General features: G+C 52.8%; 52 protein-coding genes, 3 tRNA genes and 1 pseudogene (2 of these 56 cut by a window edge). 21 read left to right on the top strand and 35 right to left on the bottom strand.

The annotated features are described in order from the left end of the window. A protein-coding gene (gene nlpE, locus HP572_RS02555; protein ID WP_080718567.1) for an envelope stress response activation lipoprotein NlpE crosses the window boundary here: on the bottom strand, positions 1–511 show its 5' portion. The gene continues 185 nt to the left of window position 1, outside the view; the window shows 511 of its 696 coding nt (coding positions 1–511); its start codon is at positions 509–511; the stop codon falls past the left edge of the window. Positions 512–584: 73 nt separating this feature from the next. After that, complete coding sequence (locus HP572_RS02550; protein ID WP_039284068.1) at positions 585–1,139, bottom strand: YaeQ family protein; 555 nt, start codon at positions 1,137–1,139, stop codon at positions 585–587. A gap of 240 nt (positions 1,140–1,379) precedes the next feature. Here HP572_RS02550 and HP572_RS02545 point away from each other — a divergent pair, with 240 nt between their 5' ends. Both HP572_RS02545 and rof read left to right on the top strand, forming a co-directional pair. Next, positions 1,380–1,580 carry a YaeP family protein gene (locus HP572_RS02545; RefSeq protein ID WP_010285748.1) on the top strand — a complete coding sequence of 67 codons (201 nt, stop codon included), beginning with the start codon at positions 1,380–1,382 and terminating at the stop codon, positions 1,578–1,580. Beyond that, positions 1,567–1,827: a Rho-binding antiterminator gene (gene rof, locus HP572_RS02540; RefSeq protein ID WP_029367608.1), complete on the top strand. Its 261-nt coding sequence runs from the start codon at positions 1,567–1,569 to the stop codon at positions 1,825–1,827. Before HP572_RS02545 ends, rof begins: the two co-directional genes overlap by 14 nt. 130 nt (positions 1,828–1,957) lie before the next feature. On the opposite strand, the gene tilS is transcribed toward rof, so the two are convergent. The 19 genes and pseudogenes from tilS to rpsB form a co-directional block, all read right to left on the bottom strand. After that, complete coding sequence (gene tilS / locus HP572_RS02535; RefSeq protein WP_240584705.1) at positions 1,958–3,292, bottom strand: tRNA lysidine(34) synthetase TilS; 1,335 nt, start codon at positions 3,290–3,292, stop codon at positions 1,958–1,960. Continuing rightward, complete coding sequence (locus HP572_RS02530) at positions 3,282–3,671, bottom strand: VOC family protein (protein ID WP_240584704.1); 390 nt, start codon at positions 3,669–3,671, stop codon at positions 3,282–3,284. Before HP572_RS02530 ends, tilS begins: the two co-directional genes overlap by 11 nt. A 126-nt stretch (positions 3,672–3,797) precedes the next feature. Then, complete coding sequence (accA, locus tag HP572_RS02525; RefSeq protein WP_010296434.1) at positions 3,798–4,757, bottom strand: acetyl-CoA carboxylase carboxyl transferase subunit alpha; 960 nt, start codon at positions 4,755–4,757, stop codon at positions 3,798–3,800. 12 nt (positions 4,758–4,769) lie between these two features. Then, positions 4,770–8,252, bottom strand: coding sequence for a DNA polymerase III subunit alpha (gene dnaE / locus HP572_RS02520; RefSeq protein WP_039312418.1), 3,483 nt, complete (start codon positions 8,250–8,252; stop codon positions 4,770–4,772). Between the two features lie 85 nt (positions 8,253–8,337). Then, positions 8,338–8,934: a ribonuclease HII gene (gene rnhB, locus HP572_RS02515; RefSeq protein WP_240584703.1), complete on the bottom strand. Its 597-nt coding sequence runs from the start codon at positions 8,932–8,934 to the stop codon at positions 8,338–8,340. 7 nt (positions 8,935–8,941) lie between these two features. Next, positions 8,942–10,095 (bottom strand): annotated as a pseudogene (gene lpxB, locus HP572_RS02510) (lipid-A-disaccharide synthase). A 3-nt stretch (positions 10,096–10,098) separates the two neighbouring features. After that, positions 10,099–10,887: an acyl-ACP--UDP-N-acetylglucosamine O-acyltransferase gene (lpxA, locus tag HP572_RS02505; protein ID WP_240584702.1), complete on the bottom strand. Its 789-nt coding sequence runs from the start codon at positions 10,885–10,887 to the stop codon at positions 10,099–10,101. Positions 10,888–10,891: 4 nt separating this feature from the next. Beyond that, positions 10,892–11,365 (bottom strand): 3-hydroxyacyl-ACP dehydratase FabZ, encoded by a 474-nt coding sequence (gene fabZ, locus HP572_RS02500; protein WP_172644777.1) that lies wholly within the window; start codon positions 11,363–11,365, stop codon positions 10,892–10,894. Between the two features lie 83 nt (positions 11,366–11,448). Next, positions 11,449–12,471, bottom strand: a complete 1,023-nt coding sequence (lpxD, locus tag HP572_RS02495) for a UDP-3-O-(3-hydroxymyristoyl)glucosamine N-acyltransferase (RefSeq protein ID WP_240584701.1) — start codon at positions 12,469–12,471, stop codon at positions 11,449–11,451. Between the two features lie 3 nt (positions 12,472–12,474). Next, positions 12,475–12,972: a molecular chaperone Skp gene (gene skp / locus HP572_RS02490; protein WP_039276059.1), complete on the bottom strand. Its 498-nt coding sequence runs from the start codon at positions 12,970–12,972 to the stop codon at positions 12,475–12,477. Between the two features lie 177 nt (positions 12,973–13,149). Beyond that, complete coding sequence (gene bamA / locus HP572_RS02485; protein WP_240584700.1) at positions 13,150–15,582, bottom strand: outer membrane protein assembly factor BamA; 2,433 nt, start codon at positions 15,580–15,582, stop codon at positions 13,150–13,152. Between the two features lie 35 nt (positions 15,583–15,617). Further along, the gene (rseP, locus tag HP572_RS02480) at positions 15,618–16,973 is read right to left on the bottom strand and encodes a sigma E protease regulator RseP (protein WP_010284833.1); all 1,356 of its coding nucleotides are present in this window, start codon (positions 16,971–16,973) and stop codon (positions 15,618–15,620) included. Positions 16,974–16,994: 21 nt separating this feature from the next. Then, positions 16,995–17,852, bottom strand: a complete 858-nt coding sequence (cdsA, locus tag HP572_RS02475) for a phosphatidate cytidylyltransferase (RefSeq protein ID WP_010296412.1) — start codon at positions 17,850–17,852, stop codon at positions 16,995–16,997. Positions 17,853–17,861: 9 nt separating this feature from the next. Next, on the bottom strand, positions 17,862–18,623 hold the full coding sequence (gene ispU / locus HP572_RS02470) for a (2E,6E)-farnesyl-diphosphate-specific ditrans,polycis-undecaprenyl-diphosphate synthase (RefSeq protein ID WP_014914449.1): 762 nt from the start codon (positions 18,621–18,623) through the stop codon (positions 17,862–17,864). A gap of 198 nt (positions 18,624–18,821) precedes the next feature. Further along, positions 18,822–20,018, bottom strand: a complete 1,197-nt coding sequence (gene ispC / locus HP572_RS02465; protein WP_240584699.1) for a 1-deoxy-D-xylulose-5-phosphate reductoisomerase — start codon at positions 20,016–20,018, stop codon at positions 18,822–18,824. 243 nt (positions 20,019–20,261) lie between these two features. Beyond that, positions 20,262–20,819: a ribosome recycling factor gene (gene frr, locus HP572_RS02460; RefSeq protein ID WP_014914447.1), complete on the bottom strand. Its 558-nt coding sequence runs from the start codon at positions 20,817–20,819 to the stop codon at positions 20,262–20,264. 136 nt (positions 20,820–20,955) lie between these two features. Further along, positions 20,956–21,681: a UMP kinase gene (pyrH, locus tag HP572_RS02455; RefSeq protein WP_010284821.1), complete on the bottom strand. Its 726-nt coding sequence runs from the start codon at positions 21,679–21,681 to the stop codon at positions 20,956–20,958. A gap of 155 nt (positions 21,682–21,836) precedes the next feature. After that, positions 21,837–22,688, bottom strand: a complete 852-nt coding sequence (gene tsf, locus HP572_RS02450; RefSeq protein ID WP_010296401.1) for a translation elongation factor Ts — start codon at positions 22,686–22,688, stop codon at positions 21,837–21,839. Positions 22,689–22,822: 134 nt separating this feature from the next. After that, positions 22,823–23,548: a 30S ribosomal protein S2 gene (rpsB, locus tag HP572_RS02445; protein WP_010284816.1), complete on the bottom strand. Its 726-nt coding sequence runs from the start codon at positions 23,546–23,548 to the stop codon at positions 22,823–22,825. A 344-nt stretch (positions 23,549–23,892) separates the two neighbouring features. On the opposite strand from rpsB, the gene map reads away from it, so the two are divergent. From map to HP572_RS02425, 4 genes are all read left to right on the top strand, one after another. Beyond that, entirely contained in the window at positions 23,893–24,687 is a 795-nt protein-coding gene (gene map / locus HP572_RS02440) for a type I methionyl aminopeptidase (protein WP_014914446.1), read from the top strand. A 42-nt stretch (positions 24,688–24,729) separates the two neighbouring features. Further along, on the top strand, positions 24,730–27,444 hold the full coding sequence (gene glnD / locus HP572_RS02435) for a bifunctional uridylyltransferase/uridylyl-removing protein GlnD (protein ID WP_039510962.1): 2,715 nt from the start codon (positions 24,730–24,732) through the stop codon (positions 27,442–27,444). A gap of 28 nt (positions 27,445–27,472) precedes the next feature. Continuing rightward, positions 27,473–28,300, top strand: coding sequence for a 2,3,4,5-tetrahydropyridine-2,6-dicarboxylate N-succinyltransferase (gene dapD, locus HP572_RS02430; protein WP_010284812.1), 828 nt, complete (start codon positions 27,473–27,475; stop codon positions 28,298–28,300). A 155-nt stretch (positions 28,301–28,455) separates the two neighbouring features. Next, on the top strand, positions 28,456–28,845 hold the full coding sequence (locus HP572_RS02425; RefSeq protein WP_010284811.1) for a DUF3461 family protein: 390 nt from the start codon (positions 28,456–28,458) through the stop codon (positions 28,843–28,845). Between the two features lie 73 nt (positions 28,846–28,918). On the opposite strand, the gene HP572_RS02420 is transcribed toward HP572_RS02425, so the two are convergent. From HP572_RS02420 to syd, 6 genes are all read right to left on the bottom strand, one after another. Then, complete coding sequence (locus tag HP572_RS02420; protein WP_205552931.1) at positions 28,919–29,374, bottom strand: flavodoxin; 456 nt, start codon at positions 29,372–29,374, stop codon at positions 28,919–28,921. 55 nt (positions 29,375–29,429) lie between these two features. Next, a complete protein-coding gene (truC, locus tag HP572_RS02415; protein WP_095702031.1) occupies positions 29,430–30,215 on the bottom strand; it encodes a tRNA pseudouridine(65) synthase TruC in 786 nt (261 codons plus the stop codon). Then, the gene (locus tag HP572_RS02410; protein WP_240584698.1) at positions 30,208–30,558 is read right to left on the bottom strand and encodes a YqcC family protein; all 351 of its coding nucleotides are present in this window, start codon (positions 30,556–30,558) and stop codon (positions 30,208–30,210) included. The genes truC and HP572_RS02410 overlap by 8 nt, the downstream gene beginning before the upstream one ends. A gap of 91 nt (positions 30,559–30,649) precedes the next feature. Then, entirely contained in the window at positions 30,650–31,096 is a 447-nt protein-coding gene (locus tag HP572_RS02405) for a MarR family winged helix-turn-helix transcriptional regulator (protein ID WP_240584697.1), read from the bottom strand. 310 nt (positions 31,097–31,406) lie between these two features. After that, complete coding sequence (locus HP572_RS02400; protein WP_240585676.1) at positions 31,407–33,083, bottom strand: amidohydrolase; 1,677 nt, start codon at positions 33,081–33,083, stop codon at positions 31,407–31,409. Between the two features lie 905 nt (positions 33,084–33,988). Then, a complete protein-coding gene (syd, locus tag HP572_RS02395; protein WP_205552937.1) occupies positions 33,989–34,537 on the bottom strand; it encodes a SecY-interacting protein in 549 nt (182 codons plus the stop codon). 70 nt (positions 34,538–34,607) lie between these two features. Here syd and queF point away from each other — a divergent pair, with 70 nt between their 5' ends. The 3 genes from queF (at position 34,608) to xni (ending at position 37,994) form a co-directional block, all read left to right on the top strand. Then, complete coding sequence (gene queF, locus HP572_RS02390; protein ID WP_240584696.1) at positions 34,608–35,456, top strand: NADPH-dependent 7-cyano-7-deazaguanine reductase QueF; 849 nt, start codon at positions 34,608–34,610, stop codon at positions 35,454–35,456. 318 nt (positions 35,457–35,774) lie between these two features. Then, complete coding sequence (gene ppnN, locus HP572_RS02385) at positions 35,775–37,139, top strand: nucleotide 5'-monophosphate nucleosidase PpnN (RefSeq protein ID WP_010284789.1); 1,365 nt, start codon at positions 35,775–35,777, stop codon at positions 37,137–37,139. Between the two features lie 72 nt (positions 37,140–37,211). Further along, complete coding sequence (xni, locus tag HP572_RS02380) at positions 37,212–37,994, top strand: flap endonuclease Xni (RefSeq protein WP_240584695.1); 783 nt, start codon at positions 37,212–37,214, stop codon at positions 37,992–37,994. A gap of 53 nt (positions 37,995–38,047) precedes the next feature. Here the strand turns inward: xni and rlmM are convergent, their stop codons facing one another. From rlmM to HP572_RS02360, 4 genes are all read right to left on the bottom strand, one after another. Next, on the bottom strand, positions 38,048–39,148 hold the full coding sequence (gene rlmM / locus HP572_RS02375; protein ID WP_039284025.1) for a 23S rRNA (cytidine(2498)-2'-O)-methyltransferase RlmM: 1,101 nt from the start codon (positions 39,146–39,148) through the stop codon (positions 38,048–38,050). Next, complete coding sequence (locus HP572_RS02370; protein WP_010296354.1) at positions 39,141–39,536, bottom strand: DUF423 domain-containing protein; 396 nt, start codon at positions 39,534–39,536, stop codon at positions 39,141–39,143. Before HP572_RS02370 ends, rlmM begins: the two co-directional genes overlap by 8 nt. A gap of 247 nt (positions 39,537–39,783) precedes the next feature. After that, positions 39,784–40,707 (bottom strand): transcriptional regulator GcvA, encoded by a 924-nt coding sequence (locus HP572_RS02365; protein WP_010296350.1) that lies wholly within the window; start codon positions 40,705–40,707, stop codon positions 39,784–39,786. Between the two features lie 508 nt (positions 40,708–41,215). Further along, on the bottom strand, positions 41,216–41,437 hold the full coding sequence (locus HP572_RS02360) for a YgdI/YgdR family lipoprotein (RefSeq protein ID WP_005975888.1): 222 nt from the start codon (positions 41,435–41,437) through the stop codon (positions 41,216–41,218). A 183-nt stretch (positions 41,438–41,620) separates the two neighbouring features. Between HP572_RS02360 and csdA the strand changes: the two genes are divergently transcribed. Both csdA and csdE read left to right on the top strand, forming a co-directional pair. Then, a complete protein-coding gene (gene csdA / locus HP572_RS02355) occupies positions 41,621–42,826 on the top strand; it encodes a cysteine desulfurase CsdA (protein WP_240584694.1) in 1,206 nt (401 codons plus the stop codon). 3 nt (positions 42,827–42,829) lie between these two features. After that, a complete protein-coding gene (csdE, locus tag HP572_RS02350; protein WP_240584693.1) occupies positions 42,830–43,285 on the top strand; it encodes a cysteine desulfurase sulfur acceptor subunit CsdE in 456 nt (151 codons plus the stop codon). A gap of 11 nt (positions 43,286–43,296) precedes the next feature. On the opposite strand, the gene tcdA is transcribed toward csdE, so the two are convergent. Both tcdA and HP572_RS02340 read right to left on the bottom strand, forming a co-directional pair. Beyond that, entirely contained in the window at positions 43,297–44,115 is an 819-nt protein-coding gene (gene tcdA / locus HP572_RS02345) for a tRNA cyclic N6-threonylcarbamoyladenosine(37) synthase TcdA (protein ID WP_240584692.1), read from the bottom strand. 68 nt (positions 44,116–44,183) lie between these two features. After that, on the bottom strand, positions 44,184–46,442 hold the full coding sequence (locus HP572_RS02340; RefSeq protein WP_240584691.1) for a molybdopterin-dependent oxidoreductase: 2,259 nt from the start codon (positions 46,440–46,442) through the stop codon (positions 44,184–44,186). A gap of 414 nt (positions 46,443–46,856) precedes the next feature. On the opposite strand from HP572_RS02340, the gene HP572_RS02335 reads away from it, so the two are divergent. From HP572_RS02335 to HP572_RS02305, 7 genes are all read left to right on the top strand, one after another. Beyond that, on the top strand, positions 46,857–48,443 hold the full coding sequence (locus HP572_RS02335) for an ABC transporter substrate-binding protein (protein WP_240584690.1): 1,587 nt from the start codon (positions 46,857–46,859) through the stop codon (positions 48,441–48,443). 52 nt (positions 48,444–48,495) lie between these two features. Continuing rightward, entirely contained in the window at positions 48,496–49,482 is a 987-nt protein-coding gene (locus HP572_RS02330; protein ID WP_240584689.1) for an ABC transporter permease, read from the top strand. Between the two features lies 1 nt (position 49,483). Further along, positions 49,484–50,419: an ABC transporter permease gene (locus tag HP572_RS02325; protein WP_109411768.1), complete on the top strand. Its 936-nt coding sequence runs from the start codon at positions 49,484–49,486 to the stop codon at positions 50,417–50,419. Further along, positions 50,416–52,137, top strand: coding sequence for an ABC transporter ATP-binding protein (locus HP572_RS02320; RefSeq protein ID WP_240584688.1), 1,722 nt, complete (start codon positions 50,416–50,418; stop codon positions 52,135–52,137). The genes HP572_RS02325 and HP572_RS02320 overlap by 4 nt, the downstream gene beginning before the upstream one ends. Continuing rightward, complete coding sequence (locus tag HP572_RS02315; RefSeq protein WP_240584687.1) at positions 52,130–53,416, top strand: M20 aminoacylase family protein; 1,287 nt, start codon at positions 52,130–52,132, stop codon at positions 53,414–53,416. Before HP572_RS02320 ends, HP572_RS02315 begins: the two co-directional genes overlap by 8 nt. Positions 53,417–53,507: 91 nt before the next feature. After that, on the top strand, positions 53,508–54,209 hold the full coding sequence (locus HP572_RS02310) for a TetR/AcrR family transcriptional regulator (RefSeq protein ID WP_240584686.1): 702 nt from the start codon (positions 53,508–53,510) through the stop codon (positions 54,207–54,209). 43 nt (positions 54,210–54,252) lie between these two features. After that, a complete protein-coding gene (locus HP572_RS02305) occupies positions 54,253–55,170 on the top strand; it encodes a 4-hydroxy-tetrahydrodipicolinate synthase (protein ID WP_095993869.1) in 918 nt (305 codons plus the stop codon). Between the two features lie 87 nt (positions 55,171–55,257). Here the strand turns inward: HP572_RS02305 and mltA are convergent, their stop codons facing one another. Then, the gene (mltA, locus tag HP572_RS02300) at positions 55,258–56,388 is read right to left on the bottom strand and encodes a murein transglycosylase A (protein WP_240584685.1); all 1,131 of its coding nucleotides are present in this window, start codon (positions 56,386–56,388) and stop codon (positions 55,258–55,260) included. A gap of 271 nt (positions 56,389–56,659) precedes the next feature. On the opposite strand from mltA, the gene HP572_RS02295 reads away from it, so the two are divergent. From HP572_RS02295 to HP572_RS02285, 3 genes are all read left to right on the top strand, one after another. Next, positions 56,660–56,736, top strand: a tRNA-Met gene (locus HP572_RS02295). A 71-nt stretch (positions 56,737–56,807) separates the two neighbouring features. After that, positions 56,808–56,884 (top strand) — tRNA-Met (locus HP572_RS02290). Positions 56,885–56,956: 72 nt separating this feature from the next. Beyond that, positions 56,957–57,033, top strand: a tRNA-Met gene (locus HP572_RS02285). Between the two features lie 210 nt (positions 57,034–57,243). Here HP572_RS02285 and amiC read toward each other — a convergent pair. Then, positions 57,244–57,671, bottom strand: partial view of an N-acetylmuramoyl-L-alanine amidase AmiC gene (amiC, locus tag HP572_RS02280; RefSeq protein ID WP_240584684.1) — the 3' end only. It continues 817 nt past the right edge of the window; 428 of the gene's 1,245 nt are visible here — the last part of the coding sequence; its start codon lies beyond the right edge, outside the window; its stop codon occupies positions 57,244–57,246.

The raw sequence follows: 57,671 nt of genomic DNA, 5'->3' as shown, positions 1-57,671 counted from the left end.
CGGCATTACTCGCCACTACAAACGTTTTCCCGGTTGCGCAGTCAGAGAACGTCGCGGCATCCGCCAGATAGCGGTACATCCCCTTCATCGACATCGGTGTATCCGGCAATGCCTGCTCGGTTGCCGTCAGTTGGCGAGGAAGCGAAGAATTGATGGGCAACCCTTCCCGATCCAGCATTTCAAGAGAGTTATCAACCGGGCGGAAGTAACGTTTTTCGCCCGCGCTATCCGTCAACACCAGCTTGTCCGCGGTACGTCGCCATTGCCCATAGGACGCGAACGTGTTGTTGCCCTCTCGTGTCGTTTGATACTGTTCACGAAGAACAAAAGTCCCGTCTTTTTCCAAAAACAGTGACGTGTCAATCCCTCCGCAGTCCGCGCAGGGTAAAACGCCACGATAACTTTGTGCCATTGGTTTAAGGGGTTCTTCCTGAACTTGCGAGCGGGTATGACACCCGATCAACCCAGAAATCCCTGCAATCAACAGCACACCGATAGCCAGTTTTTTCATCATTATTTTCCTGCCGTCTCTGCCCTGTTTTTATCGTTCTTACTCAACGATCTGGAATATATCCAATCTGTTATCATCCCTGAGTCTGAGGAATTTTCCACTCAGAAAATGCTATTTCCAGACTATTCTTATCGTCAGACAACCAGATCGTGCCGTCCTGTATCGTTGCCTGCAATGACATCGTGCGTTGAACCAGTCCGGCAAGCTGAGCCAGCTGATTATCATCCAGAAAACGGATAGCCAGATTCTTGTACCCAGAGACCTTGCCCGATATCGCACTCCACCAAACCTGTGCCGCGCGCTCGCTATAGGCATACAACACCACGGCACGGGACTGGTTGCAGGCTTTCTTGAGCCGTTTTTCATCCGGCAGGCCTAGCTCAATCCACAGTTCCAGCTCCATCGTATCGTTACGTCGCCAGATTTCCGGTTCATCATCTGCGCTGAGTCCTTTGGTAAAACGCAGGTTTTCATCAGCATGGCAAATCCACGCTAAAAGCCGCAGCATCATACGCTGCTCGGTTTCAGACGGATGCTGCGCTATCGTCAGGTTCGCGTCGTGAAAAAAATTCCGATCCATATCGGCAATATTGATTGCTGCTTTGTAAACCGTTGCTTTTAATGCCATCAGTAACCTCGTCTTTATTCCCTCCTAGTTTACTTGAGTTAGCGCCATCCTCACAGTAAAGGTGATATCTGCCACGTAACCGATAGATTAGGCCTCTAAGGACTACTGATATCCTGTTAGTGCCTATGCTATAGTCGGTTTGATAAATAGAGTTTATCTTCGTAGGCTTACAACATCGCGCACCGCAGCTAGTGATGATGCATGAATATCTACCGAGCTAAGCTTTTAAGGGAGGATATAGTGCAAGAATACTGTGAATTAGTACGTCGCTTATACGCAGAGATCGCCAGTGGCGATCTGGGCTATATACCCGATTCGCTGGGTTGTGTTTTAAAAACCCTGGATGGCATTGCCGCGAATGATGCGTTGCCATCCTCCGTCAGGGAACAGGCCGCTTTTGCCGCCGCTAACTTATTGGTGAGTGACTATGTCAATGAGTAATGAATATCAACCCATCAACTGTGATGATTACGACAGCCTGGAAGCCACCTGTCAGCAGAATTTGACGCTGACGCTGGAACTACGCAATGGTGAAGTTGTGACCGGTAAAGCCAGTGATATGATCTCACGTAAGCAGGTCGAATACCTGGTGATTGAAGCCTCAGGCACAACGCGCGAGCTACGTCTCGACCACATCGTCAGTTTCAGTCATCCTGAAATCGGGAAGGTCGTCGTCAGCGAATCCTGACAGACTTCTCCTTTCATTCAGCGGCAAACGCTGAACCAATGCTTCCCAAACGGACAACGCAGGTTGTCCGTTTTTATTTCAGCGCTTGCCTCAGCTTAAGGCTTTTTCCCCTGGATTATTTTTTCCAAACCTATTTTTCCCAAACAATGCGCCATACAGGCTGGTTTTCTCTCACCTGCCCTTCTCGCGTGACGAATCGTCCCACTGCCGCAATCAGTTGCTCGTTGTAGAATACCAGCGGCGTACGGTCGCGCCACCAGGGCGGAACGCCCAGCTCCTGCCAGAGTTTCTTGATTTGTCGCCCGTGGGCTCTGCCGACAATATGCACGGTTCCACTGGTCGAAAAGCGGATACTCACCGACTCACCGTTTTCCGGCGCGCGAACCGCCACACCGCTATCGGCCAGCGACAGCGTGCCCAGATTATCGGGTAGCGACAACGGGCATGACGGCGACTGCCACGGGATAATGTGATCTTTCAGCGACGGCATCAGCGGCAGCAGATAGAGATGCTGACGAAAACGGCGAACCTGCATCTGATTCAGTTGCAATACCGGTTCTGCATCCTGCCGGCTCATTGCGACTTCATCCCAGAGTCGCTGTAGCTGTTCACGTGCGGGCATCATCGCCCCTTGCTGCGCCAGCCAGCGACGCAATAGTGCAAAACGACGTACCGGACTTAGCGGCACCAGACCGTCAATACACAGCGCGCCATCCGGCTGGCATAACGCCTGCAATGACTCCTCCAGCAACTCATCTAGCAGCTGTTCCTGTTCGGCACAAAGCTCGGCGCTACGCGCTACGGCGGAGGAGAAATGCGGCCAGCGCTGCGTCAATCGCGGTAAGATCTGATGACGTAGAAAATTGCGGTCAAAACGTTCGTCCTGATTGCTGTCGTCTTCAATCCAGTCAAGCTGATGCCGCTGCGCATAAGCTTCCAGCTGCAAGCGAGAAATGCCTAACAGCGGACGCACAAGACGATGATGACCGAGCGTACTTTGCGCCGCCATCGCAGATAATCCGGCAGGCCCGCTGCCGCGTTTAAGCGCCAGTAAAAAAGTTTCGCTCTGATCATCCAGATGCTGTGCCGTCAGCAAGGTTTCCCCGTCTTGCAGATGCGCTTGCAAAGCCTGATAACGTGCCGTTCTGGCCGCGGCTTCGATACCGCCGTTCTGCGCTTCAACCGTCACCGACAGCGAGGCAAAGGGCACCTGCCAGCGTTCACACTGCTGACGACAATGTTCAGCCCAGCTATCGGCCAGCGGATTTAAACCATGATGAATATAAGCCGCACGAATGGGTAGCCCAGAACGCTGACGCAGAGCCACCAGCAGATGCAAGAGCACGCTAGAATCCAGACCACCACTGTAGGCCAGCAGGATCGACCCGCATCCGGCTGTTTGCGCCGCGATCGTCTGAAGCAATCGATCATCAAGTTCGGTGCGGTCCACGCTATCAGACCTCATACAGTTCTAAAGGCAAGCCGTCAGGATCGGAGAAAAAGGTGAAGCGCTGCTGCGTTTCAGGATCGCTCCGGACAGGTTCACAGATAACGCCAGCCTGTTCCAGCGAGGTAACAGTCTGTTCAATGTCAGCCACCGCAAAGGCCAGGTGGCGCAGGCCGCAGGCTTCCGGGCGGCTCACGCGCGCAGGTGGATGAGGGAAAGAAAATAGCTCAATGGTATAGCGCCCATTCAGCGAGAGATCCCCTTTCCACGACTGCCGCGCTTCGCGGTAGACCTCGTTATTCAACGTAAACCCTAGCACATCACAGTAAAACGCCTTGCTGCGTTCATAGTCAGAGGCAATAACCGCAATGTGATGGACATCGAGCAGCTTCAGCATGCTTCAAACCCTCATAGCAAAAAATCCGCTGTCATTTCTGACAACGGATTTTCAAAGTAACGCCAGAATCACCTGATTAATAACACATCAAGCAGACAATCACCTTATCAGCAATATCCACTGTACTTAACAGTAACCATAGTTCATCAAACGCTGATAACGGCGGTTCAACAGCTCTTCTTCTGTCAGGCCGTCGAGATCGAGCAGGTCGGCCAGCAGCTGTGCTTTCAGAGATTCTGCCATCGCTGGGACGTTACGGTGCGCGGAACCTAACGGCTCAGGAATCACGGTATCGATCAGTTTCAACTCTTTCAGACGCGGCGCAATGATGCCCATGGCTTCTGCTGCCAACGGCGCTTTATCTGCGCTCTTCCACAGGATAGACGCACAGCCTTCCGGTGAAATTACCGAGTAGGTGCTGTACTGCAGCATGTTGACCTTGTCGCCCACGCCGATAGCCAATGCACCACCGGAACCACCTTCGCCGATAACGGTACAGATGATTGGCACACGCAGCGTCGACATTTCACGCAGGTTGCGCGCGATAGCCTCAGACTGACCGCGTTCTTCTGCGCCCACGCCCGGATAAGCTCCCGGCGTGTCGATGAAGGTGATGATCGGCATCTTGAAGCGATCGGCCATTTCCATCAGGCGCAGCGCTTTGCGATAGCCTTCCGGTGCAGGCATGCCGAAATTACGGCGAATCTTTTCTTTGGTCTCACGCCCTTTCTGATGACCAATGATCATCACCGGACGCCCATCCAAACGAGCAATCCCGCCAACAATGGCTTTATCATCGGCGTAGGCGCGATCGCCAGCCAACTCATCAAAGTCGGTAAAGATATGCTTAATATAATCAAGCGTATAAGGACGTTGTGGATGGCGCGCTAATTGCGCAACCTGCCAGGCACCCAAATCGGCGAAGATTTTGCGCGTCAGTTCAACGCTCTTCTCACGCAGGCGCTGGACTTCTTCGTCCAGATTAATATCTAATTTTTCGTCTTGACGGCTGACTGCGGTCAGCGAGTCAATTTTCGCTTCCAACTCTGCAATCGGCTGCTCAAAATCAAGAAAATTCAGACTCATAGTATTCCTATATTAGTCAAATTCCAGTTCCACCTGCTCATTACCCACTAATGTGCGCAGCTCGTTCAGTAGCGCATCGGCAGGCGTTACACGCCATGCTGCGCCGAAACGTAGTCGGGCGCGCGCATCTTCACGCTGGTAATAGAGATGCACTGGGATCGTCCCCGATCGATGGGGTTCCAACGATTGGCGGAGACGGTTTAATAGCTGGTCATCAATTTGCCTGTCAGTCAGCGAGATAGCAAGCCCGCGCGCGTATTTTTCCCGCGCTTCACTGATATCCATTAACTCTCGGACGGTCATTTTAAGCCCGCCGCTGAAGTCATCAAAGCTGACCTGTCCACTGGCGATAAGGATACGGTCTTTCTCAAGTAAATGCTGATATTTTTCCAATGCATCGGTAAACAGCATTATCTCAAGACGACCGGAACGATCGTCCAATGTACAGACACCAATACGGTTACCCCGCTTGGTGACCATGACGCGGGCCGCCAACACCAGCCCAACGGCAGTGGTCATTTTACCCCGATCCGTCGGGTGCATATCTTTCAAACGCACGCCACCGGCATAGCGTTCAATTTCCTTAATATATTGCGTGATCGGGTGGCCGGTCAGGTACAGCCCCAGCGTTTCCCGTTCACCATCCAGCACCACCTGCTCCGGCCACGGCGGCACCGTGCTGTAGGATTGCTCAACCTGTTCAGGCGCATCGGCCAGCACGCCGAACATATCCACCTGACCAATCGCTTCCGCTTTCGCATGCTGATCGGCAGCCTTCAGCGCATCAGGCAATGAATTCATCAACGCGGCACGATGCGGCCCCAGACGGTCAAACGCCCCAGACATAATCAGCTTTTCCAGCACGCGGCGGTTCAGCTTTTTAATATCGGTACGCGCGCAGAGATCAAACAGCTCTCTAAAATAGCCGCCCTGATTACGCGCTTCGATAATCGCCTCAATCGGGCCTTCACCCACGCCTTTAATCGCACCGATGCCGTAAACAATCTCGCCATCGTCGTTAACGTGGAAGTGATACAGCCCGCTGTTGATGTCGGGAGGCAGGATTTTTAACCCCATCCGCCAACATTCGTCAACCAGACCGACCACTTTATCCGTGTTGTCCATATCGGCCGTCATTACGGCCGCCATGAATTCTGCCGGATAGTGTGCCTTCAGCCATAGCGTTTGGTAAGACACCAGCGCATAGGCCGCGGAGTGAGATTTATTAAAGCCATAACCGGCGAATTTTTCCACCAGGTCGAAAATCTTAACCGCCAGTTCGCCGTTCACGCCGCGAGATTTGGCACCATCTTCGAAGCCACCACGCTGCTTCGCCATTTCGACCGGGTTCTTTTTCCCCATCGCACGACGCAGCATATCCGCGCCGCCCAGCGTATAGCCCGCCAGAACCTGCGCAATCTGCATGACCTGTTCCTGATACAGGATAATGCCGTAGGTCGGCTCCAGCACAGGCTTGAGTGACTCGTGCTGCCATTCGATATCAGGATACGAGATCGCTTCACGGCCATGCTTACGGTCGATGAAGTTATCTACCATGCCGGATTGCAACGGGCCGGGGCGGAACAACGCCACCAGTGCGATCATATCTTCAAAGCAGTCGGGCTTAAGGCGTTTGATCAGGTCTTTCATGCCGCGCGATTCAAGCTGGAATACCGCTGTGGTTTCCGAGCGTTGCAGCATGTCGAAGCTTTTCTTATCTTCGAGCGGAATCGCCGCAATATCAATCGGCTCCAGCCCTTGCTTCGCGCGACGGGCGTTAATCATTCCCAGCGCCCAGTCGATGATCGTCAGCGTACGCAGGCCAAGGAAGTCGAACTTCACCAGCCCGGCATATTCCACGTCGTTCTTATCGAACTGGGTAACCGGATGGTTGCCTTCCGCATCGCAATACAGCGGCGCGAAATCGGTAATCTTGGTGGGGGATATCACCACCCCACCCGCATGTTTACCCGCGTTACGCGTTACCCCTTCGAGCTTACGCGCCATATCGATGAGGGCCTTAACTTCCTCATCGGCTTCATAAATTTCCGGCAGTTGCGGTTCAGCAGCAAACGCTTTTTCGAGCGTCATCCCCGGATCGGGCGGCACCAGCTTTGAAATACGATCGACAAACCCATAAGGGTGCCCAAGCACGCGCCCTACGTCACGAATAACCGCTTTCGCCGCCATCGTACCGAAGGTGATAATCTGCGATACCGCATCACGCCCGTACATTTCCGCGACGTGATCGATGACCTTGTCGCGTTTTTCCATACAGAAATCGACGTCAAAGTCGGGCATGGAAACACGTTCAGGATTGAGAAAACGTTCGAACAGCAGGTCGAATTCCAGCGGATCCAGATCGGTGATTTTCAGCGCATAGGCCACTAACGAACCCGCACCGGAACCACGTCCCGGTCCAACAGGCACATCGTTATCCTTCGACCACTGAATAAATTCCATTACGATCAGGAAGTAGCCGGGGAACCCCATCTGGTTGATGACGCCCAGTTCAATATCCAGACGCTCATCATATTCAGGCCGGCGCTCAGCGCGCACTTCCGGATCGGGGAACAGGAATTCGAGACGCTCCTCCAGCCCCTTTTTCGAGCACTGAACCAGAAAATCTTCCGTACTCATGTCGCCCGTTGGGAACTGCGGCAGGAAATATTCACCCAAACGAATCGTTACGTTACAACGCTTGGCAATTTCAACGCTGTTCGCCAGCGCTTCGGGGATATCCGCAAACAGCTCGCACATTTCCTCTTCGGAACGCATGTACTGCTGTGGGCTGTAATTACGTGGACGCTTGGGATCGTCAAGCGTGTAGCCATCATGAATGGCCACACGGATTTCGTGAGCGTCAAAATCATCGGTGCTGATAAAACACACTTCATTGGTTGCCACCACGGGCACCCCGTGCTTCGTCGCCAATTCGACGGCAGCATGCAAATAGCTTTCTTCATCGGGGCGGGACGTGCGGATCAGTTCCAGATAGTAACGCTGGGGGAAGTGTTCCTGATAGAAGGCCAGACACTGTTCGGCCTGCGTCTGGTTACCACGCAGCAAAAACCGACCAACATCACCCCGGCGGCCACCAGACAGTAAAATCAGCCCTTCCTGATGTTCAACAAGCCAATCTCGGTCAATCGTCGGCCCGGCAGCGCCATAGCCTCGTTGATAAGCGTGGGAAATCAGCAGCGTAAGATTCTGGTAGCCAGCATTATTCATGGCCAGGACGGTAAGATGCGCGAGCTCATCCCCCAATTCGTCGCTTTCGACACAGAAATCTGCACCGATAATGGGCTTGATTCCCGCACCATGCGCGCCGCCATAGAATTTAACCAGCCCACACAGGTTGGTAAAATCAGTAATCGCCAGCGCTGGCATCCCGAGTGCCGCCGCTTTTTTTACCAGCGGACCGACTTTGGCTAGCCCATCGATCATGGAATAGTCACTGTGCACACGCAGGTGAACAAAACGTGGTTCGGCCATCTCCAGATCCCAGAATTTATCGATTAGTCAGCATGGCAACGGCACGCTTACGTGCCCACGCCATACCGAGAGTTAATGATGATGTTTATGCCAGACCTAATGCACGTCTGACTGGCGCGAAGCTCCGACGGTGAAACTCAGTGGCGCCCAGTACGGCCAGTTTCTCCAGATGAAAAGCCGTTGGATAGCCTTTGTGTTGGGCAAAACCATAAGCGGGGAAGCGTTGATCCAACTCGACCATCTCACGATCGCGAGTCACTTTCGCCATAATCGAGGCCGCGCTGATTTCTGCCACGCGGCTATCCCCTTTAACGACCGCCTGAGCGGGCATCGGCAAAGCCGGGCAACGGTTGCCGTCAATGAGAACAAAATCAGGCACGACAGCCAACCCGGCAACCGCACGCTGCATTGCCAGCATGGTAGCATGCAGGATATTCAGTTGGTCAATTTCTTCCGGCTCCGCACGGCCAAGGCTCCACGCCAATGCCTTCTCTTTGATTTCATCATAGAGCGACAATCGACGTTTTTCACTCAGCTTTTTGGAGTCCGCCAGCCCGACAATTGGCCTAGTTGGGTCAAGAATCACCGCAGCCGTCACGACCGCACCAACCAGAGGGCCGCGGCCCACTTCATCAACGCCAGCGATACAGCTCGCCTGCGGATAGACAAATATTTCACTCATGGTCTTATTAACACGGCTTTACTAATTCCAATACCGCCTGAGCCGCTTGCTCATCGGCGTTACAGCGGATCTGCTGATGCAAATCCACAAACGTCGCGCGTAGCTCAGCCATTTTTTCCGTATTGGCAAACAGCGGCAGCAGCGCAGCAGCCAGCTTATCCGGCGTACAGTCAGTCTGTAACTGTTCGGCCACCAGCTCACGTCCCGCCAGTAAATTCGGCAGAGACACCCACGGCGTTTTTACCAGGCGCTGCGCCAGCCAGAAGGTAAAGGGCTTCATGCGATACCCTACAACCATCGGACATTTAGCCAGCATGCACTCCAGCGCTGCCGTACCCGATGCCAACAGAGCGGCATCACTGGCAATCATGGCTTCTCGCGCTTGCCCATCCAGCAGATGTACGCGTAGATCGGGCGCCACACTACTTTTTATCCGCTCGAACTGTTCACGGCGCTTGCTGTTGACCAGCGGAACCACGATTTCCAGATCGGGAAAATGCTGGCGTAGTAACACAGCCGTATTGAGAAAATCTTCGCTAAGCATTTCAACTTCTGCACCGCGACTGCCCGGTAGCAACGCCAGACAAGGCACATCCGGTGCAATTCCCAACGTCGCGCGCGCTGCTAGTTTATCGGGATACAGCGGCATCGCATCAGCCATCGTATGGCCGATAAAGCGACAAGGTACATTGAAACGATCGTAAAACGCTTTTTCAAAAGGCAAAAAAGCCAGCACCAGATTGGTCGCTTTACCTATTTTGAAAACGCGTTTTTGACGCCATGCCCATACGGAAGGGCTGACGTAGTGAATGGTATTGATACCGCGCTTTTTGAGGTTGCCCTCTAGCGTGATATTGAAATCAGGTGCATCAATGCCTACAAAAACTTATCGGGTTGAAGCTCGCTAAAGCGCTGGGTTAAATCCCGCCGAATTTTCAGCAGGCGGGGAAGTCGTCCAAGCACCTCAACAATGCCCATGACAGCCAGCTCTTCCATCTCGTACCAGGCTTCACAGCCTTCGGCCTGCATACGTGGCCCAGCAACGCCGACAAACCGCGCATCAGGCACCTTTTCTTTAAGCGCCCGGATCAGGCCTGCGCCAAGGATGTCGCCGGAAGTTTCTCCGGCGACCAGCCCAATAGTCAAAGGACGTGATGACATGGATTAACGAATGATTCCGCGAGTAGAGCGAGCAAAGAAATCGGTAAATGCCTGCACAGCCGGGTATTCAGCCGCCAGTGCTTCAATTTCCGGTTTCACTTCGTCCAGTGTTCTACCGCTGCGGTAGAGGAGCTTGTACGCGTTACGAATCGCGTGCAGGGTGTCCTTTTCGAATCCACGACGCTTCAGGCCTTCAATATTCAGGCCAAACGGCGTGGCATGGTTACCCTGCGCGATCACATACGGCGGCACGTCTTGCGCCACACCGGAACATCCGCCAACCATGACGTGGGCACCGATGATGCAGAACTGGTGCACGGCTGTCATCCCACCGATAATCGCAAAATCATCGACGGAAACGTGGCCACCCAGCGTCGCGTTATTCGCCAGAATACAACGATTGCCCACTACGCAGTCATGTGCGATATGCGTGTTGATCATCAACAGGTTATCGCTACCGACTTTAGTCAACCCGCCGCCCTGTGTCGTGCCACGATGAATCGTGACGCTTTCACGGATGCGGTTACGATCGCCAATCTCAACGCGGGTCGGTTCCCCGGCATATTTGAGATCCTGGTTCACTTCACCAATTGACGTGAACTGATAGATTTCGTTGTCGCGACCAATTTTAGTGACGCCATTGACGACGACATGTGATTTCAGCACCGTCCCCGCACCGATCTCAACCTGAGAACCGATATAGCAGAACGGGCCAATATGAACGCCAGCACCAATAATGGCACCGTCTTCAACAATCGAACTAGGGTGAATAAAGGCGGTTTGATCAATCACGTTATCAGGACTCCCGACGGCGAGCACACATCATTGACGCTTCACAGGCCACTTCGCCATCAACTTTGGCAACACCTTTAAAGCGCGCAACGCCGCGACGCTCTTTGATGAATTCAACTTCAAGGATCATTTGATCGCCAGGCTGCACGGGGCGCTTAAAGCGCGCTTCGTCTACAGCGGCGAAATAGTACAGCTCACCCGGCTCCAGTTTACCTACGCTTTTAAACGCAAGAATACCAGTGGCCTGAGCCATGGCTTCCAGAATCAGCACGCCGGGAAAAATCGGTTTGCCCGGGAAATGGCCCTGGAAGAAGGGTTCGTTGAAAGAGACGTTTTTCACCGCCCGCAGAAACTTCCCTTCTTCAAAATCCAGTACCCGATCAACCAGCAAAAACGGGAAACGGTGCGGTAATAATTCTAAAATCTCTTCAATATGCAGAGTATGAGTGTCAGTAGTCAAAATACTCTTCCTGTCCATAAAAACTGATGCCATCAACAACACGGCCTGCGCAGACCCTAAATTAGGTGTCTTCAGGCAGGCCGCAAATAAAACGCGAGTGATTAAACGTTATCGACTTTTCGTTCAACGGCTTTCAACCGTTTGCTTATCTCATCAATATTCATCACCAGCGCTGCAGTTTTGCGCCACACTTTGTTGGGTTGCAAAGGAATGCCCGAAGAGTATACCCCAGGTTCTGTGATTGGTCGCATGACCATCCCCATTCCCGTTACCGTCACTTTATCGCAGATCTCCATGTGCCCGTTAATCACGCTGGCACCACCGATCATGCAATAACGACCAATTTTCAAGCTCCCCGCCATAATGACGCCACCCGCTACCGCGGTATTGTCGCCAATCACAACGTTGTGCGCAATCTGACATTGGTTATCAATGATAACACCATTACCAATGACCGTATCATCCAACGCACCACGATCGATGGTTGTGCTCGCACCGATCTCAACCCGATCGCCAATTCTGACCGTGCCCAACTGGGGGATCTTCACCCAGTTGCCGCGATCGTTGGCATAGCCAAAGCCGTCAGAACCGATCACGGTTCCCGACTGGATCAGGCAATGCTCACCCAGCTCAACGCGGTGATAAATCGTTACATTTGCCCATAAACGCGTACCGGCACCAATGCGGGCATCTTTACCGATAAAACAGCCAGGGCCAATGACAACACCATCACCCAGCAGTGCGCCAGATTCGATGACGGCATTTGCACCAATGGAGACGTTCTGGCCCAGCGTCGCGTCTGGAGCAATAACCGCACTCGGCGCAATATCGGTTGCTGGTTGCGGTGTCGTATCCAGCAGTTGCGCCATACGCGCATAGGTAAGATAGGGATTCTTCACTACCAGCGCCGCAACCTGACAGTAAGGTAAATCCGCTTCCGTCAGCACGACCGCTGACGCTTGCGTCCCGGCCAGTTGCTCACGGTAACGACTGTCGGAAAGAAACGTAATTTGCCCAGTTTTTGCTGAATGCATAGAAGCAACACCGGTGATGACGATATCGCCATCACCGTGTAATTGTGCATCCAACTGTTGAGCTAACGCATCCAGTCGAATTGAATACATGTATTATTTAACCTGTTTCAGCACATCGGCAGTAATGTCTTTAGCATTGGCGACATACGCAACAGCGTTAGCGTCAATCACAACATCATAACCTTCTTTGGTTGCAACGGCTTTCACCGCATCCTGAATACGGCTCAGGATTTTGTTACGTTCTTCAGTCTGACGGCGACGGTTGTCCTGCTCAAAAGCCTGCGCTTTCGTAGAGAACTGCTCGCGCTGCGCCATGACGTCCTTCTCCATTTTGCTGCGCTCGCTCGCTTTCATGGTAGAACCATCACGTTGCAGTTTCTGCATCTTGCCCTGTAAATCGTTTTCCATCGATTGCAGTTCAGAAGCACGACCTTTGAATTCATTTTCCAGCTGTTTGCCAACGGTTTCACGCTGCGGCAGCTGTTGGAAAATGCTGGAAACGTTAACAACGGCAATTTTGTCAGCAGCCTGAACGCTGGCTGAAGCAGCCAATGCTAAACCGAGGCCTGCGGCACATAACCACTTTTTCACTATAAACTCCTCAACCTAACCTAATTTGTGTCTTAACACTTTAATTATGAGCATCGCGTCATGGTATGAAGGTCTTATGTTCGACCATTCATACCCATGAACTATTCATATCAACGAAAGGCTCGTCTCAACGAATCATGATGCGACATTCCCTGCATACGACCTATTGACGTCACACTACCAGGTTTTGCCAATGTTAAACTGGAATTGTTCCGACTTGTCTCCATCGTACTTTTTAACCGGCTGGGCATAGGAGAAGACCAATGGCCCAAGCGGAGACATCCATTGCAACGCGATACCGCTGGAAACACGGAAGTTACTCGCCTTGCTGTAATCCGGCACGCCAGCTTTCAGAGTTTCATCAGTGTTTTTCCAGTTGGTATCCCATACCGTACCACCATCTACAAAGAAGGACGTACGTACAGAACTCGCGTATTTATCACTGATAAACGGTGTTGGCACGATCAGTTCCGCACTCAATACCGCCATCGCGTTACCGCCAACGGCATCATCCAGATTGGTCGAATCAATCGCACAGCCAGAATAAGGTGTTCCCGCATTGGCACAGTTATAATATGCCGCTTTAGGACCAATCGTATTCGACTGGAAGCCACGTACCGTACTAGAACCACCCGCATAGAAGTTGTCGTAGAACGGCACTTCTTTACTTCCGATACCATCCGCAAAGCCTGCACGCGTACGGCCCATCACCACCCAGTTACCGCTGTCGCTCAACGGATAGTAGCTCGCCGAATCAAACGTCAGTTTGTAATATTCGTTGTCCGAACCCGGCACCGAGATCTTGGCATTCGCGGACGCACGTGTACCTTTGGTCGGGAAGTAGCCGCGATCCAGATTGTTATACGACCATCCGGTATTCAGGAAGAAATCGTTCGCTTTGAAGTCCGCACTAGATTTATTGTTATTGCCAACAACAACTTCGGGATTTACCCCAACGGAGTTCAGATAACGCCACATCGCCACCTGCGGTCTCATATCCGACAGATCGTTATGTACATAATCCAGACCGACACGCAGTGAGTTATTCTCGTTAATCGGGAAGCCCAAGGTGCTGCCAACGCCATAACTCACGTTGGTGTAGTCGGACAGATCGGCGTCTGACGCCTCAAATTTGTTATAGAATATGCGCCCACCGAGGCTAACGCCATCGACGGTAAAGTACGGGTCGGTCAGTGACAGCTCAACATACGTCTGGTAGTCGTTTTTAGTCCCGCTGATACCAACGGAGTTACCCGTTCCCAGCCAGTTGTCCTGCTGGACCCCAGCCTGGAAGCTCACGCCACTTTCTGTACCGAAACCAACACCAAAGTTGAATGTCCCCGTATTACGCTCTTTGACTTTATACGTGACATCAACCTGATCGGCCACGCCGGGAACGCGCTGCGTTTCTACATCAACGCTTTCAAAGTATCCCAGTCGATTTAAACGCTCTTTGCCCTGCTCAACCAGATCGTTGCCTAACCAGGCACCTTCCATCTGACGCATTTCACGGCGCAGAACGGAGTCTTTAGACGTATCGTTACCGTCAAAGCGGATATGACGCACATAGAAACGGTTACCGGCATCAACGTTGATGTTTAATTTCACCGTCTTGTCTGCGTCATTAATTTCCGGCTGTGTGACCACACGTGGATAGGCATAGCCATAACGACCCAGCAGCTTCTTGATGTCCTCTTCCATCCGGGTCACTTTCGTCCCGTTGTAGAGTTCACCCGGTTCAATCTTCGTCAATCCTTCGATTTCCGCAGAGTGACCAGCCAGATTGCCTTTCACCGCTACGCCGGACAGCTTGTACTGCTCGCCTTCCGTCATATTGATGGTGATGTAGATGCCTTTTTTATCTGGCGTCAGGCTCACCTGTGTGGAATCGATGTTGAAACGCGCGTAGCCGCGATCCAAATAGAAACTCCGTAAAGTTTCCAGATCGCCAGACAGTTTTTGTTTCTGGTATTTACGATCGCCGACCACGTTCCACCACGGCACTTCATCACGCAGTTGGAAACGAGAGATCAATTCGTCAGAGCTGAACGCTTTGTTACCGACAATATTAATCTGCTGGATCTTGGCGGAAACACCTTCCGTGAAGACCAGCTTCAGGTCTACGCGGTTACGCGGGAGTGGCGTGACAACGGCTTTAACCGACGCACTGTACTTGCCCACGCTGTAGTAGAAATCTTCCAGTCCTTTTTCGATGCTGGTGAGCGCTGTGCGGTCTAACGCTTCACCGACGCGCACGCCAGAGGCTTCCAGGTTTTCTTTCAGCATGTCGTCTTTGACTGACTTATTGCCGGAAAACGTGACGCTGGCGATGGTTGGGCGTTCTTTCACCTGCACAATCAGCGTTTCGCCATCGCGCAGGACACGAACATCTTCAAAATTTCCGGTCGCAAACAAGGCACGGATGGTATTACCGATATCATCGTCACCGATGGTATCACCAACGCGGACTGGCATACTGAGTAATGCCGCCCCGACGGCAACCCTTTGCAGGCCCTCGAAATGAATGTCCTTCACTACGAACCCGTCTGCACCGTATACGGTTGCGCTGCTAAACAGCAGCGACGCTATGAGCAACTTTTTGATCGCCATCGTTGTTATGCGTTTTTCCTAACCTAATCCCGCGCCTAGAGACGAGAGAAATCATTGAAAAGTGCGAGTCCCATTAACAACATCAGCAACACTGTACCAATGCGATAGCTAACGTCCTGCACACGCTCAGAAACCGGCCTGCCCTTCAACTTTTCAACCGCAAGAAAGAGCAGGTGTCCACCATCCAATACCGGCAGAGGGAACAGATTGATGATCCCCAAATTGACGCTGATTAAGGCCAAAAACATCAGGTAATAAATCAATCCATAATCTGCTGACATTCCTGCGCCCTGAGCAATCGAAATGGGACCACTCAGGTTGTTCAGCTTAACATCCCCCATAACCAGTTTCCCTAACATACTGACGGTCAATTTCATCAGCTGCCAGGTTTTATCTGTTGCCTGGTAGATCGCACTGAACGGCCCATACTGGCGCACAGTCCTGTATTCTTCAGGCAGCGGCGTCACACTTGGCATAACGCCTGCCAGCCCTTCAACTCTGCCACTTCCCACAGATTTGCTGTCTGGCGTTAACGTCAACGGGACTGTTGAGCCGTTGCGCTCCACCTCCAGAGCAATAGATTGTCCGGGGTTGTCACGCACAGCGATAACAAAATCACGCCATTGCGCTAGCGCCTGCCCGTCGACTTTAACGATCCTATCTCCGACTTGCAAACCTGCTTTCTCCGCCGCCGACCCAGCCTGCACCTGATGCAGTACCGGCTCAATTTGCGGACCACGTGGAATAATCCCGAGCGAGGCGGCAGGATCTTGCTTATCAGGCTCAAACTGCCACTCGCGTAAATCCAGCGTTTTCTGAACGACACGATCAGAGCCTAAAGGTGCGGTTCCGATCACAACATCGCTATCGCCGATTTTACCGATCAGGGCCAGACGCGCAGTATCCCAATCAGGCGTTTCGATACCGTCAACGGACTTTAGTTCCGTTCCCGCCGACATTTCCGCCTGCGCCGCAATGGAGTTGGGTAGTATTTCACCCACTACCGGACGCACGCCCGGTACGCCGAGAATAAACACCAGCCAGTACGCCACAATGGCAAACAGGAAATTGGCAATCGGACCCGCGCTAACGATAGCCGCACGCTGCCAGACCGTTTTGCTATTAAATGATTGGTGACGGAATTCTGGCGCAACGGTGTCGACGCGCTCATCCAGCATCTTCACGTAGCCGCCAAGTGGGATCAGCGCAATCACGAATTCTGTACCGGTACGATCGCGACGACGCCATAGCGCGCGTCCGAAACCGACGGAGAAGCGTTCGACCTTCACACCACAGCGGCGCGCTACCCAGAAATGTCCAAATTCATGGACAGTGACCAGCACACCCAGTGCGATGATAAACGCGGCAAGATTCCAGAGAAAACTCAGCATAAATAGCTCTACCGCTTTATTCTAAGCCACTTTAAACAGCAGCAGCATCAGGCAAGAGAACACAGGAACCGCAGCAGTCAGGCTGTCGATACGATCGAGCACGCCACCGTGCCCCGGAATCAAATGGCTACTGTCTTTGATGCCCGCCTCGCGTTTGAACATACTTTCCGTCAAATCACCCAGCACCGAGGCCAGCGCAGCGGCGATAGAACAAATCAACAACGTCGATGGCGCTACCGTTAATGGCGCATACAGGCTAAACAGCACAGAGATGAGCGCCGAGGTTGCCAGACCACCGAGAAAGCCTTCCCAGGTTTTGCCCGGCGAAACTTTTGGCGCGAGTTTACGCTTACCAAACAGTTTACCGAACATGTAGGCACCGCTGTCCGCACCCCACACCAGCAGCATGACGTACAGCAGCCACCAGGCACCAGCAAATGGATTAATCGCATAATTGTAATGGCGAAGTGCGACCATGCCCCAGAAAAACGGCACGATCGTCATGATACCGAACACCAGTCGCAATGTACGTGAATGACGCCAGAATGAGGCGGAAGCCGGATAGAACAGCACCAACAGCAGCGCGACACCCCACCACACCAGTGATGACCAGAGCGCGATACTGATTTGCGGAATATGGACGGAATAATGGTAGGCCGGGAGTGATAACAGCATCAGCGCCAGCAAGAAACCACACAGGATCGCGAGCCACAGGCGTTGACCATAAGAGGCAAACCCTGCCAACTGACCCCATTCCCATGCCGCCAGCATACAGACAGCCAGCGTAACAAGCGTGAATCCCAGAGGAGGCAGCAAGAAAAGTGCTGCAATAACAATCGGGATCAAAATAAAAGCAGTAATCAGGCGATACTTCAGCAAAAGTTCCCCCTAGGATGCATCAGCATCGATAGGTGTTGTTCCCCCGAAGCGGCGCTCGCGTTGTGCAAAAGCATTCAGCGCACCTTCAAAGACTTGTTCATCGAAATCAGGCCAGAGGACATCAGTAAAGTAAAGTTCAGCATAAGCAATTTGCCACAGAAGAAAATTACTGATGCGGTGTTCTCCACCGGTTCTGATCACCAAATCAACCGGAGCCAGATCATGCAGACAGATGTACTGACATAATGACGCTTCATTAATGCTATCAGGGCGCAGAATGCCTTCCTGCACCTGCTCTGCAAGTTGCCGTACTCCCTGAATAATATCCCAACGGCCGCCATAATTCGCGGCAATATTCAGTGTTAGCCCCTGATTCTTTTCTGTCAGTGCTTCTGAACGGCGGATTCGCTCTTGTAAACGCGGACTGAAGCGGCCGATATCGCCAATCACCCGCAAGCGAACATTGTGCTTGTGCAGGCTTTTCACTTCACTGTCCAGCGCTCTAACAAACAGTTCCATGAGTGCGGAAACTTCCTGCGCCGGACGGTTCCAGTTTTCACTGCTAAATGCGTAAAGTGTCAGCGCGTCCAGCCCTTGGCTCACTGCAAAACTGACTGAACGCCGCACAGCCTTTACACCAGCCTGATGGCCAAAAATCCGCATTTTCCCCCGGCTTTTTGCCCAGCGACCATTGCCATCCATGATAATGGCAACATGCCGCGGCCCGGCGGGTGGCAGATCGTTAGTATTTTTTTGATTATCGGACGGCATAACGCGTACTTATTTCCTCAAGCAAGAAATACAACAGTCCTTCCGTAACATCAGACCCCGTTAGCGCAAAAAAAGCCGTGAACGATCACGGCTTAGCTTCACGGTCGATTAAACAACTTTCGCATAATCAACCATTGAGTGGCGCAGACTATACCACCTCCACCGCACATGAACAAATTGTGCCACGGCGCTATCCCGCTATCGCGCGTAATGTGTCAGGGTCTGTGTTGCGACCTGTCTGGCCCAGCGGTCAATAAACAGAACATCATCAACGCTGGTGGGTTCTGGTAATGTAAGTTGTTCAATAACATGCTGATTTACCGCCGCAATATCCGTAAAACGGATTTGCGACTGCAAAAATGCCGCTACCGCAATTTCATTTGCGGCATTTAATGCCGTGGTGGCCGACTGACCATGATTACAGGCATCAATAGCGAGCTGTAAACAAGGATAGCGCGCATAGTCCGGTGCCAAAAATGTCAGCGCGCCAATCTGGCAAAAATCTAACGCTTTTGCACCCGATGCCACACGTTCGGGATAAGCCATTGCATGGGCAATCGGCGTGCGCATATCGGGCGATCCCAACTGCGCCAGAACGCTGCCATCACGGTAACGCACCATCGAGTGAATCACCGACTGCGGATGAATAATGACTTCCATCTGTTCGGCAGAAGCATTAAACAACCAGCGCGCTTCGATGTACTCCAGCCCTTTGTTCATCATCGTGGCAGAATCAACCGAAATTTTGCGCCCCATTGACCAGTTTGGATGCGCACACGCCTGATCTGGCGTCATGTCTGCCAGCGCCGATACCGGAGTTTCACGAAACGGCCCACCGGAACCGGTCAGAACAATACGTTCGACCCCATGCTGCGACAATGAAGCGTAGCCTAATTGACGCTGAATTTGCTCAGGTAAACTCTGAAAAATCGCATTATGTTCGCTATCAATCGGTAAAAGCTGTGCGCCACTTTGCGCCACGGCGTCCATGAACAGGCGTCCGCAGGTAACCAGTGATTCTTTGTTCGCCAGCAACACCTGTTTTCCGGCATGAATTGCCGCTAGTGTTGGCAATAACCCAGCCGCCCCCACAATCGCGGCCATGACCTGATCGACACCCTCTAATGCAGCAAGGTCACACGCGGCCTGCTCGCCAGCCAGCACTTCCGTTTTGCAACCATATTCCGCCAACTGCCGGCGCAGGGCAGTTGCTGAGGCTTCATCAGCCATTGAGGCATAGGCGGGTTGGAAAGTGAGGCACTGCTCCAGCATCAACTTGACGTTGTACCCGGCGGATAACGCGCGTACGGCAAATTTATCGGGATTGGCTTTAATGACGGCCAGCGAACTGACGCCAATAGAGCCAGTGGAACCAAGAATTGTCAGTTGCTTCATTAAAAATGCTCTGAATAACCGGATTTGATGACAGGAAGGTACACGAGTCTGAGACGATTACCATGATATATCTCTGCTATCGATCACAGTCACGATAGCCGCAGGCACATACACAGCAAAAAATTGTTTACTACCCAGAGGGGCTGGCCTTCACCCATTCCTTGTATAACCATAAAATAAAGCGCCGCCGGAAAAAGAGGGCAAGCCCACAGATTCCCTGCGACGCACTATTCAACAGGCTGATTAGAACTCCATCAGCTCCGCTTCTTTCTCTGCCAGAGCGACGTCCACTTTCTTAATGAAGTTGTCAGTCAGCTTCTGCACGTCGTCCTGAGCACGACGTTCTTCATCTTCACTGATCGCTTTATCTTTCAGCAGCGCTTTCAGTTTGTCGTTAGCATCACGGCGCACGTTACGCACAGAAACGCGCCCCTGCTCTGCTTCGCCACGAACCACTTTGATCAGGTCTTTACGGCGCTCTTCCGTCAACGGTGGCAGCGGAACACGGATTACGGTACCAGCAGAAGACGGGTTCAGGCCGAGGTCGGAAGCCATGATCGCTTTCTCAACTGCCGGGCCAAGTGAACGGTCGAATACGGTGATTGCCAGCGTACGGGAATCTTCTACGACAACGTTAGCAACCTGACGCAGTGGCGTTGCGCTGCCATAGTATTCAACCTGGATGCCATCGAGAATGCTAGGCGATGCACGGCCGGTACGGATTTTGCTGATCTGATTTTTAAACGCTTCAACACATTTGTCCATGCGCGTTTCAGCATCTTTTCTGATTTCATTAGTCACGTTGTAAACCCTTGAAAACTGGTTGCCTGGCAGGCCATGTCAGTACATGACCCGGTGAATAATTAATGCCAGCGCGCGGCTGGCGTATGGCGCAATACTGGGGAGTATAGTACCCCATAATTAGCGTGAGCCGTTATTACTGACTAATCAACGTCCCTTCTTTTTCACCCATGACAACGCGACGCAGTGCGCCAGGTTTGTTCATGTTGAAAACACGGATTGGTAAATTATGGTCGCGTGCCAGCGTGAACGCGGCAAGATCCATCACTTTCAGCTCACGTTCTAACACGTCTTGATAGGTTAGCGTTTCGTACATCGTCGCTGAAGGATCTTTCACTGGATCGGCAGAATAGACGCCATCGACTTTGGTCGCTTTCAATACGACATCCGCTTCAATCTCAATGCCGCGCAGACAAGCCGCAGAATCCGTGGTGAAGAAAGGGTTGCCTGTTCCAGCGGAGAAGATCACTACGCGGTTATTACGCAGCAGGCTAATCGCCTCTGCCCAGCTGTAGTTGTCACAGACGCCATTCAGCGGAATAGCAGACATCAGGCGAGCGTTCACATAGGCACGGTGCAACGCATCACGCATTGCCAGACCATTCATGACGGTCGCCAGCATTCCCATGTGGTCGCCCACAACGCGGTTCATACCCGCTTTAGCCAGACCCGCGCCACGAAACAGGTTACCACCGCCGATAACCACACCGACCTGAATGCCTAACTCAACCAGTTCTTTCACTTCCTGAGCCATGCGATCCAGAATGCTCGCATCGATACCAAAACCTTCAGTTCCCTGTAAAGCTTCGCCACTGAGCTTCAGCAGGATTCGTTGATAGACGGGTTTTGCATTGGTTGCCATGGTGTTCTTATCCTACAGGCTGTCGTCGTATTGGGGGGTTGTAAAAATCAAAACTGTTCTACTCGGCTCCTATCTGAATGCAGGAAACCAAGCGAACTAAAACTCTTTGGGCTGGATAAAAAGGAACCGCCAACTGGCGGCTCTTTTTTTTGCTATTAAGACTGCTTGCTCATTGCTGCAACTTCAGCAGCAAAGTCAGTCTCAACTTTCTCAATACCTTCACCCACTTCGAAACGGATGAAGTTAGTCACGTCAGCGTTGTGCTCTTTCAGCAGTTGACCAACAGACTTAGCTGGATCCATAACGAAAGGCTGACCTGTCAGAGAAACTTCACCGGTGAATTTCTTCATACGGCCTTCAACCATTTTCTCTGCGATTTCTTTCGGCTTGCCAGACTGCATCGCGATTTCTAACTGAACCTGGTACTCTTTTTCTACCACTTCAGCAGACACGTCTTCTGGCTTAACGAATTCTGGTTTGCTTGCTGCAACGTGCATAGCCAGGTGTTTAACCAGCTCTTCGTCAGCGCCTTTAGCGGCAACCAGAACACCGATGCGCGCACCGTGTTGGTAGTTACCCAGAACTTCGCCTTCCAGAGCGGAAACGCGACGAATGTTGATGTTCTCACCAATTTTCGCAACCAGAGCAACACGCTCTTCTTCGAACTGTGCTTTCAACACGTCAACGTCAGTGATTTTGCCTGCAACCGCAGCGTCCAGCACTTTGTCAGCAAATGCCTGGAAACCACCGTCTTTAGCAACGAAGTCGGTCTGGCAGTTAACTTCCAGGATCACAGCGTAGTTACCGTCGATCTTAGTCTTGATCACGCCATCAGCAGCAACGTTACCTGCTTTCTTAGCTGCTTTAATTGCGCCAGATTTACGCATGTTTTCGATTGCCAGCTCGATGTCGCCGTTAGCTTCAACCAGCGCTTTCTTACATTCCATCATGCCCGCAGCGGTACGCTCACGCAGCTCTTTTACCAGGGATGCGGTAATTTCAGCCATTCTAAAATCCTCGGAAGATTTGTTCTGCCTGGCCGTCACGACCAAACAGCTTTAAAAGTGAAAAAGGGGCCATAAAAAGGCCCCTAACCAAACTAGTACTACCTGGTTAATAAGGGCTCAACGAGCCAGACTTATTATTCAGCTTCTACTAAGCCTTCTTCTGCCTGCACAGCCAGATCTTGAGAACGGCCTTCGCGGACAGCAGTAGCAACAGCGCTCAGGTACAGGCTAACTGCACGGATTGCGTCATCGTTACCAGGGATGATGTAGTCAACGCCATCTGGATCGGAGTTGGTATCAACCACTGCGAATACCGGAATACCCAGGTTGTTAGCTTCTTTGATTGCGATGTGCTCGTGATCGGCGTCGATAACGAACAGCGCGTCTGGCAGACCGCCCATATCTTTGATACCGCCCAGGCTGTTTTCCAGCTTGTCCAGTTCACGAGTGCGCATCAGCGCCTCTTTTTTGGTCAGCTTGTCGAACGTGCCGTCTTGAGATTGGGTTTCCAGATCTTTCAAACGTTTGATGGACTGACGAACGGTTTTCCAGTTAGTCAGCATACCGCCCAACCAACGATGGTTCACGAAGAACTGATCGCAGTTGTTGGCTGCATCTTTTACCGCTTCGCTTGCTGCGCGCTTAGTACCAACGAACAGAATTTTGCCTTTGCGAGAAGCAATTTTGCTCAGCTCAGCCAGAGCGTCGTTGAACATTGGTACAGTTTTTTCAAGGTTGATGATGTGAACTTTGTTACGTGCACCGAAGATGAATGGCTTCATTTTCGGGTTCCAGTAACGGGTCTGGTGACCAAAGTGTACGCCAGCCTTGAGCATATCGCGCATGGAAACAGTTGCCATGATTACCTCTATTAATTAAGTATGGGGTTATGCCTCCACATGTCCCATTGCGCCGACCCCATCCGGTGAAACACCTCAGGAGCACCCCGGCGAACGTGCCGACATGTGTGTGTTATTTACACAAAGTGAGTTTAGTCGATGTGGTTGAATACCGTATAACCGATATCCAGCCGGATCATCGGCGCGCTTTATACCATAAATCCCCCAGCGACACCAACATTTGTTATTCAATCGTCCACAAATCAGAATGATAGTTTGGCAAGCCAGCGGCATGGCTGGTAACATAAGTTATTAGTTATCGCTCTTAATTTTTGTGCTTAACAGGCACCTGCGGACAATCATCAATGGCAATTTCAATTAAAACTCCTGAAGACATCGAAAAAATGCGTGTAGCTGGCCGTCTGGCTGCCGAAGTCCTGGAAATCATCGAACCCCACGTGGTACCGGGCGTGAGCACTGCCGAATTAGACAGAATCTGTCACGATCACATCACCAACAAGCAGCAGGCCATTTCTGCTTGTCTGGGCTACCACGGCTTCCCGAAATCCGTCTGCATCTCCATCAACGAAGTGGTGTGCCACGGCATTCCTAGCGAAGAACGCATTTTGAAAGACGGCGATATCGTCAACATCGACGTCACCGTGATCAAAGACGATTTCCACGGCGATACGTCAAAAATGTTTATCGTCGGCAAACCCACCATTCTGGGTGAGCGCCTCTGCCGCATCACGCAGGAAAGCCTCTATCTGGCACTGAAAATGGTTAAGCCGGGCATTCGCCTGCGCACGCTGGGCAAAGCGATCCAGCAATTTGCGGAAGGGAATAACTTCTCCGTAGTGCGTGAGTATTGCGGTCACGGCATCGGCAAGGGCTTCCACGAAGAGCCACAGGTGCTGCACTACGATGCAGACGACGGTGGCGTCGTGCTGCAAGCGGGTATGGCATTCACGATCGAGCCTATGCTCAATGCCGGTGATTACCGTATTCGTACGATGAAAGACGGCTGGACGGTAAAAACCAAAGATCGCAGCTTGTCGGCACAGTACGAGCATACTATTGTGGTAACCGATAACGGCTGCGAAATAATGACGTTGCGAAAGGATGACACCATCCCCAACATCATCACGCATGAACAGTAAACACTAAGCCGGCAGATGCCGGCTTTTTTTATGGGCTGCGCTATGACAGATAACCGCTTTTCGCCAGACAGTACACCACCTGACGCTGCCTCATCAAACAGCCCTATAGACCCCATTGCACCCGCACAGTTGCCCGCTTCACCGCTGACCTACGCGGATGACATGCTAGATTGTCAGACGTTAAAACAGCAGTTGGAACTGTTTCAGCTTTGGCTCGGTTCAGAATTCCGCTCCGGCGTCAGCGCAGAAAAGCTGATTGATGCCAGAACCTTGTTCATCGATCGCCTGTTGCAGCGGCTATGGTATTTCTACGGCTTTGAAAATATCGCGCAAACGTCGCTGGTCGCCGTAGGCGGATATGGCCGCGGTGAGCTGCACCCGCTTTCCGATATCGACGTGCTGGTATTAAGCCAGACCGCGCTGAGTGAAGAACATTCCCAGCGCGTAGGCCAATTCATCACCCTACTGTGGGATTTGAAGCTGGAAGTTGGCCACAGCGTCAGAACGTTGGAAGAGTGCTTACAGGAAGGACGCGCCGATATTTCCGTCGCCACCAACCTGATCGAATCCCGCATGATATGCGGCGACGTCGCCCTATTTCTCTCGCTGCAAAAAAACGTATTCAGTGATGAATTTTGGCCGTCAGACACGTTTTTCCCGGCAAAAATCGCCGAACAGCAGGAACGCCATCAGCGCTACCACAGCACCAGCTACAATCTGGAACCCGACATCAAGAGCAGCCCGGGCGGGCTACGCGACATTCACACGCTGCTGTGGGTCGCGAGACGCCACTTCGGCGCGACGTCGCTCAATGAAATGGTAGGTTTCGGTTTTCTAACCGAGGCCGAGCGTAAAGAGCTGAACGAGTGCCAAAGCTTTTTGTGGCGCATCCGCTTCGCCCTGCATTTGATCCTGCCGCGTTACGACAACCGGCTGCTGTTCGACAGGCAGTTGAACGTCGCACAGCTGCTGCAGTATCAGGGCGAAGGCAACACGCCAGTCGAACGCATGATGAAGGATTTCTACCGTATGACGCGTCGCGTCAGCGAGTTGAACCAGATGCTGTTGCAGCTCTTTGACGAAGCAATTCTGGCGCTGGACGCGAGTGAAAAGCCCCGCCCGATTGATGATGAATTTCAGCTACGCGGCAATCTGCTAGATCTGCGCGATGAAAACCTGTTTATCAAAAAGCCGGAAGCCATCATGCGCATGTTCTACCTGATGGTACGCAACCGCGACATCAGCGGCATTTACTCCACCACGTTGCGCCAACTGCGCCATGCTCGTCGCCATCTCGCCAGCCCGCTTTGCACCATCCCAGAAGCGCGCCAGCTGTTTATGAATATTCTGCGCCACCCGCATGCAGTAAGCCGCGCGCTGCTGCCAATGCATCGCCATAGTGTGCTGTGGGCATATATGCCGCTGTGGGGAAACATCGTCGGTCAGATGCAGTTCGATCTGTTTCACGCTTATACAGTGGATGAGCACACGATCCGCGTTCTGCTCAAGCTGGAAAGCTTCGCCGACGAGGATACGCGGCCACAGCATCCGCTGTGCGTCGAGCTCTACCCTCGCCTGCCCCAGCCCGAATTATTGCTGCTGGCCGCGCTGTTCCACGATATCGCCAAAGGCCGTGGGGGCGATCACTCTGAACTGGGCGCGCAGGATGTGCTGGAGTTTGCGGCGCTGCACGGACTGAATTCGCGTGAAGCTCAGCTGGTTTCCTGGCTGGTGCGCTGCCACCTGCTGATGTCCGTCACCGCACAGCGTCGTGACATTCAGGATCCCACCGTCATTCAGCAATTTGCTACGGAAGTGCAGAGCGAAACCCGTCTGCGCTATCTGGTCAGCCTGACGGTTGCGGATATCTGTGCCACCAATGAAACGCTGTGGAACAGCTGGAAACAGAGCCTGTTGCGTGAACTCTATTTCGCGACGGAAAAACAGCTGCGCCGCGGCATGCAAAATACGCCAGATTTACGCGAACGTGTCCGGCATCACCGTTTGCAGGCGCTGGCGCTGCTGCGTATGGACAATATTGATGAAGAAGCGCTGCACCACATCTGGAGCCGCTGCCGGGCCGATTATTTCCTGCGCCATTCGCCAAACCAGCTTGCCTGGCACGCGCGCCACTTGCTGGAGCATGATGTCAACAAACCGCTGGTGCTGATCAGCCATCAGGCCAGCCGTGGCGGTACAGAGATTTTTATCTGGAGTCCAGACAGACCTTATCTTTTCGCAGCGGTCGCTGGTGAACTGGATAGACGCAACCTAAGCGTGCACGATGCACAGATTTTCACCAGCCGCGACGGCATGGCGATGGATACGTTCATCGTGCTGGAACCGGACGGCAGTCCGTTGGCGCAAGATCGGCATGAAATGATACGCCACGCGCTGGAACAGGCGCTGACACACCGGAGCTATCAACATCCGCGCGTACGCCGACCGTCGCCCAAGCTGCGGCACTTCAGCGTACCAACGGAAGTCAACTTCCTGCCGACGCACACGGACAGACGCAGCTACATGGAGCTCAGCGCGCTTGACCAACCGGGGCTGCTGGCACGTATCGGTGAAATTTTTGCCGATCTTAACCTGTCGCTGCACGGCGCACGCATTTCCACGATCGGCGAACGGGTAGAGGATCTTTTCATTCTGGCCGACAGCGACAGACGGGCATTAAAGCCGGATTTACGCCTTAAATTGCAAGAACGGTTGACAGAAGCCCTTAACCCAAACGATAAAGTACCATTGAGTTAATTTTTACAATCAGGAAAGAGAAATCAGGATGCACCAACAATTACAGAACATCATTGAGACGGCTTTCGAGCGCCGCGCTGAAATCACTCCGGCAAACACAGACACCGTCACGCGTGAAGCCGTCAATCAGGCTATCAACCTACTGGATAGCGGCGCGCTGCGCGTTGCAGAGAAAATCGACGGCCAGTGGGTTACCCATCAGTGGCTGAAGAAAGCCGTGCTGCTCTCTTTCCGTATTAACGATAACCAACTTATCGAAGGCGGAGAAACACGCTTTTTCGACAAAGTACCAATGAAATTCGCTGACTATGATGAAGCGCGTTTCCAGCGTGAAGGCGTGCGCGTTGCACCGCCAGCCAGCGTGCGTCGCGGTGCTTATATCGCACGCAACACCGTGCTGATGCCGTCTTACGTCAACATCGGCGCTTACGTTGATGAAGGCACGATGGTCGATACGTGGGTAACCGTCGGTTCTTGTGCGCAGATCGGTAAAAATGTTCACCTGTCCGGTGGCGTCGGCATCGGTGGCGTTCTGGAGCCGTTACAGGCTAACCCAACCATCATCGAAGATAACTGCTTCATCGGTGCGCGTTCTGAAGTCGTGGAAGGCGTTGTTGTTGAGGAAGGTTCCGTCATCTCCATGGGCGTGTTCATCAGCCAAAGCACCCGTATTTACGATCGTGAAACTGGTGAAATTCACTATGGCCGCGTCCCGGCTGGCTCAGTTGTGGTTTCCGGCAACCTGCCGTCCAAAGATGGCAGCCACAGCCTGTACTGTGCAATCATTGTGAAGAAAGTGGATGCGAAAACCCGCGCTAAAGTGGGTATCAATGAGTTATTACGCTCCATCGACTAAACTAGAAACGGCGGGTTAATCACCCGCCGTTTTTTTATGTACGAGAGATAAGTTATTTATATGTTCCCTAAATACTTCGGTATGGCGGGTATAAACAGCGTAGGTTCTCGCTGGCATGATAATCAGGACTATCTAAAAACCGAGAAGGTGACGCTATGTATGACAATCTAAAAAGCCTGGGCATTACCAATCCCGATGATATCGATCGCTATAGCCTGCGTCAGGAAGCAAACAACGACATCCTGAAGATCTATTTTCGTAAAGATAAGGGCGAGTTTTTCGCTAAAAGCGTGAAGTTCAAGTATCCGCGCCAGCGCAAAACCATCGTGGCAGACAATTCTGGACAGGGCTACAAAGAGATCAACGAGATCAGCCCAAATCTGCGCTACGTGATTGATGAATTAGACAAGATCTGCCAGCAGGAACAGGTTGAAGTCGATCTGAAACGCAAAATCCTTGACGATCTGCGTCATCTGGAAAGCGTGGTTTCCAACAAAATTACCGAAATCGAAGCGGATTTAGAGAAGCTGACCAAGAATCGCTAAGCGCGATGATCTCAACAGACCGCAAACGAAAACGGGAGCACAACAGGCTCCCGTTTGTCATTTCAGCACGGCATTACTGCGCGTCAACCAAATCAGCCCATGCTTCAACCCACGGGCATGAAATCACTTCCGGCTCAGGGTGCTCGACGGCATCAACGTCCAACACATCACCCAGGCGCTTAGCACCGATTTCCTGCAATAACGCATCGAAAAGATGGCCACCCGCGCAGAAGTTCGGGTAACTGCTGTCGCCCAGCGCAATCACGCCGTAGCGCAGCGCAGGCTGGTAACCGCCTTTCTCACGCAGTGCAGCGTAAAGCGGAACAATAGAATCAGGCAACTGGCCTTGCCCCGTCGTCGACGTGACAACTAAAACCGTATGTTCGCGGTAGTCCAGCCAAGACTCCAGCGTCGCATCTTCAAAGACCTTAACGTCATGGCCACGATCCCTGAGGATATTTTCGGCTTCTTCGGCCACCAGCAATGCATTCCCGTAGACCGTACCAACAAAAATACCAATCTGCGCCATGCTTCTGACTCCCTTTTTAATTCGATATATTTAATTAAAAGTAATACGCCAGGTATTACCCGACGGAATGCTCGCTATCCTGACCTGAGTCGGCAGGAAACTCAACCCCTTCAAACTCAGGGAGAATCCCCTGCCAGCCAAACTGTGTCATCACACCCTGCCACGGCGCATCCCAACGTGCTTGCAACGTCAATGGCTGCCCGCTCACCGGATGATTCAGCTGTAACTCGCTGGCGTGCAGCATGAGCCTGCCGCAGGAGAAGTGCGATTCCATACCGCGATTGTGTCGCAGGTCGCCGTGCGCGGTATCGCCGATAATCGGATGGTGGATATGTGACATATGACGGCGGAGTTGGTGTTTGCGCCCGGTCTGTGGCTTCAACTCCATCAGACTGTAGCGTGCCGTTGGGTAACGGCCGATGGCAACCGGCATCTCCACCTGCGCCAAAGAACGGTAATGCGTGACGGCAGGCTGCGGAGCCTTATCAGGATTGGTAAATTTGTCGGCAATCTTGTCCAGCTCTTCGGTGAGCGCATAATCGATCACACCATCATCCAGCACATAGCCCCGCACAACGGCATGATACATTTTCTGCATCTGATGCGATTCAAACTGCTGGGATAACGCACGCGCGACCTCGCTGGACAGCGCGAGCAGCAACACGCCGGATGTCGGCCTGTCGAGACGATGAACGGTATACACATGCTGCCCGATCTGATCGCGCACAGTCTGCATCACCACGACTTTTTCTTTGCGATCCAGCCAGCTACGATGGACTAACCAGCCGCTGGGTTTATTGACGGCGACCAGATGCTCATCCTGATAAATAATCTCAAGCATCGTGCGTTGCGCCATCCTGTGCATCCGGGCGGAACAGTTCATCAAGCTGCCCGATACGCAATAGAACCGTAGCCGTCTCTTCTGGCGTGCCTTCCAGTGCTTCTTCAAAATAAGGCAGTAAAACCAGCTCAGCGGGCAGTGCGAGCTCGCTGTCCAATAAGGCATGCATACGCGGCAAAAAGACCCACTGCAACCACTCTTCGGGTTTCATGGTATCGAGGCTGAAGGGCTCGGTGCTGTTAAACGCCTCCTCTTCCGGCGGGACAACCTGCCAGAAAGGGCTTTCCCTCAACGCGCGCTCAATATCGAATAATGACTGACGAACCTGGTTCTCTCTACTCATGCGGTTTCTCGCCCTTGACGCCAACAGTAATGGCGGCAAAGCATAGCACTGATATCAGCCTGACCCAATCGCCAGTGAAAAGACAACTCGGCTACTCACTCACCCCAGGCACATTCTCCATTTCTTGCTCAAACAGCGTGCAAAATCCCTCTAAATTGGAGAACAGTTGCTGCGTTTGCTCTTGGCCCAGCGCCCCAAAAGCGCGCTCACTTAATATCTGCGATTGCGTCAAAATCGGTTGAGTACGCTTTTTCCCCCGCTCAGTCAGCGTCAGGATCTTTTCCCGCTTGTCATGTTCGCTTTCGGTGATATCAATCAGCCCTTGTTCTTTGAATAACTTGCAGATGCTAAACACGGTTTGTTTGGGCAGACTCCATCGCTCACAAATGTATTTTTGCGTGCATTTTCCGTCAGGGGATACCGCCAAAGAGTGCAGCACCGCAAAGGCGTTTTGATTAAAGCCTAACTTCTTCATCCATTGCTGAAACAAGTTATCAAGGTGATTGAGTTGTCTGCCTAACTCATCTAATCGGTGCATATGAAATATCCTACAAATGGGCTAATCGCTTAAAATCGCCAGGGTAATAAAATCCACGCACTGCATTATCTACCCAACATATTTCGGGTGACAGAGGCATTGATAGAATTACCTGACCCATCCATAGGCTTTGCGCTATTGGGAACGGCAGCCGCTCAACTCCGCGTTGCCACTTCCCCAGTCACTGACGCTCGCCAGCTTCCGGGGAAGTCATTCGGCGACGGCTTTCCATGCCGCAGCACTATATTGGATAAGAACGCTATTGGATAAGAACTATATTGGATACGAACGGTATTGGGTACGATGTACGTTAGTACACTTTTTCCCCTTTGAAATAGGTCGCCAACACCTTGGTATCTTTCAGTTTTTCCAGATCCGCATTGCCAATATCGGTATCCACGATAATAAAGTCGGCATTTTTTCCTTCTTCAAGACTGCCGGTGATGTCGCTAATACCAAGCTGCTTCGCGCCATTAATCGTGTAAGCCTGCAAGCTTTGGCTGAATGTCATTGCCGCCTCGGTTGGGGGGAGATAGCCGGCATTTGGCTGACCGCGTTTGATGGCATGATACATTTGACTGAACGGGTTCACCGCATCAAAGGTATTCGCAGGATAATCAGAGCCGAACGTTACCGCGACGCCCTCGCGTGCCGCTTGTCCGAGCAGGAATTGGTGATGATAAGCGTCGTGGCCAATTTTGCCCTTGGTTTCATCTTTTTCATACATCACCGCCCAGTTTGGCGTCGTTTGCAGGAATAAATTGTCTTTCATGGCGGCAAACTTCTGCACGCCCTGCGGCTCAAACACCTGGTTGTGGGCAATCACGCGGGCCAACTGCGGGTTAATTTTTTTGTTAGCCTCAAAGGCGTCTAAAATCGACTGCTGTGCTTTATCGCCTATCGCGTGTACATGCACAGAGAAGCCCGCTTTCAACGCCGCAGCGACATTGTCGTTAATCTGTTGCTGGCTTAAAAATGGCTCGACGACGTTACCGTTGGGATAAGGCAGGTACATCGCCCCTGAATCCATTTCAATCGTGCCATCCATAAATAATTTATACAGATTCATCGACAAATTACCCTGATGATATTTTTCACGCAGGGCTTTAAAGCTGGCAATATTTTGTGCAGTCGATTTGGCCGCATCATAAAAATAACCGCGCTGATAATAGACCTTCAGCTTCCCCTGATCGTTTAAGCGAGCAATGGCAGCCACTGTCGTGCTAAACGTATCGCCGACGTCGGTAATCGCTGTAAAACCCAGCGAGTGGTAGGTCTTTAAAATCGGTTGGAGTTTCTCGGCAACGTTCTCGACCGCGTTAAATTGCTGTGCATCGATAACATTGTGCATCGCACTTTCGTGCATAAAACCGGTAGGATTGCCTTTGTTATCGCGCTCAAAATAATGCTTACCTGGAATAGGATCGGGCGTGTTCGCATTGACGCGGGCGACCTTCAACGCTGCACTATTCGCCCACCCTGCGTGCATACCGCTGTCATAGACCACGATCGGAACGCTCTCAGACACCGCGTCTAAATCAGCAGCAGTCGGCAACGTTCCTTGCGGCAACCCCAGCGAGGCAACATTAAATCCTTGCGCCAACAAATAGTGGGCTTTCGGGTGTACGGCTAAATACGCTTTTAATTGGCTAAGAATCTGCGGCAGGGTTGCTGCGCCGTTAACATACACAAAATCACCCGCTTCCATCACGGCTACCGTTGCAGGATGAGCGTGACTTTCAATAAAGCCAGGCAGTACCGTTTTTCCTTCTACATCAACCAACTCAGTCGCCGTTGCTTTGAATGGCTTTGCGTCATCACTTCCACCGATGTAGATAATTTTGCCCTGATCAACCACCAGAACGGACGCCGTTGGCTGCCGATCGTTAACGGTATAAATCCGTGCATTTTCATAGACGGTGTGTGCGAAGGCGTGACTGGTGAACAGACCGAGTGTGACTGACAGCATTTTTACATTGAATTTCATCACTGCATTTTCCTTTGCTAAATAGTCCGATAATTTACTAAAAAATTAATTTAGTAAATTTTCAGACTAATTGCAAATTCTGCACGCTGTCTAAACGTAAATATTCAGCGATGACTTAGGTATCACGTTTTGCGTATTTCTGCTTCGCGGGCGCTACATCTCTGCGCTCAGGGGAAAGGCGTTTGTAATACAGGAAAAAATAATACAGGCAAAAAATTGGGGGTACTGATTGCTCAGTACCCCCGGTTCGTTTTATAGCTATCCCGCTACACATTTGCATCCCTGCTCATCCGTGAAAACTTTTCCTTTTTGGTCGTCCTAACCCACAATCCTTGCTGGCGTCCCACTTTCGTCCTGACGTTTCCATCCTGTATCTTCCGTGATTCAATCCCTTTAGGCTCCTGCCCCACCGATATTCCTAATCGGCTCTCGGTCTCCTTCCTGGAGGTGTCCCTGATTTCATCCTGAAACCATGTTTCTTCCTGAAAACGGTTCTTCTTCCTGAAAACAACGCTTCTTCCTGAAGCTACTGTTCCTTCCTAAAACAGTGTTTATCCTTAAAACAGCGTTTCTTCCTAAAACAATGCCTCTTCCTGAAACAATGTTTCTTCCTGAAAACAACCCGAGTGCAGTAACGTTATTTTGTTACCCATAGTAACGGTTACACACACTGTAACCGGTTACTAACTTAAGTAATAAGATGTATTAATTGTCAGCTTTCAGCAAGGGGTAATTGACAGTGTTTCTCAACACCCCTTCAGTGATACTGCGGATTTTTGTTATAATTAACTAATTAATAATGGAAAAATAAAAATGAAACATATTTTCAACATTAAAGATAAGACATTTCTTACAGAGAATGTAAGAGATCTCTCACAAAGCAGAAAGTGAAATTCGATTAACCATTAGACCGCTAATGGATTAAGGCCAGAAAGAAACATCGACAACGTTGGCGCTAAGGTCTGACGTTTTTTGGTGCCGAATTCTTCCAGGATGATTTCCCCGGAAACATTACACAGCGACACCATTGTCAGCTCTGAATCGGTCGTTGCTAAAAACAGCGTCGGCGTGAGCTTAAGGCGTTTTTGCGTTAATAAATGACCAATCAGATTCTCCTGCATCCGGGTGAAATCCTCTTCGCTCCATACCTGCAACAGCTGGCACGATAGCGAATCAAACTGCGCTGCCATATCCCCGGCATACTGCGCGGTGTAAAAAGCATGAACATCAGGATGCAGGCTGATTTCCAGCGCACGTTCTACACCATCCAATGCGGCTGAAGGCACAAAAGGCTGTGGCGACCAGTAAACCGTATCGTCATGATTTTCGACAATACACGGGGAAGGTATGCCGTAAAGGGCTTCACTGGCAGGCAAATGTCCTTTTTCCTGCTGCCAACAAGCAACATAGCGCTGGGTAAACGCCGCCAGTGCTGAAACAACCTCATGTTCCATAACTTTTCTCATCACTCTTTTAGTCAGGTTACACTATTCGCCATCACGCTTATTACATCAAGGTAACAGCATGTCCGTCTATGACAAGCATCAGGCCCTAAGCGGGCTGACACTGGGCAAACCCACTCCCTATCATGACCGCTATGATGCCGCACTTCTGCAACCCGTGCCACGTAGCCTGAACCGCGATCCACTCGGCATTTATCCTGACAGCCTGCCTTTTCATGGCGCGGATATCTGGACGCTCTATGAACTTTCCTGGCTGAACAATCGCGGCGTGCCTCAGGTAGCCGTGGGTGAAATGCATCTCAATGCGGAAAGCCTGAATCTGATTGAATCAAAAAGTTTTAAGCTGTATCTGAACAGCTTTAATCAGACGGCATTCGACAGTTGGGAAAACGTTCGAGCAACGTTAGCCAAGGATCTGGCGCACTGCGCTCAGGGGGATGTCAGCATCACGCTGTTCAAACTCAGCGAGCTTGAAGGCCAGCCGATAGCGGGATTCACGGGCGATTGCATCGACGATCAAGACATTCAGATCGACAGCTACGACTTCAACGCCGACTATCTGGCGACCAACGAACAGGACGCACCAATCGTTGAAGAAACGCTGGTCAGCCACCTGCTGAAATCCAACTGTTTGATCACCCATCAACCCGACTGGGGCTCGGTACAGATTCATTACCGCGGCAAGCGCATCAACCGTGAAGCGCTGCTGCGCTACATTGTCTCGTTTCGCCATCATAACGAATTTCACGAACAGTGTGTGGAACGAATTTTTAACGACATCATGCGCTACTACCAGCCGGAAAAACTTAGCGTATATGCCCGCTATACCCGCCGCGGCGGGCTGGATATCAACCCGTGGCGCAGCAACACGCCATTTAACGCGCCAAATGGACGCCTGCCGCGCCAGTAACCGACCGATAAGTCACAGGCTTGCACGGTAATATGCGTAGCGTCACGCAAGTTAGGCAGCAGACTTCTGCCAACATTGGAAAAAATGATGGCAGCGCGTTAAGGTGGTGTGCCAGACAACAGAAGATCCATAACGTCTGAACGGTGCTCAAGTAGGTTTCATTTAGGCTCGCGGTATTTAACGCATGCGCGTTCCGCGTGGTGTCTTAAATGAATGACATTCGTGCCGTGCTGCTGAAACGTCGAGCGTGTAACAACGGAACGTGCTCTCGGCAGCCAGCATGGCATCGCGAATTATATTGCGTTTCAAGGAGCAAAATTGATTACACATATCAGCCCATTGGGATCGATGGATTTGTTATCGCAGTTGGAAGTGGACATGCTGAAAAGCACAGCCAGCAGCGATCTCTACCGTTTGTTTCGCAACTGTTCCCTCGCCGTACTGAATTCCGGTAGCCAGACAGATAACAGCAAAGAGCTGCTGTCTCGTTATGAAGATTTTGATATCAACGTGCTGCGCCGCGAACGCGGTGTCAAACTGGAACTGGTGAACCCGCCGGAAGACGCCTTCGTTGACGGCAACATCATTCGAGCCTTGCAGGCTAACCTGTTCGCCGTATTGCGCGACATTCTGTTCGTCAACGGCCAAATCGCCAGTGCAGGTCGCTATCAGAACCTGAATCTGGAAAATTCTGCCCATATCACCAATCTGGTGTTCTCTATCCTGCGTAATGCCAGGGCGCTCCACGTCGGGGAAGAACCGAACATGGTGGTCTGCTGGGGCGGCCATTCTATTAATGAAATCGAATACCAGTATGGCCGCAAGGTAGGCAGTCAGCTCGGTCTGCGTGAACTGAATATCTGCACGGGCTGCGGTCCGGGTGCGATGGAAGCCCCGATGAAAGGTGCCGCCGTCGGTCACGCGCAGCAGCGTTATAAAGAAGGACGTTTCATCGGCATGACCGAACCGTCCATCATTGCGGCCGAACCGCCGAATCCGCTGGTCAATGAACTGATCATCATGCCGGATATCGAAAAGCGTCTGGAAGCCTTTGTCCGTATTGGACACGGCATCATTATTTTCCCCGGCGGGGTCGGAACGGCGGAAGAGTTCCTCTATCTGCTGGGCATCATGATGAACCCGGAGAACAGCGAGCAGGTGCTGCCGATTATCCTGACCGGACCGGAGGAAAGTGCAGACTATTTCCGCGTGCTGGACGAATTCATTGTTAGCACGCTGGGTCGTCAGGCGCGTCGTTACTACTCGATCATCATTAATGACGCCGCAGAAGTTGCCCGTCAGATGAAGAAAGCGATGCCGCAGGTGAAAGAAAGCCGCCGGCACACGGGCGATGCCTACAGCTTTAACTGGTCACTGCGCATCGCACCCGACCTGCAACTGCCGTTTGAGCCGACACATGAAAATATGGCTGACCTCAATCTGCATCCGAATCAGCCCGCCGAAGAGCTGGCTGCCGCGCTGCGTCGGGCGTTCTCTGGCATTGTGGCTGGTAATGTGAAGGAAGTCGGTATTCAGGCGATTGAGCAACGTGGGCCGTACAAAATTCACGGCGACCCGCAGATGATGAAAAGCATGGATACGCTGCTACAGGGTTTTGTCGCCCAGCAGCGCATGAAGCTGCCCGGCAGCGCCTATATTCCCTGCTACGAAATCTGTTCCTAACGGTTTACCGCTCGGTCGTACCTATGTGGGGAAGCTCAGCTTCCCCCCTCTTATCACATCAGGAATTACGCGATGCCCGTCCATTTGCTGATTGTCGACGCGCTCAATCTGATACGTCGCATTCATGCGGTACAAGGTTCGCCCTGTATCACGGCATGCCAACATGCGCTACATCAGCTCATACAACACAGCCAGCCTACGCATGCTGTCGCCGTCTTTGATGATGAAGATCGCGATACCAGTTGGCGTCACCAACTCTTGCCAGACTACAAGGCAGGACGCACGCCAATGCCGGAGAACCTGAAGCAGGAACTCCCACAGATTAAAGCGGCGTTTGCCGCCGTTGGCGTAGCAAGCTGGCATAGCCCCGGCAATGAAGCCGACGATCTGGCGGCTACGCTGGCCGTCAAGCTTTCATCCGCGGGTCATCAGGCAACGATCGTGTCGACCGATAAAGGATATTGCCAGCTACTGGCACCACACATTCAGATCAGGGATTACTTTCAGAAACGCTGGCTGGATCTGCCGTTTATCGAACAGGAATTTGGTGTGTCACCGCAGCAGCTTACGGACTATTGGGGACTGGCAGGCATTAGCAGTAGTAAGATTGCGGGCGTCGCAGGAATCGGTCCTAAAAGTGCCGCACAGCTCTTGCAACAGGCGGGGAGCCTAGAGGCGTTATATCAGCAGTTGGATGCCGTACCAGAGAAGTGGCGTAAGAAGTTGGAACAGCATAAAGACATGGCGCTGATCAGTCGGCAGGTTGCGACGCTGCGTACCGATTTAACGCTTAATGGCAATCTACAGCAACTGAGGCTGCTGGTGCAGAATAGCGCTCAGCCGCATTCTCACTAGCAGATAAATACGGATGCGTACCTGAGTGATCTCAGATACGCACCAGCTCGAGACTATCGCTCGTCGCGACGGCCGGGCACCGCGCTCCAGAAACGGCGAACATGCACGGTGATTTCCTCGCGGTCATGGTACAAATGCTTGGCATGCACTTCAGCATTAATCCCATTTTCGCTTAGGCGCTCACGCAGCACGGCCAGATTCTGCGACACTTCTTCATAGCGCTTCTTCATCGGCAACTTCAGGTTGAATATCGCTTCACGACACCAGCCCTTGATTAGCCAATCACTCATCAGGCTGGTGACTTTCGCGGGCTTTTCCACCATGTCGCATACCAGCCAATACACGTTATTACGCGGTACTTCGAAACGGAAGCCATCCGCCTGATGGTGCATCACCTGTCCGGTGTCCATCAGGCTCGGTGCCATTGGGCCGTTGTCTACCGCATAAACCATCATGCTGCGTTTAACCAGTTGGTAGGTCCAGCCGCCGGGGCAGGCACCTAAATCCACCGCGTACATGCCGCTGCCCAAACGCTCATCCCACTCGTCGGCAGGAATAAAGACGTGAAACGCTTCTTCCAGCTTCAGTGTCGAACGGCTTGGTGCATCAGAAGGGAACTTGAGGCGTGGAATCCCCATATAAAACGGTGAATTGTTATTGCTATAAGAGTAACCGGCATAGCAGCAGCCTGGCGCAATAAACAGCACATGCAGCACCGGACGATCCGCTTTTTCATAACCCAGCAAAATTTTGTGCTCACGTAATGCAGCACGCAACGGCACGGTAAATTTGCGGCAGAACTTCATCAGCTCTTTACTTTCATTGGTGTCGGGAACTTCAACCCGCAGCTCTCCTGCACGTTCAATGGCTCCCGTCAGCATACCAACGATTGGCGTGATGCGGTCTTCTGGCGGCAGGTCGCGCAGCAGTTCACCGCTCACGAACATCTGACGAGCAAAAATCAGCTCATGAAACGGCAGCGTTTTGACCAGCCGTTCGGCATCTTCATGCTGATAGCATTCAAACACGACGTAGCCGCTGTTCTCTTTTACCCGCGCGAAGCCGAACGCATTATGCTGCGTGGCTTTTTCCGTTATTTCCGCTGCACATTCTTTTTCAAACCCAGGGCGGCAATACAAAATGACTTTATTCATGGCGTTTAGCCTTTCTCTTCAGACGCAGTGCGCCAATCAATATTAATATCCACCCCACCAGAAAACAGGCTCCGCCAATCGGCGTTACATAAACCCACAGCTTCAGGTGAGAAAGCGCCAGACAGTACAAACTTCCGCTGAAGAGTACCGTTCCCAACGCCAGAAAAACGCTGCTCCAGTAAAACCACAGATTGGTTCGCTGTTGCATCGCAACCGCTAGCGCCAGAATCGCCAACGTGTGAAATGCCTGATATTCAAGGCCGGTATGTAGCCAGCCCAGCTCCGTTGCGCCCAGCGTTTTGCTGAGAACGTGAGAGCCAAACGCGCCCAGCGCGACAAAAGTGAAGCCGCTGATAGCAGCAAACACCAGCATGAAACGACTATTCATCGTATTTACCTATAATCGTTGTTGCCTATAAACGAGGTTGCAGACAAAGACCACCGAGCGGTAGTAACGGATAGATCGTAAAGTCGCTGTAAACACGTCCCTGTGCGCTCGGCTTGCGCCATCCATGGCGCAAACGCTTTACTCTTCTATTCCGTTACTCCGTGCAAATAGATCTGTCATCAGTCTGAAACGTAGTTATCTACGTGAGTTATTCGGTCATCAATCTTCGACAACCCGCGACACGGCTTCAGCGCGTGCCGTTGTCATAGCGGAAGCGAAATTTTTCCTGTTCGCTGGCTGCCCGCGCCAGAATCCAATGGCGAAAGGCGGCTATTTTACCCAGTTCTGCCTGACTGTCATGACATACCAGATAAAAAGCATTCCGACTGACCAGAACATCGTTAAACGGGCACACCAGTCGCCCGGCTTCAATTTCCGTTTGCGCCATTACATTATTCGCCAGCGCTACGCCCTGCCCGTGAATCGCCGCCTGCAACACCATCGCGCTGTGGCTGAAAATCGGCCCTTGCTGCACGTTAATCTGCACGCCAAGCTGGCGCGTATAGGACAGCCAGTCACGACGTGATGCATCGTGCAGCAGCGTATGTGCAACCAGATCGTCCGGCGTTTTTAACGGGTGATTCCCCGTCAGCAACACAGGCGAGCAAACTGGCAGCAGATATTCGGCATACAGCTTTTCAACCCGCAACCCCGGCCAGTTTCCCCGACCGTAGAAAATCGCGACATCCACATCATCCGCCAGACGATCTTCATCACGATCCACCGCCTGAATTCGCACATCAATCCCTGGATAGTCGGAGTTAAAACTCGAAAGACGCGGCACCAGCCAATGAATGGCAAAGCTCGGAAGCAGGCTGACCGTTAACGCGCCTTTGGCGCTGCGGGATTGCAGCTTACGGGTTGCCTCATTCAAAGAAGAGAAGATCTCTTTGATATCAAGATAGTAACTTTGCCCCTCTTCCGTCAGTAGCAGGGAGCGATTACGACGGCGGAATAATTTAAGCCCCAGGAAATCTTCCAGTGACTTAATCTGGTGGCTGACGGCAGCCTGCGTAACAAACAGTTCTTCTGCCGCTTTGGTAAAACTTAAATGGCGAGCCGCCGCATCAAAAACGCGCAATGCGTTGAGCGGAGGGAGACGTTTTGACATGAATGAAATCTTTTGGTTTACGCTAAATCAGCGATTTATCAGGCACATTCGTACCCAATAACGCTTAAGGTGTAGAAAGGCGACAATTGGAAATCGCCCCAGCCGATCCGCTGTCTACACGATCAAAGCCATCGACAGCGACCAACCTCTCCACAACGAAAAGATGACGGGTACAACTATTAGTTTTTGTAATCCGAGACATTATAATTTGTCCGTTGAGGATGTACCAGCAAATACCTATATTAGCGCAACTTCCTGGGCCGGAACGAAAAGTGCGGAGGGGTGACCTGAGGTGCTTTTGGCTTGTGGTTGTGATGTTGTGTTTGCTATTTGTTTGTCTGCCTTTTGCAGATGTGGTAGCGAGTCTACCCTATTCACTTCCTGTACATTTACCCTGTCTGTCCAAAGTGATTTTTTGTGTAGCACCGCAAATTGCGGTGCTTTTTTTTTGCTTACGTTTCACACCTGAATGCCATGACAGGCAACGTGTGATGATGGGCAAACGGTACTATTTCCCTTTCGCCATTTCTTTCACATTATCACGGTTAATTTGCTGCTGCTGACCGTAGGCATCGGTATAGCTGATCATACCCGTCTCATCATCAACCTTCGGTTTCCCCTCTGCGACGATGGTACGACCGTCATTGGTATGCATGACGTAATTACTGGAACAGGCTGCCAGAGAAAACGCCATCACGATAGCGGCAAAAATAGAAATTTTATTCTTCATAGTTAACCCTCAATGAATTTAAATATTTTTTAGTTAACTTTATGCATCAGGAAATCCTGAAAATTAACACTTTAAAGCGTAGCAATAGTTGCTTTTTTTTCCATAAAATCGCATTAAGCATAGTCCTAAACTTGTCTCTCTCGACAAAATGGGACAGGATCTGCCCTCCAAAAGAGGATGCTCATGACACCGTTTAACCCCGCCACCTTTCGCCAACAGTTCCCCGCTCTCCAGCATTCAACTGTCTATCTTGATAGCGCCGCGACCGCACTGAAGCCGCAGCCCGTTATTGATGCAGTGCAGGCGTTCTATGGCAGCGAGAGTGGTACGGTGCATCGCAGCCAGCATCGCGGTGCGCAGGCGTTAACCCAGCGTTTTGAAGGCGCTCGTGAGCAAGTTGCCGCTTTGCTCCACGCAGACGACCCGCGTTCCATTGTCTGGACCAGAGGCACAACGGAAGCGATCAATCTGGTCGCACAGAGCTATGCCCGCCCTCGCCTTCAACCGGGCGACGAGATCGTCGTGAGCGAAGCAGAACATCACGCTAACCTCATTCCGTGGCTGATGGTGGCGCAGCAAACGGGCGCGAATATCGTGAAGTTACCGATAGGCGCGGACTGGTTACCGGATATCGAACAGCTCGCCACGCTGATCACGCCAAAAACCCGCCTGCTGGCGCTGGGACAGATGTCAAACGTGACAGGCGGCCAGCCCGATCTGGCGCGTGCGATTGCGCTGGCCCATAGTTATGGCGCGGTCGTGATGGTTGACGGCGCGCAGGGCATCGTTCACTGCCCGCCCGATGTACAGGCGCTGGATATCGATTTCTACGCGTTTTCCGGGCACAAGCTTTATGCCCCAACAGGGATTGGCGTGCTGTACGGCAAAACCGCCTTGCTGGAAAGCATGATGCCATGGCAAGGCGGCGGGAAGATGATGACGCAGGTGTCCTTTGACGGCTTCACACCGCAGGCGATTCCACAGCGCTTTGAAGCGGGAACGCCGCACATCGCCGGCGTGCTGGGCCTGTCTGCGGCACTAGACTGGCTGACCACGCTGGACTGGCACGCCGCAGAGCAGCATAGCCAGCAGTTGGCGCAGCTTGCCGAAACGTATTTAGCGCAATTCCCAGGCTTTCGCAGCTTCCGTAGCCCGCATTCCAGCGTATTGTCCTTTGATATTGCCGATGTCCACCACAGCGATCTGGTGACGCTGCTAGCCGAAAGCGGCATCGCACTGCGCGCCGGACATCACTGTGCGCAGCCGCTGATGGACGCACTCGGCGTCAGCGGCACGCTCCGCGCCTCGTTTGCCCCGTATAACAACCAACAAGATGTTGCTGCGCTGATCGCCGCAGTGGGCAACGCCCTTGAATTACTGATCGACTAAACCATGACCCAGACAACTGACACCACGCATCCTTTTGGCCACCACACCACTGTCGCCGACCTGCTGGCACGCTTCGATGCCTGCCGCGCATGGGAAGATCGCTATCGGCAGCTCATTTTGCTGGCAAAGGCGTTGCCAACGCTGCCCGACGTGCTGAAAACCGAGGAAATTTCATTATCCGGCTGTGAAAATCGGGTCTGGCTAGGTTATCAACGTCAGGAAGACGGCAGGCTGCACTTTTACGGCGACAGCGACGGGCGCATTGTGCGGGGATTACTGGCGGTATTGCTAACCACCGTAGAGGGAGAAACGCCAGAAGCACTATTACAGCACGATCCGCTGGCGCTGTTCGATAGGCTGGGGCTTCGTGCTCAGCTCAGCGCTTCACGTTCAAGCGGACTGGCGGCGCTGGCCGCCAGAATCAAGGAGATTGCCGAACAAGAGGCCGCGGACAAATAGCGGGATTCGCGCTATTTCTGTGCCGCAGACGCTCTTTCCTTTTTCGCTATCATCTTCTTCAGCGCATGAGAGACCGCAACAAACCCAAAGGTTGCGGTGACCATCGTCGCAGCGCCAAAGCCTGACGCACAATCCATACGCATCACCCCATCAGCCGTGCTGCGCGACGCACAGACGGAACCGTCAGGTTGCGGATAAACCAATGGTTCGCTGGAAAACACACAGTCGATGCCCAGCTTTCCTTTGCTGTTCTTCACTACGTTAAAATCGTGCTTTAACCGCTCGCGCAGCTTAGCAGCCAGCGGATCCTGAATCGTTTTCGCCAGATCGACTACCTCAATCCGAGTCGGATCGATCTGCCCGCCCGCACCGCCGGTTGTCACCACCGGGATCTTATAGCGACGGCAGTAGGAGAGCAGCGCCGCCTTCGGACGCACGCTGTCGATGGCGTCAATCACATAGCTGAAGTCTTGATCAAGCAATTCGGCCACGTTTTCCGCGCTGATGAAATCATCCACGCAGGTGACGCGACACTCCGGGTTGATCGCCAGAATACGTTCAGCCATCACTTCCGTCTTCGACTGTCCGGTGTGCTGACGCAGCGCGTGAATCTGCCGATTGGTGTTACTGACACACACATCATCCATATCGATCAGCGTGATCGCGCCGATACCGGTACGTGCCAACGCCTCAGCCGCCCAGGAACCGACGCCACCAATGCCAATCACGCAAACGTGAGCCTGAGAAAACAGCGCCAGCGCCTGTTGACCATATAACCGCGCGGTGCCGCCGAAGCGTTGCAAATAGGCTTCGGATAATTGCGTACTCATTCAACCAACCTTACGAAAACAAAATCACAGGAAAATAAAACCGCGAGAAAAAGCGGCTCAGGATAGCGCTAAACCCGCACGACATCCACCAGACAGCTCATGGCGTTCGGTCCCTGCGTCAGCGGCGACGTGCCGATATCCAGCGTCAGTACGTTCGCATTGCCTGATTGTTCAATCGGATGCCACGTTTTCTGGCCGAAGCCGGGCTCAAACCAGGCACCGGTGGACATAATCACCACGCCCGGCGTGACGCCGTCGGTAATCTGTACGCCCGCCAGAATACGGCCACGCGCGTTTCGGACTTCCACCTGCGAACGATCGACGATATCCCGTGCAGCAGCGTCCTGCGGATGCATGTAAAGCGTCTCTTTTCCTGCGGTTTTATTTGCGGCGACCTGCGGCGTAGCGGCCAGTTGGCTGTGCAAACGGTCGGACGGCTGAATGGAAATAAAGTGCAGCGGCCACTCTTCCGTGCTTTTGGCTCCCAGCCATTCAACGGGAGGCTGCCACTCAGGATGCGGCGCAAAATCCGCATAGCCATAGCTGGCGATGGCAGAGCTAAACAGTTCAATTTTACCGCTTGGCGTACTTAGCGCATGCTGCTGCGGATCGCGGCGGAAATCCTCAAAGAACACAAATGGCTTTTCATCCATCGGAATTTCTACATGTCCCTGCTGCCAGAAATCCTCAAATGACGGCCAGCGGTCAGCGGCATCTCGCTGCCTTGAACGGCATTCATCATAAAGGTGTTCCAGCCACTGCTGCTCACTGCGATTTTGCGTGAACACGTCGCCATAACCCAGACGCTCCGCCAGTTCGCTGAAAATATCCACGTCATTACGCGCTTGATGCTGCGGCGCAATCGCCTGATGCATGGCAAAGATAAAGCGATCGCGGGATGAGCCGCCGATATCATTACGCTCCAGCGTGGTGGTGACGGGCAGCACGATGTCCGCCATCTGCGCCGCTGGCGTCCAGACGATATCCTGCACAATCACCGTATCGGGCTTGCGCCAGCCGTCCACCAAACGGTTCAACTGCTGGTGATGATGGAACGGGTTACCGCCAGCCCAGTGAATCAGATGAATATCGGGATAAGTATGGGTTTCGCCCTGAAAGGTATAAGGCGTTCCCGGATGCAGTAGCATATCGGCGATACGCGCCACGGGGATCGCTTTCCCCGCGTTCGGGGTTGATGGAGAAGCTGGCGCAGGCGTTGAAATACGCTCGTTGCCGACGCTGTTCATCGAACCGTGGCCGAAGGAGAACCCACCACCCGGTAACCCCACCTGCCCCAGCATGGAAGACAGCGCAATCATCATCCAGTAAGGCTGTTCGCCACGGTGGGCACGCTGCACGGAGTAAGAGCAGGTAAGGAAGCTGCGTACACCGATCAGCTGCTGTGCCAGACGTCGGATGCGCTCGGCGGGAATGCCCGTGATGTCGCTGGCCCATTCGGGGGTTTTCACCACGCCGTCGCCACGACCGTGCAAATAGTCACTCAGTTGCTCGTAGCCAACGCAGTAGCGTTGCAGGAAATCCTTATCGTCAGCACCCAAGCGCTGAATTTCATAGCCCAGCGCCAGCATCAGGGCGACATCGGTATTCGGGCGGATAGGAATCCACTCGGCATTCACAAATTCAGGGCAGTCATCGCGCATCGGGCTGATGTTAATGACCGGAATCCCTTTCGCCACCAGCGCTTCCAGCGCGGGCTTAAGCGTGTGATGCCCGGCACCTCCGGATGCCACCTGTGCGTTTTTCAACGCCAGACCGCCAAACGCCAGGAAAATATCACAGTGCTCGGCGACGCTGCGCCATTCGGTCACCTTGCCCGTCAGCGGGTGAAAGGTGCCAATCACGTACGGCAGGAAGAACTGCGCCGCGCCCCAGCTGTAATTGCCCTGCTGATCGACCGCGCCGCCGCCGGAGAAATAGAAGCGTCGAACCTGAGAACGCGCATGGTGATAGCGTCCGGCAGACGACCAGCCGTAAGAGCCAGCAAACAGGCCGTCCGCACCGTAGCGATCGCGGATACGGCGATTCTCCTGCGCGACCAGATCGAGCGCGACGTCCCAATCCACTTCAACAAAATCTTCCCGGCCACGCAGCGTTCTGTCGCTGTTTTCGCGCTTCTGAAGCCAGGAACGGCGCACAGAAGGCCGACGGATACGTCGGTCGGAATACACCAGCGGCACGATGGAATCGAGCATGGCGGACGGTGCAGGATCGTCGGCAAACGGCTCGCAGCGAATCAGCTTGCCGTCTTCAACCACAGCGGTAAACGCGCCCCAGTGCGCAAGATGTGGATAACGTTTAATCGCCATGACAACCTCAGAATAATTAATTAGCAGGCTGGATAATAACCTGAATTATCCGTGCTCCCAACAGCAAGAAGAGTGAATAGCTTATGCGTAATGTGACATTACTTATCCATATTTAAACGTTCGTTTAAAACACACGTTGGGCTAGGGTTTAACCAGAAAATAAAGAGTAGGTTCAGGCCGTTTTATTATTTTTTCGTTATTCAAACCAGGAACGCAGCATGAAACCCTTTACGCCACACAGCAACGGTAATGACGTTATTTCATTACTGCCCCGATGTTGACTTAATTCAGCCTGATTTCTCTTCCTCCTGAAGAGAACGGTTTTTTGTCACCCAAAACACATCATTCAAAACACGCCATTAAAAAAATAAAGGCGGAGCGCACAGCGCTGCCCTCTGCATACGGATGGGAAATATGAAAAAAAATCTATTCTTGTCAGCGTTGATTCTGACGTCTTCGCTCTTCGGCCTTGCCGCACAGGCAGAAACGCCGACGCCCAAGCGCGGCGGCACGCTGAACTTTTTGGCCGAGCCTGAGCCGCCCGTATTAACCAGTCTGGTTAGCACCAGCGGCGCAGTGATGAAGGTCAACGCCAAGGTGATTGAAGGTCTGTTGAATTACGATTTCGATATGAAGCCAACCCCGCAGCTAGCGACCAGTTGGTCAGTAAGCCCGGACGGCAAACAATATACGTTCCATTTGCGTAAAGGCGTGAAATGGCATGATGGGCAAGACTTCACCTCTGCGGACGTCGCGTTTTCCATTCTGACCGTCAAAAAATACAATTCACGCGGTCAGGGCACGTTTGCCAACGTCACCGAAGTAAAAACCCCCGATCCGTATACCGCGATCCTTGAACTATCCAAACCCGCACCTTATCTGCTGAGCGCGTTCTCCGCCAACGAAGCACCTATCGTGCCGAAACACTTATACGAAGGCACAGACATTCTGTCGAATCCTCACAATACCGCACCGATTGGCACCGGCCCGTTCGTCTTCAAAGAATGGGTTCGCGGCAGCCATATCCTGTATGAACGTAACCCGAACTACTGGGACAGCCCCAAACCTTACGTCGATAAACTGGTGGTGAAGATTATTCCTGATGCCGCCACTCGCACGATTGCGCTTGAAACCGGCGCGCTGGATCTGGGAAGCGACTCTCCCGTTCCGCTAAGTGAAATTGAACGCATCAAGAAAAACCCCAAGCTGGGCATTGAAACCAACGGCTACGGTTACAGCCCGACGCAAACCCGCATCGAGTTCAATCTGGATAACCCTTACCTGAAGAACCTGAAAGTTCGTCAGGCCATTGCGCACAGTATCAATATTGATGTGTTGAAAAACGTGGTGTGGTACGGCTATGCAGTAAGCTCACCGACGCCGATTACGCCAGAACTGGCGCAGTTCCATGATGCAACGCCGTCTCCTTATGGCTTCGATATTGCCAAAGCGAACAAACTGTTGGACGAAGCGGGCTTCCCGCGTCAGGCAAACGGTATCCGCTTCAAGCTGGTGCATGATTTCATGCCCTATGGCGATAGCTTCAAACGCGTAGCGGAATACCTCAAATCCGCACTGGCCAAAGTGGGGATTGACGTCACCATTCGCTCGCAGGATTTCGCCACCTTCGTTAAGCGCGTTTATACCGACCGCGACTTTGACTTCAACAACGGTTCCATCTCGAACCTGTTCGATCCCGCCGTGGGCGTACAGCGCCTGTACTGGTCAAAAACCTATCAACCGGGCGTGCCTTTCGGCAACGGCTCACATTACAGCAATCCAGAGGTAGACCGTCTGCTTGAGCAGGCCTCGGTGGAAACCGATCCTGAAAAACGCGTGGAACTGTACAAGCAATTCCAGCGCATCATCGCCACGGATATTCCCGATTTGAACCTGCTCCAAATTAAGCGCCAGACGATTTACAACAAGCGCGTACATAACGTCGTCACAGATATTCAGGGCGTCAACGGCAGCCTGGCTGACGTGTGGCTGGATCAGTAATCGCAAGACAGCATTCCCCTGCCCGGGCAGGGGAACTTCATGAAGGTATGTGATGAATAAAGTAGAACGAATCGGGCGCGTACTCTGGCGCACTCTGCTCCATGCGCTGCCAACGGCGATTGGCATTGTCATTCTGGTGTTTTTCCTGTTGCAGCTGGTGCCGGGAGACGCCGTTGATGTACTGGCTGGCGAATCAGGCAATGCAACCGAAGCGACGATGGCACACCTGCGCGCTCAGTTCGGTCTCGATCAACCCATACTGCAACAGCTTTCTGTCTATTTGGGCAATTTGGCGCAGTTCAGCCTCGGTTTTTCGCCTCGCTATAACGCGCCGGTGATGGATCTGATCCTGTCGCGGCTGCCGGGTACGCTGTTCCTGATGCTGCTGTCACAGGTCTTCGCCATCATCATCGGCATAACGCTGGGAACGATCATGGCGGTATGGGCAGGTAAATGGCCCGACCGCCTGATCTCGCTGATCGCGCTGCTGCTCTACTCCACGCCCGGATTCTGGATCGGCCTGATGACGCTGATTCTGTTTTCCGTACATCTTGATTGGCTGCCAAGCGGCGGCAATATCACCATCGGCGCGAACCTCACTGGCTGGGCGTATGTCAAGGATATGTTGCAGCATGCCATCCTGCCGGTAGTGGCGCTGAGCAGCTTTTTTATTGCCATTTACGCCCGCCTGACTCGCGCGGCCATGTTGGAAATTGCCCAGCAGGATTTCGTGCGTACCGCACATGCCAAAGGGCTGTCGCCGCTGTGGGTTACTGTCAGGCACATTCTGCGCTGTGCGCTGCTGCCTATCACGACCGTTGCCGGTATGCACTTCGGCAATCTGCTGGGTGGAGCGGCCGTGGTCGAGACGGTCTTTAGCTGGCCGGGACTGGGCCGTCTGGCGCTGGAAGCGGTGATGGCGCGTGACTTCAACGTCTTGTTAGGCGTCCTGCTGCTTTCCGCCTTCTTAGTCATTTTGGCTAACGTGCTGGTGGACTTACTGCAATCCTGGCTCGATCCCCGAATTAAGGCGCGCTGATATGAATCACCTTTCTCCTGACAATCTCACACCGAAGAAAGCCGCAGCGGACGGTGTTAGCTCAGCAGCAACTCGCCCGTTAAAAACGCCTTTTCGCCTGTCGCCGGAGGTGCGTGCATTTATCCGCAACCCCGCGGGGATGGCCGGCCTGCTGTTGCTGATGACGGTATTTCTGATGGCCGCTTTTGCGCCGTTGCTGTATCCCGGCGATCCGCTGGACATGGTCGCTCAGCCTTTCTTGTGGCCGGGCGAAAATCCTGATTTCCCGTTAGGAACCGATTCGATGGGCCGGGATGTCGCCGCCGGCATCGTCCACGGTTCACAGGTTTCTTTGCAGATCGGCTTCTCGGCAGTCATCGTCAGTCTGTTAATTGGCACCGTCGTCGGTGCGCTGGCGGGCTATTTTGGCGGTCGGGTTGATGACCTGCTGGTGCATATCACCGAACTGTTCCAGACCTTCCCGACCTTTTTGCTGGTCGTGGTGCTGGTCGCCATCGGCTCACCGTCAGTTACGCTGATTTCACTGGCTATAGGTATTGCCTCCTGGCCAACGATTGCACGTCTGGTGCGTGCCGAGTTTCGCTCGCTGCGTGAAAGCGATTTTGTGTTAGCCGCACGCAGTCAGGGATTTTCCAGCCTGCGTATTATCTTTCAGGAAATGCTGCCGAACGCGCTGCCGTCGATCATCGTCACCACGTCGGTCATGGTTGCTTCTGCCATTTTGATTGAATCCGCCCTCTCCTTCTTAGGCTTTGGCGATCCGAACCGCGTGAGCTGGGGCAGCATGATCGGCGCGGGTCGGGAATCGCTGCGTACCGCCTGGTTTCTTACCGCCCTGCCCGGCACCGCACTGGTCTTAACCGTGCTGTCACTGAATCTGGTTGGCGACGCGTTGAACGATGCCCTGAATCCACGGTTACGGGGGAGAAGCGCATGAAGCCGCTGGTCGATATTCAAGATTTACGCGTTGATTTTCCCGGCCATCAGGCCGTTAGAGGACTAAACCTGACGATTAACGCTGGAGAAACGCTGGCGCTGGTCGGTGAATCCGGCTGTGGTAAATCCGCGACGGCGCTATCCCTGATGCGACTGGTCGCCGAACCGGGAAAAATCAGCGGCCGCATCCTGTTTGATGGACAGAATCTGCTGACCCTTCCGGGTCGACAGATGCGCCAACTGCGTGGCAATGCGCTGTCGATGATTTTTCAGGAACCAATGACCTCGCTCAATCCGGTGCTTTCCATCGGGCAACAGATTAGCGAAACGCTGCGATTGCATGAGGCGCTGACGCCCGCACAGGCACGAACTCGCGCCATCGAGCTACTGGATTTGGTCAAGATCCCTGAACCAGCGCGCCGGGTGGATGACTATCCACATAACCTTTCTGGCGGGCAGCGTCAGCGCGTCATGATCGCTATGGCGGTGGCATGCCGACCGCGTCTGCTGATTGCCGATGAACCAACCACGGCGCTGGACGTTACCATTCAGGCACAGATTCTGGCGCTGCTGGATAACCTGCGTCGTGAATTCTCGATGAGCCTGCTGCTGATTACCCACGATCTTGGACTGGTGACGCAATGGGCCGACCGCGTGGCGGTGATGTATGCCGGGCAAAAGGTAGAAGAAGCACAGGCGGCTGACCTGTTTCAATCATCCACACACCGCTTTTCCCCCAAACACAGCTACACGCGCGGGTTGTTAGCGACATCGCTGCACATGGATCAGGACAGGCACTACCGCACCCATCGGCTGGCGGAAATCCATCACGCGCCAACGGACGAAGGCTTTACGCTGCTTACGCCGCCGACCCTGATTCACCGTGCCACGGATACGAGCCAGCAGCCGCTGCTTTCCCTGAAAAATATTCATACCCGCTATTCAACATCGCAGGGCAAGGTGCTAGCCGTTGACGATGTGTCACTGACTATTTTACCCGGAGAAACGCTCGGTCTGGTGGGCGAATCCGGCTGTGGTAAATCCACCCTGTCCAAAACCATTCTGCGCCTGCTACCGCCTTCACATGGGCAGATTGTGTTCGATGGGCAAGACATCACCACGCTAAAAGAATCACGGCTGAAAGCGCTGCGTCAGCGGGTGCAGATGATCTTTCAGGATCCTTATGCTTCGCTGAATCCACGCCACAGCATTCAGCATATTCTTGAAACGCCGCTGATTGTGCACGGCCTGGGAGATCGTTCACAGCGACAGCAGGCGATCAAAAATATCATCGATCGTGTCGGTCTGCAGCAAAGCAGCCTGAGCCGCTATCCCCATGAATTTTCCGGCGGGCAGCGCCAGCGTATCGGTATTGCTCGTGCGCTGGTGGTTCGTCCTTCTCTGGTGATTTGCGACGAGCCGGTGTCCGCACTCGATGTCTCTATTCAGGCGCAAATCCTCAATCTGTTGGTTGAGTTAAAAAACGAAATGGGCCTGTCGCTGCTGTTTATTTCCCACGATCTCGCGGTGGTGCGTTATATCGCCGACCGGGTCATGGTCATGCAAAACGGGCGCTGCGTGGAAAGTGGCGATCACCACAGCATCTGGCACCAGCCACAGCACCCGTACACCCGCAAACTGATCGATGCCGTCCCCGGCGGCGGGCAGCGTGATGCGCCTGTGCCTCCACAGCAGATGGGCAGACAGGCGCATGGATAAGAACAGAGAACGCATGATGAATACATCGACACCAACCGCTATTGACCAAACGGCGATGGAATCGGTCATTCAGGATTTTTTACCTGAGCTGATTGCGATTCGTCACCATATTCATCAACACCCAGAAATCGGTTTTGAAGAGGTTGCCACCGCGCAACTGGTGGCAGAAAAGCTGACAGCGTGGGGGCTTGCCGTCACGACGGGCATTGGTGGAACGGGCGTGGTCGCCACCCTACGTGGTCGTTATCCCGGTGAAGACAGCATGGGCTTGCGGGCAGATATGGATGCGCTGTATATCAATGAGAAAACGGACCTGCCCTATGCCTCGGAGCATGCAGGGAAAATGCATGCCTGCGGACATGATGGACACACCACCATGCTGCTGGGCGCCGCACGCTATTTGTCTCAGCACCCCAACTTTGCTGGCACGGTACATTTTATTTTCCAGCCCGCGGAAGAAGGATTAGGTGGAGGACTTGCCATGCTCAATGACGGCCTGCTGAGCACATTCCCCTGCAACCGACTGTTTGGCCTACATAACAAGCCCGGTATCGAGGTAGGTAAGTTCGCCATTCGCAGCGGCCCGATGCTAGCGGCCAGCGACACCTGGCAGGTCACGTTTCACGGCACAGGCGGACACGGCGGTTCAGGCGTACATCTCTCTATCGACCCGACGCTGCCCGCCGCGCAATTTATGCTTGGCCTGCAAACCATCGTCAGCCGCAACGTCCCTGCGATGGACGCGGCGGTGCTCAGCATCGGTCATATTCAGGGCGGTGACAGCCATGCCCCAAACGTTATCCCCGACCGCGTCATCCTTAAAGGCACCGGACGCAGCTACTCGCCGAGCGTGCGCCACCTGCTGGAAACGCGCCTGCGAACGCTGGCACACAGCACCGCACAAGGCTTTGGTGCAACAGCTGACGTGCATTATGAACGGCAGTATCCCGCGCTGGTTAACGATACGCACGCCACGCAGTTAGCCGTTAACGCTGCTGCACAGGTGGTCGGACTCGAACAGGTCAACACCGCGATGACGCCGCTGCTGGGCGCAGAAGATTTTGCCTACATGCTGGAGCAGCGCCCCGGCGCATTCATGATGCTAGGAAACAGCGACAAAAATGCGGCCAACGTGCACCACCTTCATACCCCGCACTACGACTTTAATGATGCGCTGATCCCATTAGGGATCCGCTATTGGGCAACGTTGGTTTATCAAGAGCTTGTTTATCAAGGACCTGAGTTATCAAGAACTGGCGTTATCAGGAAACGGACCTGACGGGAGCGACAGCGCATTTCCCCACGGCCTCAATATAACAACGCATGACGTCGGTGCATCCGACGGCAAGCGTGAGCAAAAAGGATGAATCATGGTGGCGTTATTGAAAACCAAAGATCAAAGCAAAGAAAAAGAGGCTGATATTAAACAGCGCATCCTGCGTGAAGCCATCACGATCTTCGCCTGCAAAGGCAGTGAGCTAACGACAATTCGCGAAATAACGGAAGCGACCAACGTGAATGTGGCTTCGGTGAATTATTACTTTGGTTCGAAAGAAGGATTACTGCGTGCCGTATTGGACAACGTTCTCGGCCCGTTAAATGACGAAAGAACGCGTCTGCTGGATGAAGTGGAAAAGGCCAATCATGGTAATGAGCTACCCGTTGCCGCGCTGCTGGATGCGCTGTTGCGCCCGCTGGTTAAAACGGCTCGCACGCCCGACGGCGGACGCATTGTCGTTCGCCTGTTACAGCACCTGCGGGCAACACCGGGTCTGGAAGTCACTGCCCTGCTTTCTGCCCAGTTTGATCACGTCGCTCACCGTTTTATCGATGCCTTTTCTCGTGCGTTGCCAGCGTTGTCACGCGCGGAAGTTATCTGGCGTTATGAATTTGCCCGTGGTGCCGCCATGCACGTGTTAACCGACGCCGACCCGCGTTCTGGCCGTCTGGCATTGCTCTCCAAAGGGCTGTGTGACAACCGCGATGATGAGCGCGTGCTGTCGCACCTATTACGTTTTGTCGAGGCGGGCTTTACCGCCAAACCACTGACTGAGACATCACTTCAGTCCTGACTTTTCGTTATTCGCAACACGTTTACATTGACAGGAAACAGACATGAGCAGAGAAAAAATTGAAGGGTCATTCGTTGCCCTCATTACGCCTTTTAATGACGATGGCAGCGTGGATTTCGGCGCATTTGAGGCGTTATTAAAATTCCAGGAAGACAACGGCACGGCGGCCGTTTTGATTATGGGCTCAACCGGGGAAGTGTCCATGCTGTCCCCCGATGAGAGAAAAGCGATCATCCGCCGAACCGCGCAATACAGTACTAGCAAAATGAAGCTGTTCTACGGCTGTACCGGTAACAATACCGATACCACCATCGACTATGTTCGCTATGCACATGACAACGGCGCAGACGGTGCCATTATCGCCGCCCCCGCCTATATCTGTGCCAGCGAGAGCGATATCGAAAGCTACTTTCTGGAAATTGCAGACGCGACCGATTTGCCGTTAGGGATTTATAACAACCCGCCGCGCGTAAAAACGGATCTGCACTGGACATCGCTGCTGCGTATTTTCCAACACCCGAACTACGTCATTCATAAAGAATCCACCACCCGCGTAGGTCAGGTCGCACAAGTACTGGCAGGCAACCCCGATGTGTCGGTGATGTGCTGCGATTCACCTAATCTGGGTCTGGTGGTGCCAACGATGTCGTTGGGAGGACATGGAACAGCCAACATGACGGGCAATATTGCACCGGCAGAACTGGCCGAAATTTCTCGTCCGTGGAAAAACGGCGAAGATGCAGAGCGTTTCCGTAAGGCGTATCAGCATTTGCTGCCGCTGCTGCACTACACCTACTCGGCCATCAATCCCGTGGCGGTGAAATCGTTGATGAAGGCAGTCGGATTACCGGCAGGCAGCCTGCGCCGTCCGCTGCGGGGTTTGCAGGGCGAAGCGTTGGATTCAGGCGTTCGTATCGTGAACGAATTAGGATTGAGCAGCAAATACGGCTTTAACCGCTGATTCTGTTCTGATGCGTGGGGAGCAAGTGTTTCATCTCAGAAGTGGCTCATCTAGACACCACTTCTGAGATTTCAGACGAAAGAATGACTACTGTGGATTGTTGACTAACAGCGATCCTGAACCGTTCGTCGGGCTGCTTTGCGCGTTCTTCAAAACCCAGACCCGGCCATAGTGGTTATAGAAACCCGCCGAGTGACCTGCATCCGGCCCAATTCCCTGATACATATCGAAGTGCTGGCCTTTAATCGCCCCACCGACATCCAACGCTATCATCAGACGCATTTCATACTTGCCGGTGAATTTGCCAACGTTATCCAGCAGCGGCACTTCCATTAACAGAGCCGTGCCTGCCGGGATCAGCGAACGGTCAGAAGCGACGGAGGCTTTTGCCACCAACGGCACGGCGCTTGCCCCTTTGACGGGCGCAGACATCATTGGCTTAAAGAACACAAAGGAAGGATTCTGTTCAAACAGTTCACGCACTTCATATTCGGTGTGCTGCTCCGCCCACTTGCGGATGGCCTGCATCGACATATCTTCACGGGCGACTTCACCACGATCGATAAGCACCTTACCGATACTGCGGTAGGCATGGCCGTTTTTGCCCGCATAGCCGAAGAACGTCAGCGGACGTCCATCGCCAAAATCTATATAGGCGCTGCCCTGCACTTCCATCATGAAGTTATCGACCAGCGAATTGGTCCAGGCAAGAACCAGCCGCTCATCCAGCGCGCCTGAATAAATACCCGCACGATCTGGCAGTCGGCGGTTCTTTTTGCCCTTTGACGGCATGGCATATAAAGGATGGCGGAATTCGCCCTGACGGGTATGGCGCGCCTGCAACACCGGCGTGTAGTAACCGGTAAACTGCACGTTACCAAAGTTATCAACACCTTCCATCTGCCAGGCGTTCAGACCAAACTTGCTCAGCTCGCGGGTATCCGCACCGGACATCATCCAGCTTTCAATCGCCTGAAAGGTCGTGTTATTGCGCGAATACAGATTAGGTGACGCCGACCGGATCTCAGAAACCTGGGTCATGAAATCCCGTGCGTTGACCGGTTTTCCTTTGGCATTAGGTTCATTCACCAATTCCAGAGGCTGGTTGAGGTGACCATCTTTATATTGCTGCCCGCGATCGGTTGGCCTGGATTGGCACCCCGCCAGAATGGCAATGACCACTACGGTCAGCACGTATTTTCCCCACCGTCCCTTCATCTTTGCGCTCGCTTTTTACATCAAAAAATTTACCGTCGAACGATAACAAACGGCTATCGAGAAAGGAATGGGACAGCATATAAATCCACGGATCGCGCGTATGCCGTTCGGCACGCGGCGTAACAAAAGCCAGGAGTTCTGCTTATCATCACCTTGCGGTCACAAAACAACCTATCAGGTGGTAAATCAATCACCTGACCACCCAATACCGCGCTTTTTATAGAAATAGGTTGCATCAATGCTCATGGAGAGTATAGTGCGCATCCACGGACGCGGGGTGGAGCAGCCTGGTAGCTCGTCGGGCTCATAACCCGAAGGTCGTCGGTTCGAATCCGGCCCCCGCAACCAATTGATGTGAGTCGTCCATCAAGAAAAGTGAAAGCAGTAAAGATAGTCAGTAGTCAATAAGTTAGTACGGACGCGGGGTGGAGCAGCCTGGTAGCTCGTCGGGCTCATAACCCGAAGGTCGTCGGTTCGAATCCGGCCCCCGCAACCAATTGATGTGAGTCGTCCATCAAGAAAAGTGGAAGCAGTAAAAGAGAGTCAGTAGTAAATAAGCTAGTGCGGACGCGGGGTGGAGCAGCCTGGTAGCTCGTCGGGCTCATAACCCGAAGGTCGTCGGTTCGAATCCGGCCCCCGCAACCAATTAAGACTCTCTTTCATTATGTTCTGTTCGATTAAGAACGCAGCGATAAAGCACCTTAACGGGTGCTTTTTTGTTTTCTACGCATTATCTGTTTCTACGTACTACCTATATACGAACTACCTGTTTCTACGTACCATGCCCCAAACATCATTCCCTTTGAACCGCGCCAGTTAGGCGCGGTCATCGCGTGTGCTACATCGACAACACAACTACCGCTCAGCCTGACTGGCAAAGTAGGCTTTAATGCCTGCAAAAATGGATTCCGCAATCTGCTGCTGGAAATGGCTGGTGCGCAGCTTGCGCTCTTCTTCCAGATTGCTGATAAATGCCGTCTCAACCAGAACAGACGGAATATCCGGCGCTTTCAGTACCGCAAATCCGGCCTGATCGACGCTGTTTTTATGCAGACGATTCACCTTGCCCAACCGGGTCAGGATCTCTTTACCAAACTTCAGGCTGTCGCCAATCGTCACGGTCTGCACCAGATCGAACATGGTGTGATCCAGATAGCGGTCGCCGCTCATGCTCACGCCACCGATCAAATCCGATTCGTTCTGGGTCTCTGCCAGAAATCTGGCGGCGGTACTGGTTGCCCCTTTCTTCGACAGTGCAAAAACCGACGATCCTCTTGCCGATC

Origin of the sequence: Pectobacterium sp. PL64, from assembly GCF_022477975.1 — a bacterium.
GTDB lineage: Bacteria > Pseudomonadota > Gammaproteobacteria > Enterobacterales > Enterobacteriaceae > Pectobacterium > Pectobacterium jejuense.
Note: the sequence above shows the minus strand (reverse complement) of the source record. Positions and strands in the feature narration are given on the sequence as shown.

Bases quoted from the DNA above. Each gene is read 5' to 3' on its own strand.
- HP572_RS02550 (WP_039284068.1), bottom strand. From the start codon at position 1,139: ATGGCATTAAAAGCAACGGTTTACAAAGCAGCAATCAATATTGCCGAT.
- rof (WP_029367608.1), top strand. From the start codon at position 1,567: ATGTCAATGAGTAATGAATATCAACCCATCAACTGTGATGATTACGAC.
- tilS (WP_240584705.1), bottom strand. From the start codon at position 3,292: ATGAGGTCTGATAGCGTGGACCGCACCGAACTTGATGATCGATTGCTT.
- HP572_RS02530 (WP_240584704.1), bottom strand. From the start codon at position 3,671: ATGCTGAAGCTGCTCGATGTCCATCACATTGCGGTTATTGCCTCTGAC.
- accA (WP_010296434.1), bottom strand. From the start codon at position 4,757: ATGAGTCTGAATTTTCTTGATTTTGAGCAGCCGATTGCAGAGTTGGAA.
- dnaE (WP_039312418.1), bottom strand. From the start codon at position 8,252: ATGGCCGAACCACGTTTTGTTCACCTGCGTGTGCACAGTGACTATTCC.
- rnhB (WP_240584703.1), bottom strand. From the start codon at position 8,934: ATGAGTGAAATATTTGTCTATCCGCAGGCGAGCTGTATCGCTGGCGTT.
- fabZ (WP_172644777.1), bottom strand. From the start codon at position 11,365: ATGGACAGGAAGAGTATTTTGACTACTGACACTCATACTCTGCATATT.
- lpxD (WP_240584701.1), bottom strand. From the start codon at position 12,471: ATGTATTCAATTCGACTGGATGCGTTAGCTCAACAGTTGGATGCACAA.
- bamA (WP_240584700.1), bottom strand. From the start codon at position 15,582: ATGGCGATCAAAAAGTTGCTCATAGCGTCGCTGCTGTTTAGCAGCGCA.
- rseP (WP_010284833.1), bottom strand. From the start codon at position 16,973: ATGCTGAGTTTTCTCTGGAATCTTGCCGCGTTTATCATCGCACTGGGT.
- ispU (WP_014914449.1), bottom strand. From the start codon at position 18,623: ATGCCGTCCGATAATCAAAAAAATACTAACGATCTGCCACCCGCCGGG.
- ispC (WP_240584699.1), bottom strand. From the start codon at position 20,018: ATGAAGCAACTGACAATTCTTGGTTCCACTGGCTCTATTGGCGTCAGT.
- pyrH (WP_010284821.1), bottom strand. From the start codon at position 21,681: ATGGCAACCAATGCAAAACCCGTCTATCAACGAATCCTGCTGAAGCTC.
- tsf (WP_010296401.1), bottom strand. From the start codon at position 22,688: ATGGCTGAAATTACCGCATCCCTGGTAAAAGAGCTGCGTGAGCGTACC.
- rpsB (WP_010284816.1), bottom strand. From the start codon at position 23,548: ATGGCAACTGTTTCCATGCGCGATATGCTCAAGGCTGGCGTACACTTT.
- map (WP_014914446.1), top strand. From the start codon at position 23,893: ATGGCAATTTCAATTAAAACTCCTGAAGACATCGAAAAAATGCGTGTA.
- glnD (WP_039510962.1), top strand. From the start codon at position 24,730: ATGACAGATAACCGCTTTTCGCCAGACAGTACACCACCTGACGCTGCC.
- dapD (WP_010284812.1), top strand. From the start codon at position 27,473: ATGCACCAACAATTACAGAACATCATTGAGACGGCTTTCGAGCGCCGC.
- HP572_RS02425 (WP_010284811.1), top strand. From the start codon at position 28,456: ATGTATGACAATCTAAAAAGCCTGGGCATTACCAATCCCGATGATATC.
- HP572_RS02420 (WP_205552931.1), bottom strand. From the start codon at position 29,374: ATGGCGCAGATTGGTATTTTTGTTGGTACGGTCTACGGGAATGCATTG.
- truC (WP_095702031.1), bottom strand. From the start codon at position 30,215: ATGCTTGAGATTATTTATCAGGATGAGCATCTGGTCGCCGTCAATAAA.
- HP572_RS02410 (WP_240584698.1), bottom strand. From the start codon at position 30,558: ATGAGTAGAGAGAACCAGGTTCGTCAGTCATTATTCGATATTGAGCGC.
- HP572_RS02405 (WP_240584697.1), bottom strand. From the start codon at position 31,096: ATGCACCGATTAGATGAGTTAGGCAGACAACTCAATCACCTTGATAAC.
- HP572_RS02400 (WP_240585676.1), bottom strand. From the start codon at position 33,083: ATGAAATTCAATGTAAAAATGCTGTCAGTCACACTCGGTCTGTTCACC.
- syd (WP_205552937.1), bottom strand. From the start codon at position 34,537: ATGGAACATGAGGTTGTTTCAGCACTGGCGGCGTTTACCCAGCGCTAT.
- queF (WP_240584696.1), top strand. From the start codon at position 34,608: ATGTCCGTCTATGACAAGCATCAGGCCCTAAGCGGGCTGACACTGGGC.
- xni (WP_240584695.1), top strand. From the start codon at position 37,212: ATGCCCGTCCATTTGCTGATTGTCGACGCGCTCAATCTGATACGTCGC.
- rlmM (WP_039284025.1), bottom strand. From the start codon at position 39,148: ATGAATAAAGTCATTTTGTATTGCCGCCCTGGGTTTGAAAAAGAATGT.
- HP572_RS02370 (WP_010296354.1), bottom strand. From the start codon at position 39,536: ATGAATAGTCGTTTCATGCTGGTGTTTGCTGCTATCAGCGGCTTCACT.
- HP572_RS02365 (WP_010296350.1), bottom strand. From the start codon at position 40,707: ATGTCAAAACGTCTCCCTCCGCTCAACGCATTGCGCGTTTTTGATGCG.
- HP572_RS02360 (WP_005975888.1), bottom strand. From the start codon at position 41,437: ATGAAGAATAAAATTTCTATTTTTGCCGCTATCGTGATGGCGTTTTCT.
- csdA (WP_240584694.1), top strand. From the start codon at position 41,621: ATGACACCGTTTAACCCCGCCACCTTTCGCCAACAGTTCCCCGCTCTC.
- csdE (WP_240584693.1), top strand. From the start codon at position 42,830: ATGACCCAGACAACTGACACCACGCATCCTTTTGGCCACCACACCACT.
- tcdA (WP_240584692.1), bottom strand. From the start codon at position 44,115: ATGAGTACGCAATTATCCGAAGCCTATTTGCAACGCTTCGGCGGCACC.
- HP572_RS02340 (WP_240584691.1), bottom strand. From the start codon at position 46,442: ATGGCGATTAAACGTTATCCACATCTTGCGCACTGGGGCGCGTTTACC.
- HP572_RS02335 (WP_240584690.1), top strand. From the start codon at position 46,857: ATGAAAAAAAATCTATTCTTGTCAGCGTTGATTCTGACGTCTTCGCTC.
- HP572_RS02330 (WP_240584689.1), top strand. From the start codon at position 48,496: ATGAATAAAGTAGAACGAATCGGGCGCGTACTCTGGCGCACTCTGCTC.
- HP572_RS02325 (WP_109411768.1), top strand. From the start codon at position 49,484: ATGAATCACCTTTCTCCTGACAATCTCACACCGAAGAAAGCCGCAGCG.
- HP572_RS02320 (WP_240584688.1), top strand. From the start codon at position 50,416: ATGAAGCCGCTGGTCGATATTCAAGATTTACGCGTTGATTTTCCCGGC.
- HP572_RS02315 (WP_240584687.1), top strand. From the start codon at position 52,130: ATGGATAAGAACAGAGAACGCATGATGAATACATCGACACCAACCGCT.
- HP572_RS02310 (WP_240584686.1), top strand. From the start codon at position 53,508: ATGGTGGCGTTATTGAAAACCAAAGATCAAAGCAAAGAAAAAGAGGCT.
- HP572_RS02305 (WP_095993869.1), top strand. From the start codon at position 54,253: ATGAGCAGAGAAAAAATTGAAGGGTCATTCGTTGCCCTCATTACGCCT.
- mltA (WP_240584685.1), bottom strand. From the start codon at position 56,388: ATGAAGGGACGGTGGGGAAAATACGTGCTGACCGTAGTGGTCATTGCC.